Source organism: Coleofasciculus sp. LEGE 07092, from assembly GCF_015207375.1.
GTDB lineage: Bacteria > Cyanobacteriota > Cyanobacteriia > Cyanobacteriales > Coleofasciculaceae > LEGE-07092.
This window is the reverse complement of record NZ_JADEWY010000044.1, coordinates 1-44,816: the sequence shown is the minus strand read 5'-3', so window position 1 is coordinate 44,816 and position 44,816 is coordinate 1. Positions and strand designations below refer to the sequence as shown.

The 44,816-nt window shown below is 46.6% G+C and carries 31 protein-coding genes, 1 pseudogene and 1 CRISPR repeat array; of the genes and pseudogenes, 18 read left to right on the top strand and 14 right to left on the bottom strand.

Features of this window, described 5'->3' with window-relative positions; all coding sequences use genetic code 11:
* Positions 1–25: 25 nt before the first annotated feature.
* On the bottom strand, positions 26–829 hold the full coding sequence (locus IQ257_RS13010) for a hypothetical protein (RefSeq protein WP_193873648.1): 804 nt from the start codon (positions 827–829) through the stop codon (positions 26–28).
* 713 nt (positions 830–1,542) lie between these two features.
* Here IQ257_RS13010 and IQ257_RS13005 point away from each other — a divergent pair.
* From IQ257_RS13005 to IQ257_RS12995, 3 genes are all read left to right on the top strand, one after another.
* Positions 1,543–3,822 carry a ribonuclease R family protein gene (locus IQ257_RS13005; RefSeq protein WP_193873647.1) on the top strand — a complete coding sequence of 760 codons (2,280 nt, stop codon included), beginning with the start codon at positions 1,543–1,545 and terminating at the stop codon, positions 3,820–3,822.
* Between the two features lie 122 nt (positions 3,823–3,944).
* Positions 3,945–6,752: a cation-translocating P-type ATPase gene (locus IQ257_RS13000; RefSeq protein WP_193873646.1), complete on the top strand. Its 2,808-nt coding sequence runs from the start codon at positions 3,945–3,947 to the stop codon at positions 6,750–6,752.
* A 329-nt stretch (positions 6,753–7,081) separates the two neighbouring features.
* Positions 7,082–7,695: a CRISPR direct-repeat array (repeat unit 37 nt; unit sequence GTTTAAACTCCACTTAATCCCTATCAGGGATTGAAAC).
* Positions 7,696–8,366: 671 nt separating this feature from the next.
* Positions 8,367–10,412, top strand: a complete 2,046-nt coding sequence (locus IQ257_RS12995) for an iron uptake porin (RefSeq protein ID WP_228060674.1) — start codon at positions 8,367–8,369, stop codon at positions 10,410–10,412.
* A gap of 219 nt (positions 10,413–10,631) precedes the next feature.
* Here the strand turns inward: IQ257_RS12995 and IQ257_RS12990 are convergent, their stop codons facing one another.
* The 4 genes and pseudogenes from IQ257_RS12990 to IQ257_RS12975 all read right to left on the bottom strand — a co-directional run bounded on the left by IQ257_RS12990 (position 10,632) and on the right by IQ257_RS12975 (position 13,114).
* The gene (locus tag IQ257_RS12990) at positions 10,632–11,195 is read right to left on the bottom strand and encodes a Uma2 family endonuclease (RefSeq protein WP_193873645.1); all 564 of its coding nucleotides are present in this window, start codon (positions 11,193–11,195) and stop codon (positions 10,632–10,634) included.
* Positions 11,196–11,270: 75 nt separating this feature from the next.
* Positions 11,271–12,011 carry an alpha/beta fold hydrolase gene (locus IQ257_RS12985; RefSeq protein WP_193873644.1) on the bottom strand — a complete coding sequence of 247 codons (741 nt, stop codon included), beginning with the start codon at positions 12,009–12,011 and terminating at the stop codon, positions 11,271–11,273.
* 500 nt (positions 12,012–12,511) lie between these two features.
* On the bottom strand, positions 12,512–12,748 hold the full coding sequence (locus IQ257_RS12980; RefSeq protein ID WP_193873643.1) for a hypothetical protein: 237 nt from the start codon (positions 12,746–12,748) through the stop codon (positions 12,512–12,514).
* 116 nt (positions 12,749–12,864) lie between these two features.
* Positions 12,865–13,114 (bottom strand): annotated as a pseudogene (locus tag IQ257_RS12975) (hypothetical protein).
* Positions 13,115–13,916: 802 nt separating this feature from the next.
* On the opposite strand from IQ257_RS12975, the gene nifJ reads away from it, so the two are divergent.
* Positions 13,917–17,525, top strand: a complete 3,609-nt coding sequence (nifJ, locus tag IQ257_RS12970; RefSeq protein ID WP_193873642.1) for a pyruvate:ferredoxin (flavodoxin) oxidoreductase — start codon at positions 13,917–13,919, stop codon at positions 17,523–17,525.
* A gap of 121 nt (positions 17,526–17,646) precedes the next feature.
* Positions 17,647–18,663 (top strand): dihydroorotate dehydrogenase-like protein, encoded by a 1,017-nt coding sequence (locus tag IQ257_RS12965; RefSeq protein WP_193873641.1) that lies wholly within the window; start codon positions 17,647–17,649, stop codon positions 18,661–18,663.
* 131 nt (positions 18,664–18,794) lie between these two features.
* Here the strand turns inward: IQ257_RS12965 and IQ257_RS30095 are convergent, their stop codons facing one another.
* Together IQ257_RS30095 and IQ257_RS30090 are read right to left on the bottom strand one after the other, a co-directional pair.
* The gene (locus IQ257_RS30095; protein ID WP_228060672.1) at positions 18,795–18,950 is read right to left on the bottom strand and encodes a hypothetical protein; all 156 of its coding nucleotides are present in this window, start codon (positions 18,948–18,950) and stop codon (positions 18,795–18,797) included.
* 14 nt (positions 18,951–18,964) lie between these two features.
* Positions 18,965–19,249 (bottom strand): hypothetical protein, encoded by a 285-nt coding sequence (locus IQ257_RS30090; RefSeq protein ID WP_228060671.1) that lies wholly within the window; start codon positions 19,247–19,249, stop codon positions 18,965–18,967.
* A 214-nt stretch (positions 19,250–19,463) separates the two neighbouring features.
* On the opposite strand from IQ257_RS30090, the gene IQ257_RS12955 reads away from it, so the two are divergent.
* The 4 genes from IQ257_RS12955 to IQ257_RS12940 all read left to right on the top strand — a co-directional run bounded on the left by IQ257_RS12955 (position 19,464) and on the right by IQ257_RS12940 (position 24,867).
* Positions 19,464–20,492, top strand: coding sequence for a hypothetical protein (locus IQ257_RS12955; protein ID WP_193873640.1), 1,029 nt, complete (start codon positions 19,464–19,466; stop codon positions 20,490–20,492).
* Between the two features lie 76 nt (positions 20,493–20,568).
* Entirely contained in the window at positions 20,569–20,823 is a 255-nt protein-coding gene (locus IQ257_RS12950) for a hypothetical protein (RefSeq protein ID WP_193873639.1), read from the top strand.
* A 121-nt stretch (positions 20,824–20,944) separates the two neighbouring features.
* Complete coding sequence (locus IQ257_RS12945; protein WP_193873638.1) at positions 20,945–22,540, top strand: polyamine aminopropyltransferase; 1,596 nt, start codon at positions 20,945–20,947, stop codon at positions 22,538–22,540.
* A gap of 197 nt (positions 22,541–22,737) precedes the next feature.
* Positions 22,738–24,867: a serine hydrolase domain-containing protein gene (locus tag IQ257_RS12940; RefSeq protein WP_193873637.1), complete on the top strand. Its 2,130-nt coding sequence runs from the start codon at positions 22,738–22,740 to the stop codon at positions 24,865–24,867.
* Positions 24,868–25,025: 158 nt separating this feature from the next.
* On the opposite strand, the gene IQ257_RS12935 is transcribed toward IQ257_RS12940, so the two are convergent.
* Entirely contained in the window at positions 25,026–26,174 is a 1,149-nt protein-coding gene (locus IQ257_RS12935; protein WP_193873636.1) for an MFS transporter, read from the bottom strand.
* Positions 26,175–26,338: 164 nt separating this feature from the next.
* Between IQ257_RS12935 and IQ257_RS12930 the strand changes: the two genes are divergently transcribed.
* From IQ257_RS12930 to IQ257_RS12920, 3 genes are all read left to right on the top strand, one after another.
* Positions 26,339–27,559: an aromatic ring-hydroxylating oxygenase subunit alpha gene (locus IQ257_RS12930; protein WP_193873635.1), complete on the top strand. Its 1,221-nt coding sequence runs from the start codon at positions 26,339–26,341 to the stop codon at positions 27,557–27,559.
* A gap of 317 nt (positions 27,560–27,876) precedes the next feature.
* Positions 27,877–29,157, top strand: coding sequence for an aminotransferase class I/II-fold pyridoxal phosphate-dependent enzyme (locus tag IQ257_RS12925; protein ID WP_193873634.1), 1,281 nt, complete (start codon positions 27,877–27,879; stop codon positions 29,155–29,157).
* Between the two features lie 52 nt (positions 29,158–29,209).
* Complete coding sequence (locus tag IQ257_RS12920; protein WP_193873633.1) at positions 29,210–30,355, top strand: hypothetical protein; 1,146 nt, start codon at positions 29,210–29,212, stop codon at positions 30,353–30,355.
* Positions 30,356–30,448: 93 nt separating this feature from the next.
* Here IQ257_RS12920 and IQ257_RS12915 read toward each other — a convergent pair whose 3' ends face one another.
* Together IQ257_RS12915 and IQ257_RS12910 are read right to left on the bottom strand one after the other, a co-directional pair.
* Positions 30,449–31,456 carry a DUF4351 domain-containing protein gene (locus tag IQ257_RS12915; protein WP_193873632.1) on the bottom strand — a complete coding sequence of 336 codons (1,008 nt, stop codon included), beginning with the start codon at positions 31,454–31,456 and terminating at the stop codon, positions 30,449–30,451.
* 210 nt (positions 31,457–31,666) lie between these two features.
* On the bottom strand, positions 31,667–32,425 hold the full coding sequence (locus IQ257_RS12910) for a 3'-5' exonuclease (RefSeq protein WP_193873631.1): 759 nt from the start codon (positions 32,423–32,425) through the stop codon (positions 31,667–31,669).
* Positions 32,426–32,668: 243 nt separating this feature from the next.
* Here IQ257_RS12910 and IQ257_RS12905 point away from each other — a divergent pair, with 243 nt between their 5' ends.
* From IQ257_RS12905 to IQ257_RS12895, 3 genes are all read left to right on the top strand, one after another.
* Entirely contained in the window at positions 32,669–33,880 is a 1,212-nt protein-coding gene (locus IQ257_RS12905) for a pentapeptide repeat-containing protein (RefSeq protein ID WP_193873630.1), read from the top strand.
* A 106-nt stretch (positions 33,881–33,986) separates the two neighbouring features.
* Complete coding sequence (locus tag IQ257_RS12900; protein WP_193873629.1) at positions 33,987–34,556, top strand: Uma2 family endonuclease; 570 nt, start codon at positions 33,987–33,989, stop codon at positions 34,554–34,556.
* A gap of 66 nt (positions 34,557–34,622) precedes the next feature.
* Positions 34,623–35,576: an NAD-dependent epimerase/dehydratase family protein gene (locus IQ257_RS12895; RefSeq protein WP_193873628.1), complete on the top strand. Its 954-nt coding sequence runs from the start codon at positions 34,623–34,625 to the stop codon at positions 35,574–35,576.
* Between the two features lie 265 nt (positions 35,577–35,841).
* Here the strand turns inward: IQ257_RS12895 and IQ257_RS12890 are convergent, their stop codons facing one another.
* Positions 35,842–36,219, bottom strand: coding sequence for a hypothetical protein (locus tag IQ257_RS12890; protein WP_193873627.1), 378 nt, complete (start codon positions 36,217–36,219; stop codon positions 35,842–35,844).
* Positions 36,220–36,623: 404 nt separating this feature from the next.
* The gene (locus tag IQ257_RS12885; protein ID WP_193873626.1) at positions 36,624–37,337 is read right to left on the bottom strand and encodes a Crp/Fnr family transcriptional regulator; all 714 of its coding nucleotides are present in this window, start codon (positions 37,335–37,337) and stop codon (positions 36,624–36,626) included.
* 676 nt (positions 37,338–38,013) lie between these two features.
* Here IQ257_RS12885 and IQ257_RS12880 point away from each other — a divergent pair.
* Together IQ257_RS12880 and IQ257_RS12875 are read left to right on the top strand one after the other, a co-directional pair.
* The gene (locus IQ257_RS12880) at positions 38,014–38,226 is read left to right on the top strand and encodes a hypothetical protein (protein ID WP_193873625.1); all 213 of its coding nucleotides are present in this window, start codon (positions 38,014–38,016) and stop codon (positions 38,224–38,226) included.
* A 259-nt stretch (positions 38,227–38,485) separates the two neighbouring features.
* On the top strand, positions 38,486–39,337 hold the full coding sequence (locus IQ257_RS12875; RefSeq protein WP_193873624.1) for an acyl-CoA desaturase: 852 nt from the start codon (positions 38,486–38,488) through the stop codon (positions 39,335–39,337).
* Between the two features lie 156 nt (positions 39,338–39,493).
* Here the strand turns inward: IQ257_RS12875 and metG are convergent, their stop codons facing one another.
* On the bottom strand, positions 39,494–41,176 hold the full coding sequence (gene metG, locus IQ257_RS12870; protein WP_228060670.1) for a methionine--tRNA ligase: 1,683 nt from the start codon (positions 41,174–41,176) through the stop codon (positions 39,494–39,496).
* A gap of 20 nt (positions 41,177–41,196) precedes the next feature.
* A complete protein-coding gene (locus IQ257_RS12865; protein ID WP_416207927.1) occupies positions 41,197–41,946 on the bottom strand; it encodes an ABC transporter ATP-binding protein in 750 nt (249 codons plus the stop codon).
* A 712-nt stretch (positions 41,947–42,658) separates the two neighbouring features.
* Here IQ257_RS12865 and IQ257_RS12860 point away from each other — a divergent pair.
* On the top strand, positions 42,659–44,816 hold a 2,158-nt coding region (locus tag IQ257_RS12860), incomplete at its 3' end, for a filamentous hemagglutinin N-terminal domain-containing protein (RefSeq protein WP_193933059.1).

Here is a 44,816-nt window from a genome sequence, read left to right as displayed (position 1 = left end):
CTCCCCATCTCCTCCGCTCCCACTCTTAATCCGAATCCGGTGTCGGTTCAGATTCTAGATGATGCAGGAAGTCGAGTAACTCCTCATCGGTTAGCAACTGACGCGATCGCTTTCCATAGGTTTGTACCAGATAATCGCGTCCTTGCTGCTGCGTCCAACCTAAACGCTTCAGTTCTACATTGGTTCTGGCAATAATTTCTGAGAAGTCAACAGGATTTTCAGGTGTTGGCTGGCTGCTTGTATCGCTATCCAATTTACTTTCAGAAAACGATGGGGCTGGAATTGAATCAGGCGTAGGCTCAAACAAGTCAGTTTCTGCCATCACCGGGGTTTCCACCTCCTCGGGTAATGGCTTCATCTCAGGGACTGAAAACTCCTCCGTCACCGTTATTTCATCGTCACCCTCTGGGGGTATTACCACTGGTGTGGTTTTTTTCTTGCGCTTTGATTCTGATTTAGAAGTACTCGTAACACTGCTGGTGCTGGGACTGGATGAAACTTCATGGGATGGAGTTGGTTCTAGGCTTTCTGGTGAGAATGCAGTAGTAACCGGAGGAGTGGGTTGGGGCAACACTGACACCTCTTGAGGAGCGATTGAGGACTTTAAGCTGCCATTGACGGCTGTCGGGTCGATCCCCAAAGCCACTAACGCTCGGTTTCTAGCTTTATCTTCTGCCAACTCAATTGTTTCAGCAGCCGCAAGAGCCGTTGCCAATGTCGTGCCTTCAACTTGAATCAAGCAGCGCACGATGTATTGACCGCGATCAATCGTGACTAACTCACCAATAAGGCTGCCTTTAGGATAGCGAACTCGGAATTGATTCAACATAATCTTTTACTGAAGGAAGAAGTCAGGAGACAGGAGTCAAACCATTTTAAATTCTGTTTGCACAAAGCTGCATTGTTACGAGTCAGGCTTTCTTCTTCTCAAGACTCCTCACCTGACTCACTTACTATTGTGTATTCTTTTACAGAACGAATTTTGTGAACGGGCATCTAGAACCTACAATAAATAAAGACCCTTGTCACTGTAACTCACTGCCCTAGCCGCAAAACGATTCAGTAACGAAGAGCGGTAACATTCCGTAACAGGTAGTGCGTCAGAGTGTGTGTCCGTTAACCAGAAACTGGGTGGCTCAATTAATACTCACCCGGTATCGGTAGCTTCTCACTTAACAGTTCTTTATCTCAAGAGATTGCATTTTACGATAACTGTGCTGTCGAGAAGCGATCGAATGGGGTAGGAGGATATCTGGCTCGAAAACATACCACTGTCGTTGAACCCGTGGTAATCATCAGTCATTCTCCAGAGATCTAACCCATCTCATCCTGGCAAGTCATCCTTGAACGAGTGACTTGAACCTCTTTTCTGGCAAGCGGAACACAACAATTACAGTTGGCAGTTAGTTCAGGCAATGAACGCCCAGTTACCAGCAACACGCCCTGAGTTGGGACACGCGGCTGGAAACTATCCCTACAGACGAGCGCTTTGCTAACAGAGCCACATCAAGCAAAATCAGGATCGACAAAAAGGATTGTTGGATGGAATTTTCAATCGCTACATTGCTTTCCAATTTCACAGATGACAAATCAGTAGCTCCCAAGATTTTGGAAAAAAAGCTGGGTTGTCAGGATGAAGCGAATCTCCAAAAACTCCACATCGCTTTGGATGCCCTAGAAAAAATTGGAATTTTAGTTAAAGAACGAGGCAGGTATCGCCGAGTCTACGAAGAAGACGTGGTGGAAGCCAAACTGCGCTGCTCTAGTAAAGGATTCTGCTTTGCAATCCAAGATGTTGAAGGAGCCGATGATATTTACATTCAGAAGAGCCATCTGAGTACCGCTTGGAATGGTGATCGCGTTCTGGTAAAAATTACCAAAGAAGGCAGCCGCCGCCGTTCCCCCGAAGGACAGGTACGGTTAATTCTAGAACGAGTAAATCCCTCCGTGCTGGCGCGAGTCAGGCAAGCTGAACAGGGCAATTACCAAGCCGTTCCCCTTGACGATCGCCTTCTGTTTGAACTCGAACTCAAACCGAACGGCACTATTCTAGAGCAAGCCGTCGATCATTTGGTTCACGTCCAAGTACTGCGCTACCCCTTGGGACATACCCCCCCCATGGGCAAAGTGGCACGCATTCTAGGAAATGACGCAGAAGATGCGGCTGATACCGACATTGTATGTTGTAAGCACGATTTGCGCCGTCAGTTTCCTGAACAAGTTCTCAACGCCGCCGACGCCTTACCCAAACAGTTACGCAAAACAGACTCAAAAAAACGCCTTGATTTGCGTTCATTATTGACGGTAACAATTGAAGACCCATCAGCTAGTCCGGGAAGTGCTATAGTCGAAAATGCCTTTACTCTCAAAAAAACCAAAACAGGACGCTGGCAGCTCGGGATTCACGTTACAGATGTAGCCTATTGGATACCATCCGATTCCCCCCTAGATAAAGAAGCGAGAAAACGAGGCACCGTTGTTTATCTGGGAGACACGGTACTACCGTTGCTGCCAGAAACAGCAATAACTCAACTGTCTCTGGTTCCCGGTGAAGATCGATTGGCGATTTCAGTGCTGCTGTCCCTGGATGAAACGGGTGAACTTTTAGAATTTGAGATTCATCCCTCCATCATTCAAGTAGATCATCAGCTCAGTTATGAACAGGCACAATCGCTGTTGGGAGGTCATCAAGACGTTCAACCGGAGTTAGCTCCAACTGTAGAAATGCTCAAGGAACTGTTTTTTACCTTGAGTCCCGCAGTCAGAGCGCAACGGCAGCAGCGGGGAGCTTTTGATCTGAGTGTACCGGACAAGAAAGAAGCGATCGTGCGCGTTTGTCCCCCTTATAAAGATGAAGGGCGGATTGGAGCTATTCTGGTTTCTGCATCTATGCCCCTGCGATCGCTTCTAGCCGACTTAATCGTGTTAGCCAATCAAGCCGTGGCATCTCATCTACACGCCCTCGGTGTGCCAGGGATTTATTGCGTGCAAACGTCTCCAGACCTCGATCAGCTAGAAGATTTGAGTAAATTGAGTACGAATCTCGGACTAGATTTGCAGCAAACCTCCGAGGAGGATGTCACCCCCCAAGACTACCAGCGCTTCACCCAACTTTTTGCCAAATCAACCGCCCCGCAAGTGCTGACTCATTTGTTACAGTCCACCTTAAAGCCAGTTGCTTACGGCTCTAAACCTGGCTCTCATTTTGGTCTGGCACTGGATACCACTGCCTATACCCACTGCATCTCACCGCTGTGGCGTTATTCAGATTTATTTGTACAACGGGTGTTGGGGGCAATTTTTGAGGAAGGACGCGATCGCCGTTCTACCCGTTCTAAAGAGCACGTCAACCTCAACCACAGCAGCTCTCACGGTAATATTAGCTGGAATGTTTTACCCCCGGATAGCCAGCAAGACTTGGAAATGAGATTAACTTCACTCATTCCCCATCTCAATGATCGTGAGAAGCTGGCTGAGGATGCAGAGGTGGATTTAGAGGGGTTGAAAAAAGCCGAACAAATGAAAGATCGCACCGGGGATGTCTTCAGCGGACTGATTACCGGCGTTCAGTCCTACGGGTTCTTTGTCGAAATTGAAGACTTGCTTGTAGAAGGATTGGTTCACGTCAGTTCCCTCAAAGATGACTGGTATGAGTATCGCTCTCGCCATGCTTGCTTAGTCGGTCGTAAAAACCGCACGGCATATCGACTTGGCGATCGCGTCGAAGTTCAAGTCAAAAGCGTTGATTATTACCGTCAGCAAATTGACCTGGTAACGGTTAGTGGTGGTAGCGTGGCAAGTAATGAAGATTTAGAAGATTAAGTCGTTTGTCATTGATCATTTGTTATTAGGTCAGCGAATGGCAACGGATGGGAGTCGTGGATGTAACGGATAAGTTATCGGTTGGTGTTTGCTAATGACCCATAAATAATGAATAATGACCAATGACTAACTGGTACGCCCTCAATCTAATAGATGTACTCAAGCGGCTGGATACTGATGCAGCGATTGGTCTTCAGTCGTCTGAGGTTCGCCGTCGCTTAGAAATCCATGGTCTTAACGAATTAAGGGACCAAAAGGTTGAAAGTCCCTGGAAGATTTTGTGGGAACAGTTGACCGCTACAGTAGTGGTGGTTTTGATTGTCGCTGCTCTGATTTCAGCACTCTTGGGTGAGTATCAAGATGCGATCGCTATCTTTGCTATTGTTGCGTTTAATGCCTTCTTAGGATTTCGGCAGGAGTATCAAGCTGAACAGGCAATCATCGCCCTTAAAAAGTTAGCGGTTCCCACCGTTAAAGTCCGCCGTCAAGGGGGAGTGGAAAAAATTTCCGCCCGTGACTTGGTGCCGGGTGATATTGTAATTTTGGACGCGGGGAGCTTAGTGCCTGCGGACTGCCGCTTGCTAGAGAGTTTCAACCTGCGTGCCTCAGAAGCCTCCCTGACAGGTGAATCGGAACCCGCCGACAAACAAGCACAAGACCTGAATCCTGGCAATCTTTCCCTAGCTGACCGACACAATATGGTCTATATGGGGACTTCGATTACCTATGGACGAGGGAGTGCTGTGGTGACTGAAACGGGGATGAACACTGAGTTGGGGCGAATTGCCACTGCTATTCAGAACATCGACCGGGAGGCAACTCCCCTCCAGCAACGCTTAGACCAATTAGGGTGGGTATTGGCGATCGCTATTTTAGTCCTGGTTATCGTCATTTTTTGTCTGGGGCTGCTGCGGGGAGAGAGTGTCAAATTAATGTTCCTCATGGCAGTGAGTCTAGCGGTGGCAGCTATTCCCGAAGGCTTGCCCGCCGTTGTCACCATTGCTTTAGCGTTGGGGGCGCAGCGGATGTTCAAGCAGCACGCCCTCATCCGTAAGTTGCCTGCGGTGGAAACCTTAGGTTCTGTTACCGCAATTTGCTCCGATAAAACAGGGACGCTGACTGAAAACCGGATGACGGTTACTTGTCTCGATCTCATGGAGCATCGTATTGATTTAACGGTTCCAGAGCGTACTCTAACCAATGAAACCGTTATCCCAACAGAGGAATATATTACCCCCTTAGGTCAAAATGGCGAGTTATCCAACCTGCTCAAAGCCCAACCCGCAGCCGCCTTACTCCTGACGGGGGCGGCACTTTGCAATGATGCATTGTTAGAGTTAGTTCCTGATCAATCCCATTCTTTTCATGCCATGGGCGATCCGACGGAAAGTTCCTTAGTAGTTGCTGCCGCTCGTTTGGGACTAGTGAAAACTGATTTAGAAAATACCTTTAAGCGGGTTGCCGAAGCCCCCTTTAACTCAGAGCGCAAGCGGATGACGACAATCCACCAACTGCCGATAAATAACGGCAACTTTCCAGAAGGGTTGGATTGGTTAGGACAGTGGCGGATGGCGTTCGGGAGTTCTCCTTACATTGCCTTTACGAAAGGCGCGGTTGATAGTCTGGTAGCGGTTTGCAATCAGGTTTGGGTTAACGGTAAGATTGCCCCCCTGAACAATTTCTGGTCTAAGCTCATTTCTCATACCAATAACCAGCTAGCCGGAGATGGCTTTAGGGTTTTAGGGGTAGCTGTCCGAGCTTTAGAGAGCGATCGCTGCCAAGATACTCTGGAGCAAGACTTGGTATTTGTGGGTATGATCGGCATCATTGATCCGCCCCGTTCTGAAGTCAAAGATGCAGTGCAGACTTGCCTAAAAGCGGGCATTCGCCCTGTAATGATTACAGGCGATCATCCTTTAACCGCTCGGCATATTGCCTCTGAACTAGGCATTTCCACTGATAGTTATATGCTGACGGGTCAGGATTTGGATCAGCTCTCAGTCAGCGAGTTAGAAAAGTTAGTCGAGGAAGTCTCTGTCTACGCCCGTGTTTCACCCCAGCACAAATTGGAAATCGTGCAGGCGTTGCAAAACCGAGGGCATATTGTTGCCATGACGGGTGATGGTGTGAACGATGCACCGGCTCTCAAAAAAGCGGATATTGGGGTAGCAATGGGTATTACGGGTACAGATGTTGCCAAAGAAGCTGCTGATATGGTTTTGCTGGATGACAATTTTACCACAATCGTTACGGCAACGAAAGAAGGACGGGTTATTTACGACAATGTTCGCAAGTTTATTAAATATACCTTGACGGGGAATTGCGGTGAACTCTGGGTTATCTTGCTTGCTCCTTTCTTGGGAATGCCACTGCCCCTCCTGCCTCTGCAAATTCTTTGGATTAACTTATTAGCGGATGGATTGCTGGCGCTGGCATTAGGGGTAGAGCCTGCTGAACCAAATATTATGAGCCGTCCACCTCACAATCCTAAAGAGAGTGTATTTAGTCGCGGGGTGGGTCGAGATATTGTTTGGATTGGGCTACTATTGGGTATTGTCTTACTGGCGGTTGATTACAGTTATTGGTCGGCTGGGCAGGTTAGTTGGCAGACGATGGTATTCTGCACCTTGGCGTTTTCCCGAATTGGCTTGGCTGAAAGTATGCGTTCTGAGCGGAATTCCTTGTTTACGATGAATCTGCTGGCAAACAAGCCGTTACTGGGAGCTGTTATCCTCACCTTTTTCATGCAACTGGCGGTGATATATGTTCCGTTCTTACAGGGAATTTTTAAGACTACAGCTCTGTCAGTAGGTGATTTGGGTGTCAGTTTGGTTTTGAGTACTATTGTTATTTGGGCAATGGAGTTGGATAAGGGGTGGCTGCGGCGCAGACAGAGGGAGAACTCTGGAATTCAAATAACTGAACTTTAGCGAGAGTTAGATTGTGGACACTACCTCAGTCTACTCTGTCGGCAGAATCCCCGTGTCTGAAGACCGGAAAGTGTCAACAAGGTGACAACCAGTAGGTGTTTTTTGGGGGGAATCTCTTTTTGGGGCTGCATTCCTTATTCCATAAGGGTTTGCAGTCTTTGCTGTTTCAAGGAGAGTGTCACGGTTTATGAAACCATTGCTATGACTAGATTTCAGACGATTTTTTATTTCCCTCTTGTCACTCTTTGGCTCTGGAATGCTACTATAAGAGGAGTCCGTCACCAACGCACCTTGAAAACTAAAGACGGTAAGGGTTCTGGATGCCTGCGGTTTAAACTCCACTTAATCCCTATCAGGGATTGAAACAAGAATGCCAGGGGTGCGGGTTTGGGGATTGTACGTTTAAACTCCACTTAATCCCTATCAGGGATTGAAACAAAACCGAGGCGGTAACAAACTCTAGCAAAGGGCGTTTAAACTCCACTTAATCCCTATCAGGGATTGAAACTGGTCCGAATTTTAATCCTGACTGCTCTTTTAGGGTTTAAACTCCACTTAATCCCTATCAGGGATTGAAACGTTCGTGATGCTTGTCCCAGGATTATTTTTAAGTTGTTTAAACTCCACTTAATCCCTATCAGGGATTGAAACGTCGGTTGTTGGATTTGCGTTTTTCTCGACAACCTTGGGTTTAAACTCCACTTAATCCCTATCAGGGATTGAAACCTCTTGCGATCGCGGCGATTTCGTCCAGCTCATCAATGGTTTAAACTCCACTTAATCCCTATCAGGGATTGAAACTGGCGAATCCTTAGAGGAAAAAATAGCTAAATCGGTTTAAACTCCACTTAATCCCTATCAGGGATTGAAACAGAGAATCATAAAGACACGCGACAACGGAGAGCTGTTTAAACTCCACTTAATCCCTATCAGGGATTGAAACACAGGGCAGTTATTCCTCATTGACTGACAAAAGTCTAACGCCCTCACCCCCAACCCCTCTCCCCAAGGGAGAGGGGAGCCGATTGATATTCTTGTTCCCTCTCCCCAAGGGAGAGGGCTAGGGTGAGGGCTTTCTAGGCATCTGCTCGCAAGTTTTGTCAGTCAACCAGGCAGTCATTCACTGGCAGAGTAAGTAACGTTTGAATTCCGCAGGGAGGGTGTGTTCACAATCGGTTAGACACTGTTCAACGACTGACGCCGTTACTTCTTCTTCGTGAAAATCTTTAGCCATAAAAATCCGGATAAGTGCCACGTCACCCTGTAAATTAATAGGCTTTCGCCAATCAGTACCACGCCAGAATCCTGGAAGTAGTCAAATACAGCTCTTTATCATGAAGAGGCTGTAAAACGTCCCATCATCCCATTATTAGATTTTAACAAGACTATTTCAACTTTCGATAATTGCCAAGCTCATAACTCCTGATGGCGATCGCATACTAGTTTATAGACTTGATTTTCAAAATTAACCAAGCTGCGGATAGGGAAATGAGCAATTTTAGGGATGTGCCCCAGAGCGTAAATCCGATAACAATAGCAAGTCATGTCACCACAGCTTGTTGATTTTGGTCAAGACTCCAACTAAATACAACTTTTGTGTGTGAGGGACTAACTTTGAATAACCATCAACTGACCTTTGTCAGTCAAGTAAGTTTATTGTATTTAATTGCAGGCTCTGTTTCTTTGGGAATAAACCCTGCTGCTGCCGAGACGACTGAGGCACTATCCCCAACGCTATCTAATTCATTACCTGACCTAGAAAAGAGTATTACCTCTCAGCCCAATACTATTGAGTTAACCTCTCCCTCAGCCCTTTTGCAACCAGGAGAGGGGAGTGAGCATAGGTTGCTAAACCTCTCATCTCAGATAGACATCCCAGAACCAATATCACAAGATTCCAACCCAGTCACATCCAAACCTACTGAACCTGACATTCTGGCTCAACGGGTTGAGACTAAAGAAGCAGAATCGATGGAACAGGTAACGCCTGTCTCCGAACTCCTTAAACCCATAGACTCCTCGGAAATGGGACAAGTAACATCTGTGTCTCAACTCTCAGATGTCTCTCCGGGAGACTGGGCGTATGAGGCATTAAGAAGCTTAGTCGAGCGCTACGGTTGTATTGCAGGATATCCCGTTCGCGAAGCGTTCTCCGAAGGAGTTGGCACCTTTCGCGGCAACCGCGCCTTGACTCGTTACGAGTTTGCTGCTGGTTTAAATGCCTGTTTGCAGCAAATTGAGCGATTGATTGTTGGTCGTCCCTCTGGAACAATTGAAGAGGATTTCACGACCTTACGGCGGCTGGTTGAGGAATTTGAGGCAGAACTAGCAACCTTGGGAGCCAGGGTAGATAACCTGGAAGGACGGGTTGCCTTTTTAGAAGATAATCAATTCTCCACCACAACCAAATTAAACGGTGAAGTCATCTTCTCATTAGTTGGTGCGACAGGGGGCGACCCAGATACTGGAGATGATGCCAATATTATCCTAGTTGACCGAGTACGGTTGAACCTCAATACCAGTTTTACTGGGAAAGACTTGCTGATTACAGGCTTGCAGGCTTACAACTTCGGGGGTGATATAACCGGAGCTGGTAGTGTTCAAGGAGCGCTGTTTCCTGGGCGGGATTCTTTCTTGAGTGAAGGTTCGACCAAATTGAGCTTTGAACCGCAGTTTCCCAGATTCAATCCCCAAGACCTTTCGACTACTATCGGTTCTAACGATATCGAGCTTTACAAGCTGCTTTACATCTTTCCCTCTGGGATTAACAATCTCACCCTGTTTGCTGGCACATCAGCAGAAGCGTCCGATGCGTTCCCCGCCATTATTCCCTTCTCCAGTGAAGGACAGGGCGCTATTTCTCGATTTGCCACATTAAACCCCGTCGTCAGAATATCAGGGGGTACATCACAAACGGGTTTGGCGTCTGCTGTGGGTTTTATCTGGGGTATTTCCGATAGTATAGACTTGCGGGCGCTGTATGGTAGTGTCAACGCGGCTATTCCAGAACAGAGTCCCAATAATATCTTAGGCGCAGGTTTCTTTAGTGGCAGTAACGTGGCGGCGGCTCAGTTAACGGTCAAACCTAGCAGTAATTTCGATATCGGTCTTAACTACGCCTACAGCTACCATGACCTCAATATATTGGGTTTGGGACTGACCCGATTTTCATCCAACGCCCTTAACATTCCGGGACTAACTGTTGACGCTAATGGTAATCCCATTGTTGGTGGCATTTTAACGACACCTGTTCATGTTAATTCTGTCGGTGCTACGGTCAATTGGCGTTTCACACCCAAGATTGCCCTCACGGGTTACGGTGCTTATTTCTTTGTCGATTCCGCCGCTGGACCTGATGCATCCTCCAACTTTACGACTTGGATGGCGGGGTTGTATTTCCAGGACTTATTGAAGGAAGGGAATACAGCCGGTTTGCTCTTTGGACAACCCCTGCATCGGGTGGATGCTGGCGGTGCGGCTGAACTGACTGAACCCGGTGTTGACCGAGAAACGCCTTACCATCTAGAGGCATTTTACAACTTTAAGGTCACTGATAACGTCAGCATTACTCCAGGGGCGTTTGTCCTATTTAATCCGGAGAGTGATGCCAATAACGATACAACTTTGGTGGGCGTGTTGCGGACTACTTTTACGTTCTAGGTGGTAGCGGATTTGGTAGCAGATGTAACGGATGGCTTTTCGGTGAGTTTCACTGTTAAGCCATTCGTTGCTATTTTTTCAGCAAATTATCTTAGTGGCGTGTCCTATCATGTCCTTGCAATTCACATTTTTTACCCCCTAATAGCTAGTTTTGTCTACTAATTTGTGGCGGGTTAAGGTGCTTTAGGTTTGCTGTAACACACCCTTATTGAATTGGATTTACTCCAGCAACCAACCAAACAATTCTTCTACTGTAAGCCGTAGCTCACTCGCAAACGATGGCACAGAAAGCTGCTGTTCTGGTTCATCTAATATTTCCGGCTGCTGCTTCGGGAGATAAACTAACACCGTTTGCTCGTCTGGATCAATCAACCAACCTGCTTGAGTCTCATAGTTCAAGGAGTGTATAATTTTTTTCGTGACTTTCATTTGGCTTTGATCAGGCGATAAAATTTCAATGATCCAATCCGGAGCAAAGGGGAAAACGTTAGCAATTTCGCCCTTCTCATCACGAGGAATTCTATCCCAAACAAACACAGACACATCAGGTACAATCGACCGTCCGCCAAATGTACACCGCAGTTCTGAGAAAGCCCGTGCAATTTTTCGAGGCTTCACTACTGCATTGATAGCTGTAGACAGTTCTGTCTGAATTGTGCTGTGCTTTCCTTGAGGCATTGGTTTCTGAATAATTTGACCCTTAATGTACTCACTGGCAGGTTTCGTTTCGGGTAGCTTCAGAAAGTCGTCTAAGGTAAGTAGTTTAGAGGGGGTTTGTACCATTTGAAGTCGCTTCCAAAGGAGTTTTATATTCTATTGTATAGACCCATAGGATTCAATCGCGTAGCTGGTTTGGATTCAACAACGCCCCAGGGATGACGGCATAACAGACGGCGAACCCACAGACTGCCAAAAGTCGAAAACCTGCTCTCCTACAGACTGGGGATGATAATTGTGGAAGAAATGACCACCATCTATACATTGCCACAAGCGATCGCTCTCCTTAAACCAAGGAAGCCATCCTTGCAGTTCATTCGGATCTACCACTATATCATCTCGACTACCGCACACCATCAACGGGACTGGAACTCCGCCAGGGGGTAAGGATACCCGTTTAAATAAAGAGTGAGGAGAGGGAGAGCGCTTTAAATCTTGCTCTAAAATTTTAATCAAACCCCTAGTCGCGTACCTATCCTGATCGCCAAATAAGTTGTAAACCATTTGAGTCAAAACCATTTGGCGGCTACAGCGCAGCAACTGAAGTTGAACATAGTAGTGAGCTTGCCAGTCAATGGCGGGATGAACGCCTACTGCTAATAGAGTTAAGGATTTGACTCGCTCTGGATACTTACGAGCATACAACAGTCCCACCAATCCTCCGGTGCCGTGACCGATTAGGTGAATTGGGCGATCGCAGGATTTGAGGTAGTCATGCAGTAACACTACTGGTACATCCACCGAACTCGGCTCATCCTGGCTTTGTTGATAGTCCCATTGAGCGATCGCTACTTGTCGGGATAAGTAACGAATCAGGGGCTGATCGAAGCGCTGCAAGCTAGGGCTTACATTTAACCAAAGGACATCCGGTGTAGTTGGCATTCAAATCACCTTTTGTAAAAAACAATAGATAACAACCAGTGAATAGCCAGTCCAGCTAATGAAGGCTAGGAGCTGAAGTTCATAAATCCAGCACCACCTGCCCACCAGAACTCTGGCAGTAACAAAATTCTTGAGAATAATCGTCAACAATTGACTGTTAACCAGCATACCAGCTTCCCAAGCTTTTTGAGAATAGTTTGCATTAGTAGTTTTGGCAAAATCTCTAAATGACTCCTCCCCATCCCTCCTACTCCCTTTCCACTAGAGGACTATCGAAAGTTACCTTAGGGAGTGGGGAAGACGGAGAACTCCGGGCTGATTTTCGGGCTTATCGACAAAGGTGCAAGATGTCAGTTAATACCAATTGGCTTTTCCAATGGCACATCTGGAACCCCCCCAGCCCCCCTTAACAAGGGGGGAGCAAGAGAGAATATGTGCCAAATTCAAACCCATTGGGTATAACTTGAGTTGGTGTAGAGATGGTAGGTAGTCAGAAACGCTTACACCGAAACGGGTTCCTGCTCCAAGGAACAGACCGATACTGCCTGACGTGACACAATCTGTAACTCATGAGGATAGCGGGGGCGCGGATCGTTTGCTAACCAAATAGGAGGAACCATCATGGGTTCATAGCAATCAATTTGATGCAAAACCCCTGGCTGGTTTTTGAGTTCTACAGTCGTCCCCGGTAGATACTCAAACATTTCATCCCAATCAATAGCTAATTCGGTGTTCATAGCACTCAATCAATCTGATACCTACAACTTTTGCCAGGTTCCCGAGATAAGCCAAGGAATAAACAATGCATTCTTGGTTTGGCTTACGATCTCCCATCGGGAACCCATTCCCTCGATCAACAATAGAAATGGCTTCTATCGAGAACAACCTCACCATGATCTGGCACCCAAGCTTTGCCAGGTGTTTGGGGACACCTGACAAAGCAACTTGGCTTCGTCAAATGCATATTCGCTGAGAGACTGGATCAATTTGACCCAAGCATCACGGTTGTAAGTGATGTGGCAAACTGGGTTCCAGCCTGAAGCGATCGCCTTTTCTAGGGCGGGTGCTGGTAGACACACTGAAGGGGTTGTTTGAAGGGACATACTCGTTCTCCGTCTCAAATCCATCAAAACTAGTGAAAAGCACTTCCCCTCAGCCGCACTAAGGAGAAGCGATTAAAATGACTTCTGTATTTATTTTTACAAAATGAGAGCGATTTCGCTTAATTACACGGGATAAATTAACAAATCCTGACAAAACCTACACGGATGCTGTTAAAACATACATTTCGAACTTCAATCTGTAGTATCAAAAAATATTAGGAAGCACTCACCAAACTGGAGACAATTAAGTATAAATACTCAACCTCTACCGAGTAACCCAAATTAACTTCAAGAAAATTAATGAATCCGTTAGCTGATCTAAACGTTCAGACGCTCAACTCTCTAGATTTACAAAACCTAATATTTCTTAATTAATGCCAACTAATAATTTATTTAAAAATTATCCTAGGTTAGGTGTAAAAACCAATACAACTATTTCCCAGGAATTAGACCATTTAATTTGTAAAAAAAACCGGAAGTTTAAGAAAAAAATTAGACCATCTCAATCGATAAAATTTTGTTAGATAATAGAGGAATAAAGGCAGAACCTTCATAAACGGTTCAACTTCCCTGAATCAACTCTTATCTATTCATATCGGAGGTCATTGCTCCTCTTCTCTATACCTTATAACTCTAAGCAAAACAACATAGAAGTTGTTAAAAGAGGTTTTATCCTTCAGCATTTCTTGCAGTCTAATCTCGATTTTTTGTAGTTTTGTATGGGGAAAGAGGAAATATTTCCCGCATTCACAATTTTGAGCCAGAAAAAGTATTACCTAGCGACTGATAAAGGTTCGAGACTATGAGTAAGAGAACTATTGCCACCTTAGACGGTAACGAGGCAGTTGCCCGCGTTGCCTATCCACTCAATGAAGTGATTGCTATCTATCCGATTACACCCGCTTCACCCATGGGTGAGTGGGCAGATGCTTGGTCATCGGAAGGTAAACCCAACCTCTGGGGAACTATTCCTGCAGTTGTCGAGATGCAAAGCGAAGCAGGGGCGGCAGGTGCAGTACACGGTGCCTTGCAAGCAGGCTCTATAACCACCACCTTCACAGCATCTCAGGGATTGTTGCTGATGATCCCCAACCTGTACAAAGTTGCTGGGGAAATGACCTCAGCCGTCATTCATGTTGCCGCGCGATCCCTTGCTGCCCAAGCCCTGTCCATCTTCGGCGACCACCAAGACGTAATGGCGTGCCGCGCCACGGGTTTTGCCCTACTCGCATCAGCGTCAGTACAAGAAGCCCACGATTTCGCCCTAATCGCTCAAGGGGCAACCCTAGAAACGCGAGTTCCCTTCATCCATTTCTTCGACGGCTTCCGCACCTCCCACGAAATTCAGAAAATCGAATTGCTGACGGAGGATGACCTGCGAACTCTGATCAATGATGATTTGGTAATGGCGCACCGGACTCGGGGCTTATCCCCCGACCATCCAGTGTTGCGGGGTACAGCACAAAACCCCGACGTTTACTTCCAAGCCAGGGAAACAGTTAATCCTTACTACAACGTCTGTCCCGATATTGTCCAAACCTCCATGGACAAGTTCGCCGAACTGACGGGACGACAATATCAGCTCTTTGAATATCACGGTGCAACCGATGCCGAACGAGTTGTCATACTGATGGGTTCCGGCTGCGAAACCGTTCACGAAACCGTAGACTATTTAGTCAGCCAAGGTGAAAAAGTAGGAGTTGTCAAAGTCCGGCTCTATCGCCCCTTTGATATAAAACGGTTAGTTGCCACTTTACCCACCACAACCCAGAGTATCGCCGTTCTCGATCGCACAAAAGAACCCGGTGCCGGTGGCGAACCCCTGTATCTGGATGTAGTTACCGCCCTTTATGAAGAATGGTCAGCCCCAATGCCCAAAGTGGTCGGCGGACGCTACGGCTTATCCTCCAAGGAATTCACGCCAGCGATGATCAAGGGCATCTTTGATAACCTTGCTGCGGAAAAACCGAAAAACCACTTTACTATCGGTATTAACGACGACCTCACCCACACCAGCTTACCCTTCGATGCCAATTTCTCCACCGAACCGGATAGCGTGGTGCGGTGCTTGTTCTATGGGTTAGGTTCAGACGGCACGGTGGGTGCTAACAAGAACTCAATCAAGATTATTGGCGGAGAAACCAACAACTACGCCCAAGGTTACTTTGTTTACGACTCCAAAAAATCCGGTTCCGTTACCGTTTCTCACCTGCGCTTCGGTCCAGAGCCAATCCGTTCCACCTACCTAATCGACAAAGCCAACTTTGTCGCCTGTCATCAGTGGCTGTTCCTAGAAAAATTAAACGTCCTGAGTTCTGCTGCCCCCGGTGCTACTTTCCTACTGAATAGCCCCTTCGGACTTGATGAGGTGTGGAGCCGACTACCCCGTCCCGTACAGCAAGAAATTATTAATAAGAACCTCAAGTTTTACGTCATTGACGCCAATCAAGTGGCGACTAGCAGCGGCATGGGACGGCGCATCAATACGGTGATGCAGGTGTGCTTCTTTGCTTTGGCTAACGTCTTACCACGAGAAGAAGCGATCGCCAAAATCAAGAAGTCCATTGAAAAGACTTACGGTAAGAAAGGGGCAGAAGTTGTCCGCATGAATATCGAAGCGGTGGACAATACCCTAGCCAATCTGCACGAAGTTCAAGTGCCAGATACTGTTGACAGCACTGCTGAACTACTACCACCTGTTCCCGATACGGCTCCAGCGTTTGTGCGAGAAGTCTTAGGTCAGATGATTGCCCGTGGTGGTGATAACCTACCCGTCAGTGCTATGCCCGTTGATGGCACATTCCCCACAGGCACAACTCAATGGGAAAAACGCAATGTTGCCCTGGAAATCCCGGTTTGGGACGCCGATGTCTGCGTACAGTGCGGCAAGTGCGTTATCGTTTGCCCCCATGCAGTGATCCGGGGAAAATCTTACGATCCGCAGGTTTTAGACGGCGCACCCGCTAACTTTAAATCCACGGATACCAAAGATAAAGAGTTTGCCGGACAGAAATTTACCATTCAAGTCGCGGCTGAAGACTGTACGGGTTGCGGTATCTGTGTAGATGTATGCCCAGCGAAGAATAAGTCTCAGCCTAAACTGAAAGCCATTAACATGGAATCTCAGCTACCCCTGCGGGAGCAAGAACGGGAAAACTGGGACTTCTTCTTAAGTATCCCCAATCCCGATCGCCGTTCGCTGAACTTAGACCGCATCCGGCAGCAACAGTGGCAGGAACCGCTGTTTGAGTTCTCCGGGGCTTGTGCGGGGTGTGGGGAGACACCTTATCTCAAGTTAGCAACCCAGTTGTTTGGCGATCGCATGGTGGTTGCTAATGCCACAGGTTGTTCCTCGATCTACGGCGGCAATCTGCCTACTACCCCTTGGGCGCAGAATGCTGAAGGACGGGGACCTGCTTGGTCAAATAGTTTGTTTGAAGATAACGCCGAATTTGGTTTAGGCTTCCGGGTTTCCATTGACAAGCATACTCAATTTGCTGGCGAGTTACTCCAGAAGTTGGCGGGTGAAATTGGCGATAACTTAGTCAGTGCTATCCTCAACGCCGAGCAAAAATCTGAAGCCGACATTTGGGAACAACGGGAACGGGTTGCCGAACTCAAGCAAAAACTGCAAGGACTTAATTCCCCCGACGCCAAGCAACTCCTGAGTCTGGCAGATTATTTAGTGAAGAAGAGTGTTTGGATTATCGGCGGTGACGGTTGGGCGTATGATATCGGTTACGGTGGCTTAGATCATGTGATTGCCGGTGGTCGCAATGTCAATATCCTGGTTCTGGATACTGAGGTTTATTCCAACACCGGCGGGCAAGCATCAAAGGCTACCCCTCGTGGTGCTGTTGCTAAATTTGCCGCTGGCGGCAAACCTGCACCGAAGAAAGACTTGGGCTTAATTGCCATGACCTACGGTAATGTCTACGTGGCTAGTGTGGCAATGGGTGCGCGGGACGAACATACCCTGAAGGCGTTCTTGGAAGCCGAAGCCTACAACAGTCCATCCTTAATCATTGCCTATTCTCACTGCATCGCCCACGGGATTAATATGACAACGGCGATGTCCCATCAGAAAGCAATGGTGGATGCAGGACGCTGGCTGCTGTATCGGTATAATCCAGAGTTGGTGAAAGAAGCGAAGAATCCTTTGCAACTGGATATGCGTAGTCCCAAATTCTCCGTGGAACAATCGATGTACAAGGAGAATCGCTTCAAAATGTTGACCAAAACGAAGCCAGAGGATGCTAAACACTTACTCGAAGCCGCCCAACAAGATGTAAATACTCGTTGGCAAATGTACCAATATCTGGCAGCCCGTCAGTTGGACACTCGCAACGGTCATGGTAATGGTAAGTCTACCCCTGCGGGTGGGGAGGTTAAGGAAACGGCGAGTACTTAGGGGGGAGTAGGGAGTAGGGAATAGGAAGTAGGGGAAGATTTTCTATTTCCCCTGACTACTTTCTACTTCCTAACCAAGGTTTCCTACAGATTGCTAACAGTAAGTTGAGAGGTTAAAAAAGATGGATCTGACAACGACTTACATGGGGTTAGAATTGCGATCGCCCCTGGTAGTAGGCGCGGCTGCACCCTTGACTGAAGATATCGACAACATCAAGCGGATGGAGGATGCGGGTGCTTCGGCTGTAGTGCTGCATTCCTTATTTGAGGAGCAACTGCGGCAGGAAAAGCTGGAGCTACACCATCACTTAGAATACGGGACAGAAAGTTTCGCCGAAGCCCTTAGCTATTTTCCAGAACCTGAAGTCTTTCATGTCGGGGCTGAAGAATATCTGAACCATATCCATAAGGCAAAGGAAACGGTAGGTATTCCCATTATCGCCAGTCTCAACGGCTCAACTTTAGGGGGATGGACGCACTATGCCCAGGAAATCCAGCAGGCGGGGGCGGATGCGCTGGAGTTGAATATATACAGCATTCCCACGGATATGTCAATGACGGGGGAACAGGTTGAACAGACTTATCTAGATATCTTGCAAGCCGTTAAATCTGAGGTGACGATTCCTGTCGCTATGAAACTCAGCCCGTTTTTCAGCAACATGGCAAACATGGCGAAGCGGTTAACAGATTCTGGTGCTAACGGTTTGGTACTGTTTAACCGATTCTACCAGCCGGATATTGATATCGAAGCGCTGGAAGTATCACCCAATGTACTGCTGAGTACACCGCAAGCCATGCGCTTACCGATGCGCTGGATTGCTATTTTGTATGGTCGCCTCCCGGTTGACTTCGCCGCAACCAGTGGCGTTCAGAAAGGGCAAGATGTCATCAAGATGATGATGGCGGGTGCCAAGGTGACGGAGATTGTGAGTGTCCTACTGCGTCATGGAATTGGGCATTTGCAAGATGTTGAGCAAGAAATGCGCCATTGGATGGAGGAGCATGAGTACGAGTCGGTGAAACAGATGCAGGGAAGTATGAGTCAGATTAACTGTCCCGATGAAAGTGCCTTTGAACGGGCGCAGTACATGAAGGCAATTCAGACTTATAAACCGGAACTCATGGCATTTGCACCATAATTCTAGAGTTCATAGTTCAAAATGGGGAAGATAGATTTAATTTATCCTCCCCATCTCTCTTGTCTCTTCTAGTCGTTCAGTCAGTGACATTCCACTTAAGCACTACAGCAAGTAGCACTTGTGACGGATAGCTAAACGTCCTTGATATAGGAAATGTGGGTATTCGTTGTATTAAAACCGACGGATTCGTATAACCGCAGCGCACCAGACAGATTTTTAGCATCAACACCAAGCTTGGCTGTTTCTACACCAGCCGCTTGTAAACGCTGTAGTCCAGATAGCAGCATTGCCCGTCCCAGTCCTATCTTGCGAAAGCCGCGTGGACGCGAATTCCCAGAAATCCGTCAATAACTTCGCCTGTTGGAGCAATCCACAACCGACCAAAGCCAATGAGCTGACCCTCTGCATCTTCCCACAGACAAAGACCACGCGCTTTGTCTACTGATGGTTCATCAAGCGATCGCTGTAGTTCTGAGACAGATGTCCCTGAGTCCAAGCGATCAACGGCTTCACAGGTGTTGATGAGGTGTGCGATCGCTTCTAAATCCGCTTCCCCCGCATAGGGGCGCATGGTTAGAGTAATCATAAATGTGTGAGTTGCCTCAATAGCAGCAACTAGAGGTTGCAATTGGCTACAGTCATACTACAATCGATTACGGAAATAAGACTTCATCTTGTTGATTCACCCAACCAGGTGAACCAAAATTAATACATTCCCCCAAAGCCAGGAAAAAGCCTCACGGTTTCTGGAAAAGACTTCTGGCACCATGTAGTTAACAACGTGTTGAGAAAAAAAGCCAATGCCCGTTACTATTCAAACTCGACACATGGGTCGTTTTATCGATCCGTGGTCTTACATTGCTCTCGGTGCAGCAGGGCTGGTGCTTCTGGCATTTATCGTTGCTCAGTTTTTTCAGAAAACACTAGTCTCTACTACTGTCAGTGCCAGTGAAGACGAACCTGCTCAACTTGAGGCAATCCAACTCAGTCGTCAACCCATTGGTGCTTTACGGATTGATGTTAAAGCGCTGATTCCAACGAATCGATGGGTTACTTACGAAATTCAACTATTCGATCAACAAGGTCAAGTTATTGCCTCTGCTATCAAGGAAGCTTGGAAGGAGTCCGGCACTTGGTATGAAGAAGGGGAGTCCGGAAGTTGGTCTGAAGAAGACACTTTAGGTGGACTTGACGTTCGCGCCCAGAAAAATGAGCAAGTCAGCATCGCTGTTGCAGTATTAGAGTACGGACAGATATCTGGACAAGAACTTGATGAACCTGTGCAATTTAAAGTGACGGTTCAAAATGGAGTTGTTGATACGCGCTACTTGTTGCCTGGTTTAATTGGCGCTGGTAGCCTTGCCCTTATCGCTTTTATGGCTACTCCCCTCAGTGGGAAAAAAGCGATCGCAAAAACAATACGCGATAGCGATCCTAGTGGACGCGGCACAGCGGGGGGTTCCGATCGCCTCGTGCGGGTTAAGGTGGACGTGAAATCCGATGAAACCTCACCCCGTCAGCTTGAAGTTCGCCTGTTTATCAACGACGCCTATGGCGAACAAATTTATGCTCACTCTTTGCCAATGACTCTTAGGTACAAGAAAGAAAACGGTAAGGTTGAAGAAGCCACTGGCAAAGTACAGGCGTTTTTCATTCTAGAACCCCGCAGTTCTTACGGGTTCCATGTGGAAGTCATGCCAGATGCCCCCGTAGATCAAACTACTCTCACCGTCCGCGATCGCACCCGTACCCGGCAAAGCGTTGAAGTCGTGCAGATTAGTCCATCTCCATTAGACATCTCCGAAAATCCTCAAGACCAACAGACCTAAACAGCAGTTAGATAAAAATTCCCCATTCCCTATTCCCTATTCCCCATTCCCCATTGTTAGACAGGAGTTCCACAGAATGCTGACTAAAGTTTTGGCAGCAACGGCTGTTGCGATCGCAGTATTTACCATCATCGCTGGCTATACCCAACGTTCTGCCCTAGTCCTGGGAGAAGAGAAACAAAGAAACTACTGGTCTCGACGAGGGACAAGCTTATCCGGCACCTACAATGAGAACACTACTGGAACCTCCGGTGGAGTAATCTGGGTGCCTCTCCCGAATCGGTCGTCCTACGGTAGTTTTCGCGGCGGTGGACCCAGTGCAGGAAAGTAACTTAACTCAATCTTGCACCAAAACCTCCCTTAACCTCCGCGTACCTCTGCGTTTTAAAAAAACCGCTGATTAAGTAGAGATGCCAGATATAAGTTAACTCAAATGTGGGGGGCTAACGCTAATGCTCCAAAATTCAAATTCACAAAATAGCCAAAATGTCAATACTACCGCCACGCGATCGCATATTCTATCGTTGAGCCGTACTCAGAAGCGACTACTGCTTGCCGCCGCTGCAGTTTCCTCTATCTGCGGATTAGCGGTTGAGCTGCTTTTGGGAACCCTCGCCAGTTACTTAGTAGGAAATCAAGCGCTATCCTATGGTGTGGCGGTTGGAGGATTTTTGGCGGCAATGGGTATCGGGTCTTACCTGAGCCGATTTATTGCGACAGACACGAAATCTCCGTTACAACAGCGCCAGTTGCTCTCGGCATTTGTCAAGGTTGAATTGCTAATTGCTCCCCTGACTGCCCTACTACCCTTAGGGTTATTCGCTTTATTTATTATTGGCGGTTCCCTGTGGTTGGGATTGGGTCTGGTAACAGTAGTGCTAGGTATCTTAGCGGGTTTGGAAGTGCCGCTACTGACACGGGTGCTGGAACTAGAAGAGGGAGTGCGGGACGCCTTAGCTGGTGTTTTGGCACTCGATTATTTGGGCGCACTGTTGGGTTCCTTAGCGTTTCCCCTGCTGCTGCTGCCACTAATCGGTTTGTTCCCAGCCGCCTTTGTCTTGGGGGCGTTACCTGCTTTCATGGTTTTTGCTATTGGTAGGCACTTTCCCAGACTCCGCCGCTGGGGATATGTGGGGTTAGCCGTGGCTGTCCTGCTTTGTGTCTTGGCACCCGCAGCAATTCCAATAAGCAATAGGCTAGAAAATACCTTGTATCAAGCGCCAGTTATCACGCGCATCCAATCATCCTACCAACGCATCGTCCTAACTCGGCAGGGAAAAGACTTGCGACTGTTCCTCGACGGGGACTTGCAACTGTCTACTCTTGATGAGTACCGCTATCATGAAGCACTAGTGCATCCGGCAATGAGTGCCAGTAGTGGTAAGCGTCGTGTGTTGGTATTGGGTGCTGGTGATGGGATGGCGGTGCGAGAAGTCCTGAAATGGTCAGAGGTAGAACGGGTGGTGCTAATTGAGTTAGACCCGGAAGTGGTGAAATTGGCACGTCATCATCCTCAGTTAGTACAGGTTAATGGGGATGCCTTAGCTGACTCTCGTGTTGAGGTACTCAATGCTGATGCGTTTGTGGCAGTACCAGAACTCAATGAAACCTTTGATGTCATTATTGCCGATTTTCCTGACCCAGACCGGGCAATTCTTGCCAAGTTGTATACAGAAGGATTCTATCAGCGTCTGCTGCCAAGATTAGCCGATGGTGGAGTTTTCGTTACTCAAGCCTCTAGTCCCTTTTTTGCACCAGATGTTCTAAGCTGTATTGTGGCAACACTAGCAGATGTCGGACTATCAACACATCCTTATGTAGTGGATGTTCCCAGTTTTGGTCCTTGGGGTTTTGTATTAGCGTCGCGGCAGCCTATTCAATCAGATACTTTAAAATTACCTGTGCCGACTCGCTATCTTACTGAGCCTATTTTGCGCCATTTATTTGAGTTACCTAAAGATATTCAGTTGCGTGATGTTGAGGTGAACCGCCTCTCTCATCCGGTAATTGTCCGCTACCAGTCTGACCCCCGTTGGGCAACTTATTAAGGTAAGTAAACCCGAAAACCCACCCAGAGTTAAAACTCCGGGCTAATAGCTTAAGTCCACGCTTTGTGGACTACAAGTCTTATCCAGTCGTCTAAAGACGACTTTAGCTATGAGACAGTGGTTTTAACCACTGGCGGGTTGTTGCCACTGGTGCAAGTTATCAGTTTAAACCCAGTCATTAGAGAGAAACAGCGGTTATGAAACGGCTAACCTCTACTCTTCTCAGACGCTTCTGTGGGGTAATTCTTGCTATCGTGCTTTTCTGTCTACTCAGAATGCCCCTTTCTACTCAAATCAGGACACCCTTAAAAGGTATCACCAGTACACTCGTTCAGCAAACCTCAACTCCTCTATCCTTATTTCCTAGAGCATCACCTCATACAAATTTCACAAAACCCCAAGAACTTGAAGCGTTCTTAGATCAGTTCTTTTCCGAACGCATGCAAGCCGAACACATTCCCGGTGCGGTATTTGTTTTAGTCAAAGGTGGCAAAATCTTCTTCGCCAAAGGCTACGGCTATGCTAACCGAGAGGCGCAAATCCCTGTTATTCCCGAAAAGACAGTCTTTCGCGTCGGTTCTGTCTCCAAACTGTTTACAGCTACTGCTGTCATGCAATTGGTAGAACAGGGAAAACTTAACCTGAACGAGGATGTTAACCACTACCTCAACAATTTTCAATTGGAGAATAAGTACCCTCAACCCGTCACCACTGCCAACTTACTCACTAATACCAGCGGAATTGACGAAAACTTTATCGGCATCGCTGCCCGCAACCCATCTGAAATCACACCTCTAGGAGACTATCTTACCCAGCATCTGCTGCGCCGTATTTTGCCTCCAGGAGAGATACTTCGATACAGCAATCAGGGCTTTGCCTTAGCTGGCTATCTAGTTGAAGCTATCTCCCGCCTTCCCTTCGCCCAATACGTTGACGAATATATCTTGCAACCCCTAGGAATGCGTCACAGTAGCTTTGAGTTGAAACCGTCGCTATTATCTGACCTAGCTGTTGGGTATCGGTATAGAAATGGCAACTATCACCAACTACCGATAGTCTACACCAACGATATGCCATCAGGAGCCTTGAACGTAACGGCTACTGATATGGCTCATTTTGCGATCGCTCATTTGCAAAATGGTCGCTACGGCAATATCCGCATTTTACAAGATGCCACTGCTCAACAGATGCATCAACAACAGTTTACCCACCATCCCCAATTGCCCGGTCAAGCCTATGGTTTTTACGAACGGTTTCAAAACGGATTGCGTGCCATAGAACATGATGGTCATATCGCAGGATTTAAGAGCCATCTCTTTTTACTCCCCGACCAGAACTTGGGCTTTTTTTCTGCCTACAACAATGATAAAGGTGAGCTGCACAATGAACTCATTACCCGCTTTCTCGACCATTACTACCCACAGTCAAAATATTCTGATTCTGTAGCACTATTTTCTAAGGGGAATGGGGAATGGAGAATGGGGAATGGGGATTTGTCTTCTTTGATTACGAATTCTCGTCTTATCATGCCAGATCTACAAAAACGTGTTAGCAATTTCACAGGAAATTATCGATACATTCGCTATCCACACAGCAGTATTGAAAAGCTAGCAGCGTTATTACCCAGTTCTCCCCTATCGACATCTGAACTGCAAGTGACAGCCAACAGGGATGGCACTTTAACTCTTGGAAAAAGCCGTTTGATGGAAATAGAGCCAATGTTGTTCGGTCAATCGGGTGGTTGTCCTCTCCAATTTTCAGGAATAACGTTTCCTGATGTGGCATTCCGAGAAGATGACCGAGGGCGTATTACTCATTTATTCCTAGGTAAATATGCCTTTGAAAAGTTGTCTTGGTACGAAACGACAAAGTTTCAACTGAGTTTGTTAGGAATTTGTGTTTTTGTCTTCTTATCGGGAATAATGAATTGGGTTATTAAAAAGTTGCAAGGGTATTGTACTAATCCCCTTTCCCGTTGCTTCCCCACTCAGTTGGGGAACTATCAACGATTATCTCATGGGGCGCGATCGCTAGCTGAATTGGTCTGCCTCTTAAACTTAGTGTTTATCATCAGTTTTGTGCTGGCTCTGGCACTGATGGATTTGTCAGAGTTTGCTTACGGTATGCCGCTTTTGATAAAGGTATTGCTTTGCATTCCCGTAGTGACAACTAGCTTGACCCTAGGCTTGCCAGTCTTTGCGGTGCTAGCTTGGAGAAACAAGTATTGGTCAGTTATGAGTCGATTGCATTACTCAGCGATCACCTTAGCAGCACTGGGTTTTCTTGGGTTCCTAGACTACTGGAATATTCTGGGATTCCGATTTTGATGGGGGCAACAACTACCTAGCATTTATCAGTGAGTCACATTTCGTAGGGGCGGGTTCATCTATAATCTAGGTAGGCAGGCGAAATTGCTGGGAAACCCGCCCCTACCAACTTGATAATTACCGAATTTGATAGCTGACAATCATTTGTGAAAATGGTATTAAAGCTTCCGAGCAAACAGCACCAATCCCGCCACTAACGCCACTACTGCGGCGGCATAAAAGACGCCTTCTAATCCGCTGTAGCCAAAAACTGGACCGAGTAATATCGGGGAAAGAAACTGTCCCAAAAATCCCGTTCCGGTTCCAGCAGCTAGCACACTGGAACGGAGTTCTGGGGGAGCGAGATTAGCTAGGGTGCTGTAGAGGGTGGGTAGCACTAAACCAAATCCGACACCAAAGAATATGGCGGTTACTAAAATCCAACTAAGTTGGTGCAGCCATGGGATGGTTGTCAGCGTCAATGCCATCAAACCAAATCCAATAGCCGTCGCCGTTGCTGCCCCTAACCTCTTGGCGAGCCATTTTGCTCCAAATGCCGATATGATAGCAGCACCCACGGCTCTAGACGCCAGAACAATGCCGTTAACCATTGCTCCAGCATTAATAGTCGCTTTCAGGTAGATCGGGGCATAAATGACCACAGCATACATGGAAATCGAAGCGAGGCTGAGGGCTAGTAACAATCGGAGGGTTTGGGGATGTCCTAAAATTTCTTTGAGTTTGCTGCCAGAGTTGTTGGCTGTCTGCTTTGCTTTGGTGGGTTGCTTGTCCTCTAAAAAAAATGCGGCTAAAAACGCTAGAGGTAGTCCTAACCCGTAAAGACAGAAAGCAAACTGCCAGTGAACTGAACCCACCCAACCACCTAGAAGTGGGAAAGCAATGCCTGTGATAGTGAGGGTACTGGTGGCATAGCCTAGGGCTTGCGATCGCGTTTCGCCTTCATACATATTCCCTAGCAAGCCTAGACTCGCTGCTGCGATACCACCACTCGCTGCACCCAGTAACCCCCGCACCACTAACAGCGGTTCTAGTGCCTGCATCAACGCCCCAGCAACGCCAAACAAGGCGTAAAGGACTAGAGACGGTATCAGCACTCGCAAATGACCAAACCGGTCTGCCAAGATTCCCAGTGGGGGACTAAACAGGGCAATCGTCAGGCAATGGAGGCTTACCAGATTCCCCGCAAAAGCTGGATCAAGTTCAAGTTGTTGTATCATCTCTGGCAGAATTGGTGCAATCACTCCCCCCGCCATGGTGGTGAGGGAACCTGCTGCCAATAGCACTAATAGCCTAGGATCGCGGAACATGAATGAAATTCCTAAAATTTTTGACAACCATAACGCATACCGATAGATTCAGATAGTCTGACGCTTAGTCGTTCTGTTTGGATTCGATCCAACGGGTTGATTGACTTAGGACAACCAGCAGGCTAAATATTGTCAGATAAACAGCTCAAAAGAGGCAGGGGTTTATGGAACTGGCTACGACCCTAACCAGTCAAACAGTCCAAAATGCTGTAAGAGAAGTGGGTATCAATCCAAATTACTGGTATCCGGTGGCTTGGGCTAGCCAACTCCAGGCTGGACAGGTGATGCCTGTAGTGGTTTGGCAGCAAGTGATTGCCCTTTACCGCGACACCAACGGCAACCTCCATGCCTTAGAGGATGCTTGCCCTCACAAAGGAGTTGCTCTGCACAAAGGTCAAGTCCAAGGCGATCGCCTATTATGTGCCTATCATGGCTGGGAATTTAACGGAGAGGGTCAGTGTGTTGGCATTCCCTACCTGCCTAAAGAACAAAAATTACCCTGTGCCAGAGTCCGCAGCTATCCTGTTCGGGAAAAATATAGTATTATCTGGGTTTTTCCTGGTGATACTCACTTGGCAGAGGAGATTCCCTTCCCTGATGTTCCAGAGTTTGACGATCCGAATTGGTTAATGGTGCCAATCCCAGCCAGATTTCAAGCCCATTTCTCCATCTGTAACGAAAACACGATGGATGTGTTTCACGGGTTTTTGCATAAAAACTTACAAGGTTGGTTCAATCCAGTCTTGATTAATTTGCAACAAACTGATGCAGAAGTTTGTGCTGAGTACCAAGTTTCCTATCAAGGTTGGATGACAAAATTTCTAGGACTGAGCGAACAGGGTGATCAGGTAACGACCCGTACCGTCTCAATCCGATACCGCTATCCTCACTATAATAGTTCTCTTGAGGGCGTTTCCTCTTTATACCTGATGCGGTTGCCAGTGGCACCAACTTTTACCCAATCCTTTTCCCTGATGTTTCTCAAAGTCCGCTTGCCGCAGTGGTTATTAAAAGCTCTCGATCCCTGGTTATCTAAGTTCATCTGGCGCTTTTTACTTAAGCAATTTCTCGATCAAGATGTCGAGATGATCGAAAGCGAACAGCAAACTTATCTGGGGAATCGCCAACGACGCTATGTCGAAATTAATCCAGCGATTATCGCTCTTCAACGGGTGATTATCCGGCAGTATGAAAAATTTGTGCAACAATCGAGTCAGCCGCCAAACCATCAGCACACCGACTCGCAAGCTTCTGAAGAGCCAAGCGTTAGTGACAGCCAAAGCATCGGCTGTGTCGCCAGCGATAGCATCAGAGTTAACAGAGCCAACCCAATAGAACTCATTAATTTAGATGAAGGCAACTGTAAAGGCGACCCGAAAGGATGAAGGATGAAAAAGACAGGCGATCATGAAGGTAGACAAGCCCCTCAAATTAGAGAGGGTGATTTCATACTTCATACTTCACACTTCACACTGCAGTTGACCGTGGCTCGGTTCGTCAACTTCCCCTTTGACTGGATGCTGATACTGTCGCAGTACAGACATATTGGGGTAAGGTGGTTCCCTACACCCCGTCAGCTTGTAAACTCAGCAATTGTCGGGTATGGTATCCGCTCTGGATAGCGGCTATCTGAGCTAAACAATATACTTCTTTAGACAGAGGTAATAAGCTATCTAGGAATTAAGGTGAGAGGAGTAAAGTTGTGCAAGTTGTCAAAGAATACGTCCAGCGCTGGTACGAAAGCGGACTTGAGCCCGATGAGTATATTTGTCATAAAAAGCAGGGGAATTTAGTTGAGATTGAATCTGTAGCCACAGGAAAGCGTCACACTGTTGTAACCTTCTGCACGAATGACGTGTTGGGTTTGGTTCAGAATGATGCGGTGCGCCAAGCAGCGGTTGATGCTATCTTCCACTATGGCACCTCTAACAGTTCTACCTCGGTGTTAAGCGGTCGCATTGATTTGCATCGACAGCTAGAAAACGAGATTTCTGAGTTTAAGCACCTGCCCCATACTCAGCTATTTCTGAATGCTTGGATGGCAATGCAAGCCTTAATGGATGCGTACTGTCATCTAGCCATTCAGGTTCCTGGCTTCCAGCATACCCGCGAAACCGTGATTTTGACGGATGTTCTCAACCACGGTTGCATTGTCTCAGCCGTAGTGAATGCGGGCACTCGTTCCGGAAAATTGTTTGGTCATAGTCCCCGAGTCCGTGTCAGAGCCTATCGGCACTGCGATGTGGAGGATTTAGCTCGCAAGCTGCGTCGGTTTGTTCGTCCAAATGACCGAATTATGGTCATTTCTGATGCCGTGTTCTCAATGGACGGAGATATTGCACCTCTGCCAGGGATGATTGACGTACTGCAACAGTATGATGGTAGCGTATTGGTTATGGATGAAGCCCATGCTAGTGGGGCGATTGGTGCGACGGGTAGGGGAATTTATGAGTATTTTAATATTCAGCCACAATACGCGATTGAGCGAGGTATTGTGCCGCTGATCATGACTACGTTCTCGAAGTTTGCAGCATCTGCGGGGGCGGCAATTAGCACTCATGTAGAAGAACTGATTCCCCTCTTAAATGTTTCTCCAACTTCCATTGGTACGATTTCTTTATCACCTCCCCTCACGGCGGCGGCGTTAGAGAGTATTCGTCAGGTACGTCAATCTCCCCAACTCGTTCAGCAACTTCAGGCAAATACACGCTACTTGCGATCGCGCTTGCTCGAACAGGGGTTTGATGCGATTGGTGAAACGAATGTAATTCCTGTTATTTTACCATCAGAGATTGACCCGAAGCTATTCGGTCGGTCTATGATCGAGAACCACGGGATTTGGGTTTCACCCATTTGGTTTATTGCCAAACCCCGCATCCGGATTACTGCTAATGCTCTGCATACGAAAGAGGAAATGGATCGCTTGGTCACAGCAATGGTAGCAACGCGAGATTCATTGTACAAGCCGATGATTAGTGCTTGAGGAATTCTTTCAAAATTCCTAATTCAAACTCCTGAATGAAGAGGTCGTTCAAGTGCTGAAAACTACTACCGATATTCAGATTCGTGCTGTTACAACTCCAACAGATCAAGAACTGTTTCTGGATGTGCCAGCACGAGTCTATGCTAATGACTCCAACTGGGTGCCGTCTTTGCGCAGTGATGTTGCCAAGAACTTTGTACCCACTAATTCCTTTTTTAGTTATGGAAAATTACAGCAGTTTATTGCCCTAGATCCTTCAAACCTTTCCCAGGCAGTAGGACGAATTGTGGCAGCGGTGAATCAGCGGTTGGTCGAACGGGAGGGTAAAACGGTTGGGTTGTTTGGATTTTTTGAATGCGTTGAAGATTTTGCGATCGCACAAGCGTTACTCAATGCTGCCTGTCAGTGGTTGCGAGAGCAAGGTATGACAGAGGTGCGGGGTCCCATCGATTTATCGACTCACAACAGTTGTTTGTTTTTGGTCGATGGTTTTGACACGCCGCCGATGGTGATGATGCCTTACAATCCCTGTTACTATTCCCAATTTATGGAACGGGATGGCTGGCAAAAAGCTAAGGATGCCTATGCCTATGATTTTCCGTTAGATAAGCCCCTACCGGATAAGTTTGAGAAGGCGTATCAGATTGCTTGTAAATCTGGCATTACCTTTCGCCCTCTTAGAACTAAAGGTCAGGAATTTGAGCAAGATTGTATTAGCCTTTATCACCTATTTAACCGTGCCTTTGCCAATAACTGGAGTTCTGCCCCTAGAACTGAGGAAGAATTTCTAGAAGAAGCGAAGGCGTTGCAAAGTTTAGTTGATCCAGATGTTTTTCCAATCGCCGAAGATAAGGAGGAAATGATTGGCTTTTGGATGGGATTACCAGACTATAATATCCCCCTAAAACAGGTTGGTGAGAAACTGAACTGGCTGGGAATTCTCAAGTTTCTGTGGTATCGTCGTCAGATTGACCAAGGACGGGTGATAGCGATTTGTTCACTACCGGAGTATCGCCGGAAAATGGTGCCTCTGGCGTTAATTTATTTGGGAATGCAGGGGGGAATTAAGAAGGGCAAACCTTACAAACGAGCAGAACTCGGTTGGGTTTGGGAGGATAATTTTCCGTCTCGCAAGTTGATTGAGGCGTCGGGGGGGAAGATTTATAAGACGTATCGAGTTTATGAGAAAGGGTTGTGAAAGAATTACCTGGCGACTGAAGTCAAGGGCTATAAAAACAAAGTCCGCACTTCGACAAGCTCAGTGACCACCTGCGCGAACTGAAGAAAGATGTCAGGAGCGTTCGATATCTGAGTGTTGTGAAACTTGTTGTAACCACGTTACTAAATCTGTGCGATCGGAGAACTCTAGCAGCGCCTCGGCTAACGTTTCTAACTGAGGTAAGGTTAACTGGCGAATAGACTCTTGTAACTCAGGCTCAATCAAACCAAATCGGCGGGTGATTAAGCGCAGGATTAATGCTGACTCACCTTCCTGGCGTCCGAGTTGTAATCCTTGTTGCAGTCCGAGTTGTATCCCTTGTTGGAGTCCTTCTTGTCTCCCTTGTTGAAGTCCTTGTTCTATACCTTCCCGCATCCAACTGGTAACAATTTGCATAACTGCCTCCTGCTCGGTTGGTTCAATCGTAGCAATTTCAGATCTTAAGCGTGCTTCCTCCTCAGTATTGAGTTGGAGATAGGTGTCAATAAACCCAGAAATTAGCTGCATCTTCGCAGGATCGAGTCTTAGGGTTGCCAGCAACCGCAGACATTCTAACTTGACTCTGGGGCGTTCTTCGGGGGCAATGTTCATTTTCGCCATCAACGCACTCGCCACGGGATTGGGGTTACGCATGAAGTCTCGCCAATTGAGGCGATTGAGCTGAATTACATCATAGTTGAACTGCAAGACAATTTTATTGGGGAATACTACTTGGTAAGCGTTCGGTTCTGGACGGTGGGGAGCGTTGTAGGAAAATAGAGCAATGGGATAGACGGGTAAATCGTGTTTTTCAGACAAGCGGGCAAAATAACGAAACATCCGCTTACCGAATTGGGCTTGATTCTGTGCCTGGTGTTCTAGGTGGATGAGGAAGAAGGATTCTTGTTCTTGAAATTGGGCTTTAACGATTAAATCGGCTTCATATCGTTCTCCGGCTGTAATATCAGTGAATAGTTCTTTGTCTAAAAATGCGATGGAGTCACGCTCCAGATAAGCGGCAACATCTGGTAAAAATAATTCTATGAACTCTACGAAAAAGGTGGTTAGGAGTTCTTTAAATAAGCGGTCATGGTCGATCATTAATGGCTTTGGGACTTTAATGAAATGTTGGGATGGGAGTGAGAGGGGCTAAATGCGATCGCTATAGCTGATTTCAGCAAGCTGGCTTTTAAATAAAACAATCAACGGCGAAGTGTTAATTACTACTTTTTCAGGAACTCAAGGAAAGAGTTTATGAGGAGTGGCAGCGTCGCTGCTAGTACAGTCAGGCTGTCACCCCTCTCCAACTTATTAACAGGGTGCTATTTGCATGACTGGGAAAGGAAGTTTTTTGCTATCCTCTACAGCCATTCTTCGCTCCCAGCTTTTTCGCTCAGGAATCCATTTGAAACCCACTTTTTTGGCTTTTTCTCGCTCGTCATAGGTTACAAGAGCTTTAAAGAAAGCCTTTGGTCTCAAGGCTTTCTCAAACATAGCTTCCAAGTTTTCCATGCGATCAAAAAGAGCTGCAATTAACTGACAATCTGTTAGTGCCCGGTGAGTTCCAAAAATCCCAATGTCATGCGCTGCTGCCAATTCGATAAGAGATTGACCAGGGCGAGTTTGATAAGGCCACTCAAAGTCACTACAGGTACATACCCAAGAAAGGGGTTTACCCTTGTAGTTCAGTAAGGCAGGGAGTAGACTATTCCCATTTCTTGAGAGACCAAACCACTTCTTATCAAATTCGGCATTGTGCGCCACAACGACTTCAGCCATCTGAGCCATTTCAGTGAGTATCAATATCCCCTGAGCAGCTTGTTTTTCTGTTATTTCCCTTAGGGGTGCAGATTTAATCCGGTTGATATGCTCTGCTGGATTAGTATTTGCTGGGAGCATTGTGGAAAATTGCTGGATAGTGGTTTGGTGCTTTACCGAATACAGGATTGCTCCAATCTCTATCACCTGTGCTGTGTCAACTTCCAGACCCGTTGTCTCGGTATCAACGATTAGAACTTGATCAAGCGTGTAGGGCTGTCTCTCAGAGACAGCTAACAGTTTTTGTGCCATAATGAAAACAGAAAAAGAATTACAAATTGAATAATTTCCCCTCAAGTTAGCCGCTTGGGGGTCTTTTTTTTTGGCACTTCTGCCATCGAACTCATTCAAGATAACTTGGCAAATACCAACCTGTCAACTCTTGTCGCATATTACTTTCGCAAGCGTTACTATCCGCAAGGGTTACTAATATGCGCTAGTGTAGATAAAGAGATATACCTCCTGATTAATTCTCAAGGAGTGAGCAAAGCGCTTATGAAACGAATTTGCTGTAAGCTGAAGGGTTTGATGGAAAAACGGGAGCTATCCCAGTACCAATTAGCTAAAGAGACTGACCTTAGTATTAATGCCATCAGCAGGCTTTACAAAGGGGAGTTTAACCGGATTGACTGCAACACGGCTGAAGTATTGTGCAACTACTTCGGCTGTGACTTAGGCGAGCTGTTTACGCTAGAGGCTGATTCCTCAAAACGAATGACAGAACAGGAGCTTCGGGAGCGATATACAGCCGGGGAGAGGAATTTTATCGGAGCTAATCTCAGTGATGCAAGCTTGAATGAGGAAAATCTGAGTGGAGTAGATCTAACTGGGGCTATTCTCACTAAAGCTATCTTGCACAAAGCTGACCTGAGCAACGTTACCTTGGATAACGCCGACTTGATAGAAGCCAATCTCGAAGAAGCAACTTTGAATACAGCAACTTTAAGGAGGGCAAAGCTCAGTCAAGCAAAGCTAATTTTGGCAAGGTTGGTCTATGCAGAATTGACTGAAGCCGATCTAAGCGAAAGTGTTCTAACAAAGGCGGAACTTAATTGGGCAAACCTAAGTGAGGCAGTTTTGAAAGCAGCAGACTTAAAGGAGGCAAAAATGGTCAGGGCAAACCTACGAAAAGCTGACTTGAGCAATGCAAAACTGAGGGAAGCGAATCTCAGTTGGGCAGACCTACGTGAAGTCAAGCTGATTGGTGCTGATCTTACTAGTGCCATATTAGAAGCCGATTGCTTAATTGATGCCAACCTTAGTAGCGCAAACCTTAGTAGTGCCAACCTGAGAAAAACTGATCTCAGCCATGCCAATCTCAGCCATGCCAACCTCAGCCATGCCAACCTCAGCCATGCCCATCTCAAAACAGCTAACTTAACTAATGCCAATCTAAGTAATGCAAATTTGAGCTATACCGACCTAAGTGGTTTAGACCTGAGCGGTATTAATCTGAGCGGTGCCGACCTGAGAAACAGTGATCTCAGCCATACTATTCTCAAGGATGCTAACCTTAGCCACGTTCAATTAGACAACACTAATTTTCAATATGCTGACCTGACTGGCGCTGACATAACAGGTGTTGAATTCTTTGGGAAAGATCTGAGCGGTGTTGAAGAAAGAAAGGCAGATTTCCGGGGAGCAACAATGCCTGATGGAAGAGTTAGCGACGATGGTACTAAGTACGATTCTGACTCTGAATTCTAGCTTAAAATTGAAATTGCTTTTCGCAGATTGAGCGATCGCGTGTTGAATCTTGCTAGGTGCGAGTATACTCTCAGCCATCGACTAGCAAAATATTGGGAAAGCAACCATGACCACAACAACTAAACCCCTCACCCTAACTGAATTTCTAAAACTCCCCGAAACTAAACCAGCCCGCGAATTTATCAACGGTCAAATCTACCAAAAACCCATGCCTCAAGGGAAGCACAGCACCCTGCAAATACGACTGACCGATACAATCAACGAGGCAGGATTCCAAAAAAAAATCGCCTATGCATTCCCAGAATTACGCTGTACCTTCGGAGGACGCTCCATCGTGCCAGATGTAGCGGTTTTTCAATGGGATAAAATTCCCTTCGATGCCGATGGAGAAGTTGCCAACGTCTTTGAACGTTCTCCCGATTGGACAATTGAAATCCTCTCACCTGACCAATCACAGACCAAGGTAATTGATAATATTCTGTTCTGTCTCAGACATCAAACAAGCCTGGGATGGCTGATTGACCCAGATGAGAAGGCAGTCCTCTGCTTTCAACCCAATCAATTACCGGAAATTAAGCGACAACTAGAAGATAGTTTACCAGTACCAGATTTTCTAGACCTGCGGCTAACCGTTGGACAGGTATTTTCTTGGCTGAAGTTGGGACAGCGCTTCTAGATGGAGTTTTATGCGATCGCAAGAGCTTCTCTTGTAGTCTAATAACATTACACGAGAGGAGGAGTGATGAAAGCACTAGTCACTGGAGCCAACGGATTTACAGGTTCCCACTTAGTCAAAGCCTTAGAACAACGGGGTGATACGGTTGTCGGTTTAGTCCGCAAGTCCAGCAATCTAGATCGACTCACCCATTGCAACCTGCAACTCGTTTACGGCGACATCAGCGATCGCAATGCCCTGCAAACAGCAATGACTGGGGTAGACTGGGTATTTCACACCGCTGCTTATGTTGAACTAGGACTAGTGGATGCCACCAAAATGGAACGGGTAAACGTAGAAGGCACCCGCGCCGTGTTGGAACTCGCCCAAGCGGTTGGCGTATCCAAACTTGTCTATTGCAGCACAATTGGCGTATTTGGTGATACTAAAGGTCAAGTGGTTGACGAAACCTTTCAACGGCAGCAAACAGACTTTTCTGGAGCCTACGATCGCACTAAATACCAAGCTCAACAATTAGTCAACCAATTTGCCGCCCAAGGGTTGCCCGTGGTTAGTGTCCTCCCCTCTGGAATTTTCGGCTCAGATGACCCCCATTTTGGTCCCGTGTTGAAACAATTTCTCAAAGGCGGACTCAAGGTTTGGGCAGGGGGCGATCGCATTACGGGTATTGTACACGTTGATGACTTAGTTGCGGCAATAATTCTCGCGGCTGAAAAGGGCAAACCTGGAGAACAATACATCATTTCCGCCGGAGAACTCACCACCCGCGAAATGTTCGAGTTTATTAGTCAACAAACAGGTGTTCCCGCCCCTGCTGAAGCACCCAAACCCCTCGTCCAATTCGCTGGAAACCTACTCGATCCCATCGGACGCCTCTTCAACTGGCAACCTCCCCTCAGTCGAGAACGAGTTCACTATATTTATGATCGCTGTGTGCGGGTAGATGCTACTAAAGCTCGCACCGAATTAGGATGGAACCCGCGATCTGTACCGGAAACACTACGCGAGATTGTCAGATAGTATACAAGACAGATCGAAATATTCACTGGATTGGAAAGCAACTCCAATTTTAATCGGAGTCACTGATGAAGATAAAGCAGTACCATGAAAAGGCAGATAGAATTCCATCTGCTCATGTCCAGTCAGAGGAAGTTTAGTGCTTAGAAGGGTTTTTATCCTTCAGCCTCTCTCCGTACTATTCGGACGGAATTCTGCTGGAAAAATTAACCTAGGAAATTGTGGAGAAAGATAGACTAGGGTTATTTCTATTTAGAATCGATGAAATTTATAAGGCTTTATTGATGACTTCCAACAATTCTTCTTGTTTCTGCGCCTCTTTCTTCTCTATATATTCTATTAATTTATCAAGCCTTTTAGAGTCTGCGTTTATTATAGCTTCTCTGCGGTTATCGATTTCCCGTATAATCGCTTTCCATTTTTGCAGATTTTTAAGTTCGGCTTCTTTTAAAACTCCTATGGTTTGGATTTGGTTTTGTTTCGTTACCTCTTGGATTTTTGTGATGTTGGTATCTGAGGATTCTTTTAATGCATTTATAGTTTGATTGAATCCTACAAAGGCAGCTTGATAGGCTTTTTCCAAAGATTCTTCAGATTCTCGTATGATTGTTTCCAAGATATTCTCGAAATTGGGAGTCTCAGACATCTGTTTTATTTTTCCGATGTAAAATATATTCTCTTGAAAAAGTCTAGACAACCATACTGGCTGCCTAAACCTTACGGTGTAAAGATACAAGATGGCACTTTCTTATCGCTTCAAAGAAGTCGCGTCTCTACTTTATTTAAGTAGTTCCTTGACTTTATCTTTCATCTATTCTGTAGCGTGACGGATTTGGCTTTCAGCTTGCTTGACTTTGCCTTCTGTTTCGCAACCATATTTACTTTATCACAGAAAAATTATTTTATGTTTTAGTCGCAATTCAACTTAAGATTAATCGATTAATAACGTGAGAAAAATTTCTAATTTTTCTAATTAAAAATAAGTTTTTATTTCACCTCTAAATACGCCAATTTTACCTTCATGAAAAAACGACAAGCAACCTTCAAGGGTCATGTCTGTAGGCGGTCTTCCTCTTCTTTGACAAGCCGATAACACTGACAGCTAACCGCTTCGAGACCTGGACTATCGAGGATCGTCATCTGACCTCGACTGTAGCGAATCAGCTCCGCTTTTTGAAGCCTCCCAGCCACTACCGTGATACTGGCGCGGCGCACCCCCAGCATTTGGGAGAAAAACTCCTGGGTAAGCGGAAATTGGTTTGACGGCACGCGATCGCACGTCATCAGTAGCCAACGGCAGCAACGCTGTTCCACTGAGTGGTGGGAGTTGCAGGCAGCCGATTGCGAAATCTGGAACATCAGGGTGTGTGTGTAGCGCAGCAGCAGGCTGTAAAGCGGACTATCTGGATTGACCAAGTCATTGAATACATCCGCCTTCATCCTCATGCCTTCTCCAGGAACCTGCACAATTGCCTTGAAGGGTGTTGCCTCGATTCTCAAGAACACCGAGAGACCAACCATGCCTTCATTGCCCACCAGACCCACTTCCGCTAGGGTGCGATCTTCCACGATGGTGAGCATAGAGACTACGGCATTAATAGGGAAATAGATGTACTTGATGAGTTCTCTGGACTCGTAGAGGACTTCCTTGAAAGGCAGCGAGACCCTTTCCAAGTTGGGTTCTAGACGTGCTTTGACCTCACTGGGGAGAGCAGCCAAAAGCCGGTTTTCCACCGGACTTGGGGGGGGGTTGGGCAGGGACATAAAGACACTCCTTGAGCCAGTTGCGTTTAAAAAAGACAACTGACGGCACAAGGAGCGGTTTAACGGTTCCGCTTCCGATGTCAAAAGGTGAAATCTCTAAAGAACAAGCTTTAGGGCTAGTTGCTTACATAACCACTCTAACAAAGTTTGTACGTTGGCGCACAGAAGTGTTATAGTTAATCGTGAGTACGATAGCGTACCTAAGAGTTCAAATCGCTGCCGCCTTGGAGGCGTAGGTAAGCAAAAACCCGACATCAGCAAAGCTCTGAAGATTTGACTGAGTTCCAGAAGTACAGAGCCCTTTTTTACATCCGCAACTCCGTCTTCTCTGCATCACGGACTTGGAGTTCTCTCTCGTAGTGGCGCTGATCAGCAAGATTAGGTGGGCATTGAGCCTTAAGGCAGGTTTTGTCTGACTTACCACCGGACTATCCGGTGACTAAATTATTTTGGAGTTGCCTGCTGCAAAACAAACTTCCTTTTTTGCAGTACGGGGAATCTCTCGTTAGCTATCTCTAGCTTTATTGAAGCTTTGCTCCGTTAATGCAGGTTTGGTGTTGTTAGTAAATATTTAAAATTCACCTCGCTTTTTAAGCACATATCTATCTAAAGATTAATAAATTTGCTGATTAAAAGTTTTCTAATAAAGGTGTTGTGATTACGCAAGGCTTCCTTAATGCTTACAATCAAAAGCTTTGTTCAAGCTCTCAACACTTTTCACTGGAAAACTGATTACAAGCAGTTTTGTCAGATATTACACATGGATGAAGGTCAGTACAGCTTGGAGAAATACAAGCAGTTTGAAAATCTCTGCAAAGCTCTGAACGAGTTCGATATCGATTCACTAGCCGAACTTGTTGAGGCTGGATCTATAGCTGATCGGAAATAAGCGATCGCTAATCGCTCATTAAGCAAAAATACAGGTTTATAAAAGTTTTTTATTAAGAGTAAATAAAATGGATGGTACTGAACTGTTGAGGTTAATATGCAGCCGGGAGAAGGGATTTATAGGGAACTAATCTGAGAAGAGGGCGCGAGGCAACCAACTGGTGCAGGGATACTGAATGACTGCTCTGGAGACACAGAGAACGCCACTGGAAGTAACCGCACCAACCCTGAATTATTCACAGCATTTTTAGGAAAGATTTATGACAACGCAATCAACTATTCCTGAAGGCAAGCATCGCCTTGCTCTCAATTGGCCGACTGTTGCTTTTATGGGGGCAGTTCACGCCGTAGCTCTTTTGGCTCCCTGGTTTTTTTCTTGGTCAGCTTTGGGAGTAATGATAGTTCTTCACTGGTTATTTGGCAGCATTGGTATCTGTTTAGGGTATCACCGACTTTTAACTCACCGTAGTCTTCAGGTGCCCAAGTGGTTGGAATATATTATTACTACCATCGGTGCCCTTGCCCTTCAAGGAGGCCCCATTTTCTGGGTTTCCGCACACCGGATGCATCACGCCCATACCGAGGATGCAGAAAAAGACCCTTACTCAGCTTCGCGAGGTTTTTGGTGGAGCCATATCTTGTGGCTTTTTTATGTCCGCGAGGAGTTTTTCAATTACGAGCATTATAAAAGATTTGTACCTGACCTAGACCGTGACCCCTATTACCGTTGGTTGAATCGCAACTTCTTTCTCCTGCAAATTCCTCTGGGATTGCTGTTGTATGAGTTAGGAGGATGGTCGTTTGTCATCTATGGGATGTTCTTAAGGGCAGTATTGCTCTGGCATAGCACCTGGTTAATTAACTCGGCAGCTCACCTGCGAGGGTATCGTAATTTCTCTTCAGATGATGGTTCGCGTAACCTTTGGTGGGCAGCGATCTTAACCTATGGAGAAGGTTGGCATAATAATCACCATGCTCACCCTAATGTGGCAAAAGCTGGGCAGCGTTGGTGGGAAATTGATGTAACTTGGTGGGCGATTCAAACGTTAAATACTTTAGGTTTAGCAAAAAAAATTGTGGGGCTGAATCCCCAAGGTTCAGTTAAAGGGTAAAGTCTAATTTTTACTGATTATTAGGTTTACTTACTTAGACAGATATTGAGGAAAAATAACCTAAAAAGGGTAAAGGTAGCGAAGCTGCAACGAAGTGCCACGCAACGGCTATAAATTCGTCACAATAAACATAAAAGCCCTCTGCCTTTTGCTATATCACCCACCCCCAAATTGCTGACGTAATTGTTCAATTTCCCCATCTTCCAACTTGCGGAATAGGGGAGGAGGAACCTCAAACGCACGACCCGGTTCTAATGCATTCAGATGCACCGCACCACTCAACTTCTGCGTCCGTTCTTCTACGGACATTTGCAAAGCATCGAACAGCTTTTCTGAGGTAAAAGGAATAATCGGACGAGATGCGATCGCATAAAGCCGAATTAAATTAATACAAGTGCGAATCACCAACGCCGCCGCTTCCCGATCCGTCTTCATCAGCGCCCACGGTGCGCGTTCGTCAATATACTGATTTCCCGCCGTCCACAACGCACAAAGGGTTTCTGCGGCTTTACGAAACTCCAGATTTTGCAGAAAACCACTCAACTTTGACACCAGATTCTCGCACGTCTCCTGCAACCGTTTCTCCGCTTCACCCGGAGTACCCCCTTCTGGAATCGTACCTTGAAAACGACTCGCAGCAAATTTCAGAATCCGGTTGACAAAATTACCAAGATTATCTGCTAAATCCTTATTCACCCTGACTTGAAACAACTCCCAGGTGAATGCAGAATCCGAAGATTCTGGGGACATGGCAATTAAGGCATAGCGCCAGTAATCGGCGGGTAAAATATCAAGGGCTTGGTCTGAAAATACACCCCGTTTGGAACTGGTGGAGAATTTCCCCCCATAGTACGTCAGCCAGTTAAAGCCTTTAATATCATCTGCCATTTTCCAAGGCTCTCGTGTCCCCAAAATCATTGCGGGCCACATAATGGTGTGGAAAGGCAGATTATCTTTTGCCATGAACTGGACGTATCGGACATCCTCGGCATCGCACCACCAGGTTTTCCATTCATCCGGGTTTACCTGCTCTTTTGCCCAACTTTTAGTTGCAGCAATATAACCAATTGGCGCATCAAACCAAACGTAGAAAACTTTACCCTCAAATCCGGGACGGGGTACGGGTATACCCCAACTCAAATCACGGGTAATGCCCCGGTCTTGCAACCCTTCATTCAGCCATTTCATGGCAATGGATTTAGTAAGATTGGGCCAGTCTTTCTGCTTATCCACCCAGGAATGCACCTCATTACTGAGGGTAGAAAGCTTTAAAAATAGGTGCTTAGTGGAGCGTACTTCTAGATTGGTACTTCCCGAAACTGCCGAACGAGGTTCGATCAAGTCGGTGGGATCTAAGACAGAGGTGCAGTTCTCACATTGGTCGCCCCTGGCTCTATCGTATCCGCAATGGGGGCAGGTTCCGACCACGTAGCGGTCTGGTAGGAAACGATTATCTTCTAAGGAATAAATCTGCCGAATTTCTCGTTCTTCGATAAAGCCGTTTTCATCCAGGCGCTGATAGAAATGCTGGGTTAATTCGTGGTTATTGGGTGATGAGGTGCGCCCAAAATAATCAAAGGAAAGCCCGAAGCGATCATAAATATCCGCTTGCAGTTCGTGCTGTTTCTGACAGTAGGTAGCGACATCAAGTCCCGCTTCCAGCGCTGCGAGTTCTGCTGGTGTACCGTGTTCATCTGTGGCGCAGACAAACAGCACGCTTTCCCCTTCCTGTCTCAGGAAACGGGCATAGACATCCGCCGGCAGCATGGAACCAACGAGATTGCCGAGGTGTTTAATACCGTTAATATAGGGAAGCGCACTTGTAATCAGATATCGCATAATCTCGCTTGTAGGGGAATTTAGAATTGGCTGATGCCTGGTGCCTTCAATATCCCATCTTCTAGATGAGTAATTCGGTCAGCGACATCGACAATGCGAGGGTCGTGAGTTACCATCAGCACTGTGCAGCCTTCTTCCTTTGCCAGCCGACGCAGTAATTCAATTACATTATGTCCGCTCTGGGAGTCTAATGCCGCCGTTGGCTCATCTGCCATGATAATCTGAGGATGACCCGCTAAAGCACGAGCGATCGCAACTCGTTGTTTCTGTCCGCCGGATAAGTCTGCTGGTTTTTGATGGGCTTGCAAACCCAACCCGACTTGTTCTAGCAGTTCTTGCGCTTGAAATCGGGCTTTTTTGCCGCGAATGCCTTTAACGTTGAGGACGAACTCTATATTCTCCGCTGCTGTTAGTGCTGGAAATAGGTTGAACCCCTGGAAAATAAAGCCGATGTTTTGCAGCCTGAACTGTGCTAGCTTGGAGCGAGACATCTCTGTAATCTCTTCTCCCAGCAAATATACCTGACCGTTGCTTGGTTTGAGCAATCCAGCTAGAATTGAGAGTAAGGTGGTTTTCCCCGACCCAGACGGTCCCATTAAAAGTTGGATATCGCCGCGTTTAATTTTCCAATCAATCCCTTTCAGGACTTGATAGCGCTGATGCCCTGACTCAAATGTCATCGTTACTCTTCGAGCCCGGATAGTGCCTATTTCTGCATCAACTAAACTGAACGAGCGCGAATCAGGCTGACTTCGGCTTTTTATAAACACAGCACCACAGAATAAGGGACAGTCTGGGGGGATATATTAAGAAATGTAACATAAATTCCCCTGATTTTGCTCTCTTCCGAGCAAGGATTGTTACTTGGATGTTAGCGAATTACAGGACTGTTATACAGTGGGGTGTGTGCACTTACTCAAGGTGTCTGTATTGGGAGGGGCTACTTGGAACGCTGGGGAGTGGGGAGTGGGAAAGGAGTAACCTGGACTTGTGCGATCGCTCCTTGGTAAAATTAGCCCCTATATCAGCACAGGACGTATGCATAGCTTCGTCATTGGTCATTGGTCATTCGTCCTTTGTTTGGTTAAGCCGCGTAACAGATTTATCCGAAAGTTGGCTGGACTCACCAATGACTTGTGATTTTGTAAAGTATCTACATCCAATTCTTGTAAAACAATTAAGAACTGTTGATTTTGGCTGCTACACCTGAGTAGTGGCTTGCTCTTAGTGTAATAATAAGCAGATGTGTATAATACCACAATTATTACCTAGTTAAAGTAGCAAAAGTAGCAAGCTGCTCAGATTGCTGAGTACCAGACCGTAAGGGTGGGATTTTTTCAGAAGGTTGGGCTGGTGCCAAAGATATGAGTGCATCTCAATGACCCTATTGCTTGCCGACTTATGTTGTGAAGTCAAACAATAGGTCTAGTCGTTGCTAAAGTAGTAATTTCCCTTCGACCTGCACTGGGTGAACTATTCGTCATGAAAAAATTAAGTGTGTTAAAAGCCGTCGTTACCGGATTTTGGCTTTGGGTGTTTAGCTTGGGTTTGGAAGTCGTTGTCCTGGCGCTACCCATTACCTCAGCAGCGGATGGTGCTGGTACGATTGTTAACCAAAGCGGTAATCAGTTCGACATTGATGGCGGCACTTTGTCGGCGGATGGAGCGAATCTATTCCACAGTTTTCAGCAGTTTGGGTTGGATGCCAATCAAATTGCTAACTTTTTGGCGAATCCTGACTTGAGCAATATTCTAGGGCGAGTGGTTGGAGGCGATCCTTCTATTATTAACGGATTGATTCAGGTAACGGGAGGGAATCCGAATTTATACTTGATGAATCCAGCCGGGATTGTTTTTGGGCAAAATGCCAGTTTAAATGTCCCGGCTGACTTTACGGCAACAACGACAACGGGTATTGGTTTTGGCAATAATAATTGGTTTAATGCTTTCGGTGCCAATGATTATCAGCAGTTAGTTGGTAATCCCAGTCAATTTGCCTTTGATTTATCGCAACCTGGGAGTATTATCAACGCTGGCGATTTAGCCGTTTCAGAGGGTAACAGTTTAAACTTATTCGCTGGCAGTGTAATTAATACAGGGACACTCACCGCACCAGGCGGCACGATTACTATAGCGGCAGTGCCTGGTTCTAACCGAGTCGAGATTTCTCAAGAAGGGCAATTACTACGTTTAGAGATTGAACCCCCAAGAGATAGTGTGGGGCTAGTGCTGCCGATTACTCCTGGGAATTTAGCCGAGTTGTTGACGGGTTCCCAGGAGAATCTGGAGACAGGAGTTGAGGTTACTCCAGCCGGAGAGGTTCAGCTAACAGACTCTGGGGTAATTGTACCGAATGAGACAGGAGTAGCAATTGCATCGGGTACGATTGATGTCTCACCCCCCCTAACCCCCCCTTATCAAGGGGGGGAACAGAGGATTGGCGGTGAGGTGAATGTTATTGGCACTAATAAAGTAGGTTTGATTGGTGCCAATATTGATGCTTCTGGTGCCAATGGTGGCGGGGATGTGCGAATTGGGGGAGGGTATCAAGGTCAAGGAATTATCCCTAACTCTGACGTTACCTATATTAGTCAAGATTCAGTAATTGAAGCAGATGCCCTAACCAATGGGAATGGGGGTCGAGTCATTGTTTGGTCTGACCAAACAACTCATGCCGATGGTAATATTAGCGCTCGTGGTGGTAGCAATTGGGGAGATGGGGGATTTGTCGAGATATCAGGAAAAGAGAATTTAGTCTTTGACGGCAATGTTGATGTAAATGCAGCGTTCGGTTTAGACGGCAGCATTTTGTTTGACCCAGCCAATATTACTATTGTGGCGGGGACAGGTGATCCGCCAGCGGCAGCTAATGATAATCAGCTTAATGCTGATGTCCCTATGGGTGATCTAGCCGGTCAAATTTTGGCTGGACATGGGGGAACCGGTGATTTCCAAATTAGCACGACGAAACTAGGAGGTATCGCGGGTGAAGTTTTACTGCAAGCCACCAACAATATCACTATCGCCGATGGTGTATCGCTGAATTTTGTTAATGGTTCCGGGTCAATCACATTTACCGCAGATGCTGATAGCATGGGCGGCGGCTCTTTTATGATGAATACGGGAAGTTCCGTCAATACCAGTGGACGTAACCTGACCATCTCCGGTGCTACTGTCAACCTACAGAGTATCACTATTGGAGGTAGCGGCAACTTAAATGTGACAGCAACGGGGGGTGGGATTAACGGTAGTGGTGCGGTGAGTGTGGGAGGTACGACTACCCTCAATGCGAATAGCGGTGATATCACTTTAAATAGTGTCAACAACGACTTCAATCGTGTGTCTGTTGACAAGGCTCGGAACGTGAGACTCAATGACATCAATAACATTGAGTTAGGAGCCACCGCCGATACAGACATTTCTGAGAATCTGATTGTCACAGCTCAAGGTACAATTACTGACGCTGTTGGGGAAAATCTGAGGGTAAGGGGAGCCACCCTCCTCAATGCCAGAAAAGAGGCACAGGAAGGTAATCCTGAAGAAAGGTTCGACATCACTTTAGATAATGCCCACAACTTCAATCGTGTGTCTATTGACAAGGCTCGGAACGTGAGACTCAATGACATCAATAACATTGAGT

Excerpts from the sequence above, each read along its gene's own strand:
- IQ257_RS30095 (WP_228060672.1), bottom strand. The coding sequence starts at position 18,950 with ATGCTGCTATCTGGACTACAGCGTTTACAAGCGGCTGGTGTAGAAACA.
- IQ257_RS12895 (WP_193873628.1), top strand. The coding sequence starts at position 34,623 with ATGAAAGCACTAGTCACTGGAGCCAACGGATTTACAGGTTCCCACTTA.
- IQ257_RS13005 (WP_193873647.1), top strand. The coding sequence starts at position 1,543 with ATGGAATTTTCAATCGCTACATTGCTTTCCAATTTCACAGATGACAAA.
- IQ257_RS12955 (WP_193873640.1), top strand. The coding sequence starts at position 19,464 with ATGCCCGTTACTATTCAAACTCGACACATGGGTCGTTTTATCGATCCG.
- IQ257_RS12935 (WP_193873636.1), bottom strand. The coding sequence starts at position 26,174 with ATGTTCCGCGATCCTAGGCTATTAGTGCTATTGGCAGCAGGTTCCCTC.
- metG (WP_228060670.1), bottom strand. The coding sequence starts at position 41,176 with ATGCGATATCTGATTACAAGTGCGCTTCCCTATATTAACGGTATTAAA.
- IQ257_RS12910 (WP_193873631.1), bottom strand. The coding sequence starts at position 32,425 with ATGGCACAAAAACTGTTAGCTGTCTCTGAGAGACAGCCCTACACGCTT.
- IQ257_RS12875 (WP_193873624.1), top strand. The coding sequence starts at position 38,486 with ATGACAACGCAATCAACTATTCCTGAAGGCAAGCATCGCCTTGCTCTC.
- IQ257_RS13000 (WP_193873646.1), top strand. The coding sequence starts at position 3,945 with ATGACTAACTGGTACGCCCTCAATCTAATAGATGTACTCAAGCGGCTG.
- IQ257_RS13010 (WP_193873648.1), bottom strand. The coding sequence starts at position 829 with ATGTTGAATCAATTCCGAGTTCGCTATCCTAAAGGCAGCCTTATTGGT.
- IQ257_RS30090 (WP_228060671.1), bottom strand. The coding sequence starts at position 19,249 with ATGATTACTCTAACCATGCGCCCCTATGCGGGGGAAGCGGATTTAGAA.
- IQ257_RS12950 (WP_193873639.1), top strand. The coding sequence starts at position 20,569 with ATGCTGACTAAAGTTTTGGCAGCAACGGCTGTTGCGATCGCAGTATTT.
- IQ257_RS12885 (WP_193873626.1), bottom strand. The coding sequence starts at position 37,337 with ATGTCCCTGCCCAACCCCCCCCCAAGTCCGGTGGAAAACCGGCTTTTG.
- IQ257_RS12900 (WP_193873629.1), top strand. The coding sequence starts at position 33,987 with ATGACCACAACAACTAAACCCCTCACCCTAACTGAATTTCTAAAACTC.
- IQ257_RS12880 (WP_193873625.1), top strand. The coding sequence starts at position 38,014 with ATGCTTACAATCAAAAGCTTTGTTCAAGCTCTCAACACTTTTCACTGG.
- IQ257_RS12990 (WP_193873645.1), bottom strand. The coding sequence starts at position 11,195 with ATGGTACAAACCCCCTCTAAACTACTTACCTTAGACGACTTTCTGAAG.
- IQ257_RS12930 (WP_193873635.1), top strand. The coding sequence starts at position 26,339 with ATGGAACTGGCTACGACCCTAACCAGTCAAACAGTCCAAAATGCTGTA.
- IQ257_RS12985 (WP_193873644.1), bottom strand. The coding sequence starts at position 12,011 with ATGCCAACTACACCGGATGTCCTTTGGTTAAATGTAAGCCCTAGCTTG.
- nifJ (WP_193873642.1), top strand. The coding sequence starts at position 13,917 with ATGAGTAAGAGAACTATTGCCACCTTAGACGGTAACGAGGCAGTTGCC.
- IQ257_RS12890 (WP_193873627.1), bottom strand. The coding sequence starts at position 36,219 with ATGTCTGAGACTCCCAATTTCGAGAATATCTTGGAAACAATCATACGA.
- IQ257_RS12915 (WP_193873632.1), bottom strand. The coding sequence starts at position 31,456 with ATGATCGACCATGACCGCTTATTTAAAGAACTCCTAACCACCTTTTTC.
- IQ257_RS12945 (WP_193873638.1), top strand. The coding sequence starts at position 20,945 with ATGCTCCAAAATTCAAATTCACAAAATAGCCAAAATGTCAATACTACC.
- IQ257_RS12905 (WP_193873630.1), top strand. The coding sequence starts at position 32,669 with ATGAAACGAATTTGCTGTAAGCTGAAGGGTTTGATGGAAAAACGGGAG.
- IQ257_RS12965 (WP_193873641.1), top strand. The coding sequence starts at position 17,647 with ATGGATCTGACAACGACTTACATGGGGTTAGAATTGCGATCGCCCCTG.
- IQ257_RS12980 (WP_193873643.1), bottom strand. The coding sequence starts at position 12,748 with ATGAACACCGAATTAGCTATTGATTGGGATGAAATGTTTGAGTATCTA.
- IQ257_RS12940 (WP_193873637.1), top strand. The coding sequence starts at position 22,738 with ATGAAACGGCTAACCTCTACTCTTCTCAGACGCTTCTGTGGGGTAATT.